At 51.3% G+C, this 57527-nt stretch carries 58 protein-coding genes and 1 other RNA gene (2 of these 59 only partly in view); 37 read left to right on the top strand and 22 right to left on the bottom strand.

What is annotated here, in order from left to right:
- Both FT643_RS06720 and FT643_RS06715 read left to right on the top strand, forming a co-directional pair.
- Positions 1-230: the 3' portion of a DUF523 and DUF1722 domain-containing protein gene (locus FT643_RS06720; protein WP_156870446.1), read on the top strand. Its footprint begins 769 nt before the window's first position; 230 of the gene's 999 nt are visible here — the last part of the coding sequence; its start codon lies off the left edge, out of view; it ends in the stop codon at positions 228-230.
- 55 nt (positions 231-285) lie between these two features.
- Complete coding sequence (locus FT643_RS06715; RefSeq protein ID WP_156870444.1) at positions 286-786, top strand: hypothetical protein; 501 nt, start codon at positions 286-288, stop codon at positions 784-786.
- 84 nt (positions 787-870) lie between these two features.
- Here the strand turns inward: FT643_RS06715 and rpiA are convergent, their stop codons facing one another.
- Positions 871-1533: a ribose-5-phosphate isomerase RpiA gene (rpiA, locus tag FT643_RS06710; RefSeq protein WP_156870442.1), complete on the bottom strand. Its 663-nt coding sequence runs from the start codon at positions 1531-1533 to the stop codon at positions 871-873.
- 170 nt (positions 1534-1703) lie between these two features.
- Between rpiA and ilvA the strand changes: the two genes are divergently transcribed.
- Positions 1704-3230 carry a threonine ammonia-lyase, biosynthetic gene (gene ilvA, locus FT643_RS06705; protein ID WP_156870440.1) on the top strand — a complete coding sequence of 509 codons (1527 nt, stop codon included), beginning with the start codon at positions 1704-1706 and terminating at the stop codon, positions 3228-3230.
- A 373-nt stretch (positions 3231-3603) separates the two neighbouring features.
- Complete coding sequence (locus FT643_RS23675; protein WP_255473884.1) at positions 3604-3729, top strand: hypothetical protein; 126 nt, start codon at positions 3604-3606, stop codon at positions 3727-3729.
- Between the two features lie 130 nt (positions 3730-3859).
- On the opposite strand, the gene FT643_RS06700 is transcribed toward FT643_RS23675, so the two are convergent.
- The 4 genes from FT643_RS06700 to FT643_RS06685 all read right to left on the bottom strand — a co-directional run bounded on the left by FT643_RS06700 (position 3860) and on the right by FT643_RS06685 (position 5370).
- Complete coding sequence (locus tag FT643_RS06700; protein WP_156870438.1) at positions 3860-4501, bottom strand: 5-formyltetrahydrofolate cyclo-ligase; 642 nt, start codon at positions 4499-4501, stop codon at positions 3860-3862.
- A 64-nt stretch (positions 4502-4565) separates the two neighbouring features.
- Positions 4566-4745: non-coding RNA, 6S RNA (gene ssrS, locus FT643_RS06695), on the bottom strand.
- Between the two features lie 98 nt (positions 4746-4843).
- Positions 4844-5158, bottom strand: coding sequence for a cell division protein ZapA (locus FT643_RS06690; RefSeq protein WP_156870436.1), 315 nt, complete (start codon positions 5156-5158; stop codon positions 4844-4846).
- Positions 5155-5370, bottom strand: a complete 216-nt coding sequence (locus FT643_RS06685) for a TIGR02449 family protein (protein ID WP_156870434.1) — start codon at positions 5368-5370, stop codon at positions 5155-5157. Before FT643_RS06685 ends, FT643_RS06690 begins: the two co-directional genes overlap by 4 nt.
- A 208-nt stretch (positions 5371-5578) precedes the next feature.
- On the opposite strand from FT643_RS06685, the gene FT643_RS06680 reads away from it, so the two are divergent.
- The 13 genes from FT643_RS06680 to lysM all read left to right on the top strand — a co-directional run bounded on the left by FT643_RS06680 (position 5579) and on the right by lysM (position 19993).
- Positions 5579-6160, top strand: coding sequence for a UPF0149 family protein (locus FT643_RS06680; RefSeq protein WP_156870433.1), 582 nt, complete (start codon positions 5579-5581; stop codon positions 6158-6160).
- Positions 6161-6208: 48 nt separating this feature from the next.
- Complete coding sequence (pepP, locus tag FT643_RS06675; protein ID WP_317621962.1) at positions 6209-7555, top strand: Xaa-Pro aminopeptidase; 1347 nt, start codon at positions 6209-6211, stop codon at positions 7553-7555.
- A gap of 12 nt (positions 7556-7567) precedes the next feature.
- Positions 7568-8809 carry a 2-octaprenyl-6-methoxyphenyl hydroxylase gene (ubiH, locus tag FT643_RS06670; protein WP_156870429.1) on the top strand — a complete coding sequence of 414 codons (1242 nt, stop codon included), beginning with the start codon at positions 7568-7570 and terminating at the stop codon, positions 8807-8809.
- On the top strand, positions 8806-10077 hold the full coding sequence (locus FT643_RS06665) for a UbiH/UbiF/VisC/COQ6 family ubiquinone biosynthesis hydroxylase (RefSeq protein ID WP_156870427.1): 1272 nt from the start codon (positions 8806-8808) through the stop codon (positions 10075-10077). Before ubiH ends, FT643_RS06665 begins: the two co-directional genes overlap by 4 nt.
- Positions 10078-10166: 89 nt before the next feature.
- Positions 10167-10562, top strand: coding sequence for a hypothetical protein (locus tag FT643_RS06660; RefSeq protein ID WP_156870425.1), 396 nt, complete (start codon positions 10167-10169; stop codon positions 10560-10562).
- Between the two features lie 26 nt (positions 10563-10588).
- On the top strand, positions 10589-11923 hold the full coding sequence (locus tag FT643_RS23870; RefSeq protein ID WP_156870423.1) for a sensor histidine kinase: 1335 nt from the start codon (positions 10589-10591) through the stop codon (positions 11921-11923).
- 139 nt (positions 11924-12062) lie between these two features.
- The gene (locus FT643_RS06650) at positions 12063-13118 is read left to right on the top strand and encodes an extracellular solute-binding protein (RefSeq protein WP_198043364.1); all 1056 of its coding nucleotides are present in this window, start codon (positions 12063-12065) and stop codon (positions 13116-13118) included.
- Positions 13119-14768, top strand: coding sequence for an ABC transporter permease (locus tag FT643_RS06645; protein ID WP_232339872.1), 1650 nt, complete (start codon positions 13119-13121; stop codon positions 14766-14768).
- Positions 14769-14892: 124 nt separating this feature from the next.
- Positions 14893-15978, top strand: coding sequence for a glycine cleavage system aminomethyltransferase GcvT (gene gcvT, locus FT643_RS06640; protein WP_156870421.1), 1086 nt, complete (start codon positions 14893-14895; stop codon positions 15976-15978).
- 28 nt (positions 15979-16006) lie between these two features.
- Positions 16007-16393 (top strand): glycine cleavage system protein GcvH, encoded by a 387-nt coding sequence (gene gcvH / locus FT643_RS06635; protein WP_156870419.1) that lies wholly within the window; start codon positions 16007-16009, stop codon positions 16391-16393.
- A gap of 130 nt (positions 16394-16523) precedes the next feature.
- On the top strand, positions 16524-17882 hold the full coding sequence (gene gcvPA / locus FT643_RS06630) for an aminomethyl-transferring glycine dehydrogenase subunit GcvPA (protein ID WP_156870417.1): 1359 nt from the start codon (positions 16524-16526) through the stop codon (positions 17880-17882).
- A gap of 42 nt (positions 17883-17924) precedes the next feature.
- The gene (gene gcvPB, locus FT643_RS06625; protein ID WP_156870415.1) at positions 17925-19400 is read left to right on the top strand and encodes an aminomethyl-transferring glycine dehydrogenase subunit GcvPB; all 1476 of its coding nucleotides are present in this window, start codon (positions 17925-17927) and stop codon (positions 19398-19400) included.
- Between the two features lie 74 nt (positions 19401-19474).
- Positions 19475-19993: a peptidoglycan-binding protein LysM gene (gene lysM / locus FT643_RS06620; protein WP_156870413.1), complete on the top strand. Its 519-nt coding sequence runs from the start codon at positions 19475-19477 to the stop codon at positions 19991-19993.
- A gap of 136 nt (positions 19994-20129) precedes the next feature.
- Here lysM and FT643_RS06615 read toward each other — a convergent pair whose 3' ends face one another.
- Positions 20130-20870 carry an SDR family oxidoreductase gene (locus FT643_RS06615; protein WP_156870411.1) on the bottom strand — a complete coding sequence of 247 codons (741 nt, stop codon included), beginning with the start codon at positions 20868-20870 and terminating at the stop codon, positions 20130-20132.
- A 194-nt stretch (positions 20871-21064) separates the two neighbouring features.
- Here FT643_RS06615 and FT643_RS06610 point away from each other — a divergent pair, with 194 nt between their 5' ends.
- From FT643_RS06610 to FT643_RS06585, 6 genes are all read left to right on the top strand, one after another.
- Positions 21065-21835 (top strand): hypothetical protein, encoded by a 771-nt coding sequence (locus tag FT643_RS06610; protein ID WP_156870409.1) that lies wholly within the window; start codon positions 21065-21067, stop codon positions 21833-21835.
- Between the two features lie 52 nt (positions 21836-21887).
- Positions 21888-22487 (top strand): TetR/AcrR family transcriptional regulator, encoded by a 600-nt coding sequence (locus FT643_RS06605; protein WP_156870407.1) that lies wholly within the window; start codon positions 21888-21890, stop codon positions 22485-22487.
- A 293-nt stretch (positions 22488-22780) separates the two neighbouring features.
- Complete coding sequence (locus tag FT643_RS06600; RefSeq protein ID WP_156870405.1) at positions 22781-24133, top strand: arylsulfotransferase family protein; 1353 nt, start codon at positions 22781-22783, stop codon at positions 24131-24133.
- A gap of 32 nt (positions 24134-24165) precedes the next feature.
- A complete protein-coding gene (locus FT643_RS06595) occupies positions 24166-24429 on the top strand; it encodes a hypothetical protein (RefSeq protein ID WP_156870403.1) in 264 nt (87 codons plus the stop codon).
- A complete protein-coding gene (locus tag FT643_RS06590) occupies positions 24429-24809 on the top strand; it encodes a hypothetical protein (protein WP_156870401.1) in 381 nt (126 codons plus the stop codon). Before FT643_RS06595 ends, FT643_RS06590 begins: the two co-directional genes overlap by 1 nt.
- Positions 24810-24815: 6 nt before the next feature.
- Complete coding sequence (locus FT643_RS06585) at positions 24816-25937, top strand: sulfotransferase (RefSeq protein ID WP_156870399.1); 1122 nt, start codon at positions 24816-24818, stop codon at positions 25935-25937.
- A gap of 18 nt (positions 25938-25955) precedes the next feature.
- On the opposite strand, the gene FT643_RS06580 is transcribed toward FT643_RS06585, so the two are convergent.
- Both FT643_RS06580 and FT643_RS06575 read right to left on the bottom strand, forming a co-directional pair.
- Positions 25956-26414 (bottom strand): FKBP-type peptidyl-prolyl cis-trans isomerase, encoded by a 459-nt coding sequence (locus FT643_RS06580; protein WP_156870397.1) that lies wholly within the window; start codon positions 26412-26414, stop codon positions 25956-25958.
- A gap of 69 nt (positions 26415-26483) precedes the next feature.
- Positions 26484-27077 (bottom strand): DUF1569 domain-containing protein, encoded by a 594-nt coding sequence (locus tag FT643_RS06575; protein ID WP_198043363.1) that lies wholly within the window; start codon positions 27075-27077, stop codon positions 26484-26486.
- Positions 27078-27199: 122 nt separating this feature from the next.
- Here FT643_RS06575 and FT643_RS06570 point away from each other — a divergent pair, with 122 nt between their 5' ends.
- The gene (locus FT643_RS06570; RefSeq protein WP_156870393.1) at positions 27200-28168 is read left to right on the top strand and encodes a magnesium transporter CorA family protein; all 969 of its coding nucleotides are present in this window, start codon (positions 27200-27202) and stop codon (positions 28166-28168) included.
- Positions 28169-28175: 7 nt separating this feature from the next.
- Here the strand turns inward: FT643_RS06570 and FT643_RS06565 are convergent, their stop codons facing one another.
- From FT643_RS06565 to FT643_RS06550, 4 genes are all read right to left on the bottom strand, one after another.
- Positions 28176-28496, bottom strand: a complete 321-nt coding sequence (locus tag FT643_RS06565; RefSeq protein WP_156870391.1) for a hypothetical protein — start codon at positions 28494-28496, stop codon at positions 28176-28178.
- 90 nt (positions 28497-28586) lie between these two features.
- Positions 28587-29279, bottom strand: coding sequence for a PspA/IM30 family protein (locus FT643_RS06560; RefSeq protein ID WP_156870389.1), 693 nt, complete (start codon positions 29277-29279; stop codon positions 28587-28589).
- 36 nt (positions 29280-29315) lie between these two features.
- Positions 29316-29723, bottom strand: a complete 408-nt coding sequence (locus FT643_RS06555; RefSeq protein ID WP_156870387.1) for a YjfI family protein — start codon at positions 29721-29723, stop codon at positions 29316-29318.
- A 399-nt stretch (positions 29724-30122) separates the two neighbouring features.
- On the bottom strand, positions 30123-30371 hold the full coding sequence (locus FT643_RS06550; RefSeq protein WP_198043362.1) for a GIY-YIG nuclease family protein: 249 nt from the start codon (positions 30369-30371) through the stop codon (positions 30123-30125).
- Positions 30372-30521: 150 nt separating this feature from the next.
- Here FT643_RS06550 and FT643_RS06545 point away from each other — a divergent pair, with 150 nt between their 5' ends.
- A complete protein-coding gene (locus tag FT643_RS06545; protein ID WP_411267797.1) occupies positions 30522-32369 on the top strand; it encodes a cation:proton antiporter in 1848 nt (615 codons plus the stop codon).
- Positions 32370-32427: 58 nt separating this feature from the next.
- Here FT643_RS06545 and FT643_RS06540 read toward each other — a convergent pair whose 3' ends face one another.
- Positions 32428-33600, bottom strand: coding sequence for a hypothetical protein (locus FT643_RS06540; protein WP_156870383.1), 1173 nt, complete (start codon positions 33598-33600; stop codon positions 32428-32430).
- Positions 33601-33890: 290 nt separating this feature from the next.
- Between FT643_RS06540 and FT643_RS06535 the strand changes: the two genes are divergently transcribed.
- Positions 33891-35096 (top strand): class I SAM-dependent rRNA methyltransferase, encoded by a 1206-nt coding sequence (locus FT643_RS06535; RefSeq protein WP_156870381.1) that lies wholly within the window; start codon positions 33891-33893, stop codon positions 35094-35096.
- On the opposite strand, the gene FT643_RS06530 is transcribed toward FT643_RS06535, so the two are convergent.
- Entirely contained in the window at positions 35080-36087 is a 1008-nt protein-coding gene (locus FT643_RS06530; RefSeq protein ID WP_156870379.1) for an imelysin family protein, read from the bottom strand. The two genes, FT643_RS06535 and FT643_RS06530, sit on opposite strands and share 17 nt — an antisense overlap.
- The gene (locus tag FT643_RS06525) at positions 36066-36722 is read right to left on the bottom strand and encodes a histidinol-phosphatase (protein ID WP_156870377.1); all 657 of its coding nucleotides are present in this window, start codon (positions 36720-36722) and stop codon (positions 36066-36068) included. The genes FT643_RS06530 and FT643_RS06525 overlap by 22 nt, the downstream gene beginning before the upstream one ends.
- Before the next feature lie 234 nt (positions 36723-36956).
- Here FT643_RS06525 and FT643_RS06520 point away from each other — a divergent pair, with 234 nt between their 5' ends.
- Both FT643_RS06520 and ptsP read left to right on the top strand, forming a co-directional pair.
- Entirely contained in the window at positions 36957-37478 is a 522-nt protein-coding gene (locus FT643_RS06520; RefSeq protein ID WP_317621955.1) for an RNA pyrophosphohydrolase, read from the top strand.
- 133 nt (positions 37479-37611) lie between these two features.
- Positions 37612-39897 (top strand): phosphoenolpyruvate--protein phosphotransferase, encoded by a 2286-nt coding sequence (gene ptsP / locus FT643_RS06515; protein WP_156870375.1) that lies wholly within the window; start codon positions 37612-37614, stop codon positions 39895-39897.
- Between the two features lie 6 nt (positions 39898-39903).
- Here the strand turns inward: ptsP and FT643_RS06510 are convergent, their stop codons facing one another.
- Positions 39904-40689 carry an NRDE family protein gene (locus FT643_RS06510; protein WP_156870373.1) on the bottom strand — a complete coding sequence of 262 codons (786 nt, stop codon included), beginning with the start codon at positions 40687-40689 and terminating at the stop codon, positions 39904-39906.
- Positions 40690-40855: 166 nt separating this feature from the next.
- Between FT643_RS06510 and lgt the strand changes: the two genes are divergently transcribed.
- From lgt to FT643_RS06490, 4 genes are read left to right on the top strand one after another with little or no spacing between them, the layout of a single operon-like run.
- A complete protein-coding gene (gene lgt / locus FT643_RS06505) occupies positions 40856-41650 on the top strand; it encodes a prolipoprotein diacylglyceryl transferase (RefSeq protein WP_156870371.1) in 795 nt (264 codons plus the stop codon).
- A gap of 4 nt (positions 41651-41654) precedes the next feature.
- A complete protein-coding gene (locus tag FT643_RS06500) occupies positions 41655-42488 on the top strand; it encodes a thymidylate synthase (protein WP_156870369.1) in 834 nt (277 codons plus the stop codon).
- Positions 42489-42534: 46 nt separating this feature from the next.
- Positions 42535-43026: a dihydrofolate reductase gene (locus FT643_RS06495; protein ID WP_156870367.1), complete on the top strand. Its 492-nt coding sequence runs from the start codon at positions 42535-42537 to the stop codon at positions 43024-43026.
- Positions 43027-43039: 13 nt separating this feature from the next.
- A complete protein-coding gene (locus FT643_RS06490) occupies positions 43040-45919 on the top strand; it encodes a DUF349 domain-containing protein (protein WP_156870365.1) in 2880 nt (959 codons plus the stop codon).
- 117 nt (positions 45920-46036) lie between these two features.
- Here FT643_RS06490 and FT643_RS06485 read toward each other — a convergent pair whose 3' ends face one another.
- The 4 genes from FT643_RS06485 to pdsR form a co-directional block, all read right to left on the bottom strand.
- A complete protein-coding gene (locus FT643_RS06485) occupies positions 46037-46402 on the bottom strand; it encodes a hypothetical protein (RefSeq protein ID WP_156870363.1) in 366 nt (121 codons plus the stop codon).
- A gap of 161 nt (positions 46403-46563) precedes the next feature.
- A complete protein-coding gene (locus FT643_RS06480; protein WP_156870361.1) occupies positions 46564-46911 on the bottom strand; it encodes a PilZ domain-containing protein in 348 nt (115 codons plus the stop codon).
- A gap of 83 nt (positions 46912-46994) precedes the next feature.
- Positions 46995-49151, bottom strand: coding sequence for an ATP-binding protein (locus FT643_RS23865; protein WP_156870359.1), 2157 nt, complete (start codon positions 49149-49151; stop codon positions 46995-46997).
- Between the two features lie 3 nt (positions 49152-49154).
- Positions 49155-49856, bottom strand: a complete 702-nt coding sequence (gene pdsR / locus FT643_RS06470; protein ID WP_156870357.1) for a proteobacterial dedicated sortase system response regulator — start codon at positions 49854-49856, stop codon at positions 49155-49157.
- Positions 49857-50198: 342 nt separating this feature from the next.
- Here pdsR and FT643_RS06460 point away from each other — a divergent pair, with 342 nt between their 5' ends.
- Entirely contained in the window at positions 50199-50609 is a 411-nt protein-coding gene (locus tag FT643_RS06460; protein WP_156870353.1) for an ADP-ribosylation/crystallin J1, read from the top strand.
- Here the strand turns inward: FT643_RS06460 and FT643_RS06455 are convergent.
- On the bottom strand, positions 50606-51202 hold the full coding sequence (locus FT643_RS06455; protein WP_156870351.1) for a penicillin-binding protein activator LpoB: 597 nt from the start codon (positions 51200-51202) through the stop codon (positions 50606-50608). The genes FT643_RS06460 and FT643_RS06455 overlap by 4 nt on opposite strands.
- Before the next feature lie 309 nt (positions 51203-51511).
- On the opposite strand from FT643_RS06455, the gene FT643_RS06450 reads away from it, so the two are divergent.
- The 4 genes from FT643_RS06450 (at position 51512) to FT643_RS06435 (ending at position 57500) form a co-directional block, all read left to right on the top strand.
- A complete protein-coding gene (locus FT643_RS06450; protein ID WP_156870349.1) occupies positions 51512-54523 on the top strand; it encodes a DUF748 domain-containing protein in 3012 nt (1003 codons plus the stop codon).
- On the top strand, positions 54520-55293 hold the full coding sequence (locus tag FT643_RS06445; RefSeq protein ID WP_156870347.1) for an alpha/beta fold hydrolase: 774 nt from the start codon (positions 54520-54522) through the stop codon (positions 55291-55293). Before FT643_RS06450 ends, FT643_RS06445 begins: the two co-directional genes overlap by 4 nt.
- Positions 55294-55408: 115 nt before the next feature.
- Positions 55409-56851, top strand: a complete 1443-nt coding sequence (gtfA, locus tag FT643_RS06440) for a sucrose phosphorylase (protein WP_156870345.1) — start codon at positions 55409-55411, stop codon at positions 56849-56851.
- Between the two features lie 37 nt (positions 56852-56888).
- Positions 56889-57500 (top strand): DNA-3-methyladenine glycosylase family protein, encoded by a 612-nt coding sequence (locus FT643_RS06435; RefSeq protein ID WP_232339871.1) that lies wholly within the window; start codon positions 56889-56891, stop codon positions 57498-57500.
- Here FT643_RS06435 and atzF read toward each other — a convergent pair whose 3' ends face one another.
- Positions 57501-57527 carry the end of an allophanate hydrolase gene (atzF, locus tag FT643_RS06430; protein ID WP_156870343.1) on the bottom strand. It continues 1803 nt past the right edge of the window, so only the last 27 of its 1830 coding nucleotides appear in the window; its start codon lies beyond the right edge, outside the window; it ends in the stop codon at positions 57501-57503.

Genomic DNA, 57527 nt, shown 5'->3' with positions numbered 1-57527 from the left:
GCAATGCGTTAATGCATGTGTTGGGCTACTTAAAAAATTCGGTACCGTCCCAAGCAAGGCAGAATATTGAATCAATTATTCATCAATATCGTCAGGGAATTGTGCCACTGGTAGCGCCGCTGACGCTTCTGAACCACTATGTCCGGCAATATGGAAATGATTATATTCGCTCTCAGTACTACTTGAGTCCTTACCCCGAAAGCCTGGGTCTGGCGAATCGCTTATTCTGATATTCGGGTATACACTACGCTGCCTGAAACCGCCCGGCTGAATTGAGGAGTTGCTATGTCCGAGGCTAATGGAACGATATTACTAAAGCTGTCCGGCCACCTGATTGATTTACTTTGTGAAGATGATGAAGGAGTAAGTAAGGAGGCGCTCGAGACGCTGTTTGCGGAAGCCGGAATTGATCTTAGCCAGAAAAGCTATAGCCAACAGATACCGGAAACGGACCATGATTTGTTTTTGCATGAAGGCGTTGAATCCAGGAATGGCGTCCTGGCTATTATTATTTCCGGAGAAGATTGGATGCCGGTAATGCAAACGTTAGTGAAGTACGGCAAAGAAATTGAAGCCTACGGCAGTATTAATCATGAACATGGAATCACTGAATTTTATGCGCTGAACGCAGAAGGCGAATCCTATTTCGAGTTGATCGACTTCGAGGCCTCTTTCAATACCGAACGCGAAGAGGAAATCATTGCGGATTGGCTGGGTTTGATCCCCGACGAGATTAAAATTATTTATCCTGAGGTATTTGAAGATAATCAGGAAGAAGACGATTGATTTTATTTGGGTGTGGCGCCAGATGCCTGCCCCATAACGGGATACATGGGGCTTGTTTCTGGCTTTATACCAACTGCGTCGCGTTCATCGGGTAATGGTCTGCACTCCGGTTTCACTGCCAAGTAACAAAATGTCTGCACTGCGCAGGGCAAATAGCCCATTTGTTACGACACCCACAATATTGTTGAGCTGCTGTTCCAGTTTAACGGGTTCCGCAATCTGCATGTGGTGAATGTCGAGAATAATATTCCCGTTGTCGGTAACAAAGCCTTCGCGATACACCGGGTCACCCCCCAGCTTCACGATTTCCCGTGCAACCTGGCTGCGTGCCATGGGAATGACTTCAATCGGTAGCGGATAGTCGCCCAGAACATTGACCTTTTTGCTGCTATCGGCAATACAGATAAACTTGTGTGCGACTGCCGCAATTATTTTTTCGCGAGTCAGCGCACCGCCGCCGCCTTTAATCAGGTTCAGGTTGGCGTCCACTTCATCTGCACCGTCAATATAAACCGGAATTTCATCCACAGCATTCAGGTCATAAACCGGGATGCCGTGATCTTTCAGACGGTCGCGGGTGGCCTCTGAGCTGGCGACAGCGCCCTCGATTAAACCTTTCATATCAGCAGCCAGGAAATCGATGAAGTGGTTAGCAGTGGAGCCGGTCCCCACGCCAACGACTATGCCTTCTTCTACGTATTGCAGTGCGGCTTTGGCAACCGCTTTTTTCATTTCATCCTGATGCATATTCGGGTTCCTGATTGAGTGGCTGTGAGAATGGGCGGGATTGGCAGAGCAAGAAGGGAATTATACGTACTATAAGCCGGGAAAACAGCCTCCAAATGGGCGTAATCCCGCAATTAGTGTATGCTTGCGCTACTCTAAAAGAATAAAATGCCCAGGAATATTCAAAGCATATGCCCATCCGTACCATTAAGAAAATACTTCAGGCCCGGGTCTATGATGTCGCCGTAGAAACACCGGTAGAGCGTGCCCGCTCCTTGTCCCGAAAGCTGCAGAACAGTGTGCTGCTGAAACGCGAAGATCTGCAACCGGTCTTCTCTTTCAAGGTGAGAGGAGCCTATAACAAAATCGTGCATTTGAATGAAGAAGAGAAAACACGCGGAGTAATCTGCGCGTCAGCGGGTAATCATGCGCAGGGTGTCGCGCTGGCTGCGACCCGGTTGGGAATTAAAGCAGTGATCGTTATGCCGCAAACGACGCCAGAGATTAAAGTGAAGGCGGTACGGGCATTGGGCGGAAAGGTGGTGTTACACGGCGACGCCTATGACCAGGCGGCGGCGGAAGCCAACAAGCTTCTGGACAAGCACGGTTACACTTATATTCATCCATTTGACGACATTGATGTGATTGCGGGACAGGGCACCGTGGGCATGGAAATACTGCGGCAGCACACCGGGCCTCTTGAAGCAGTGTTTGTGCCGGTTGGGGGAGGAGGGCTAATTGCAGGCGTGTCCACGTATATTAAATATCTGCGACCGGAAATTAAGGTGATTGGTGTTGAACCGGTGGACTCCAACTGTCTGCAAGCGGCATTGAAGGCGGGGCGCAGGGTGATGCTACCGCAGGTAGGCTTGTTTGCGGATGGTGTTGCAGTGCGCCAGGTAGGAAAAGAGACCTTCAAGTTGGCACGTAAATACGTCGACGAAGTGATTACTGTAACTACTGATGAGATGTGCGCAGCGATCAAAGACCTGTTCGATGATACCCGCTCCATCAATGAACCTGCCGGTGCGCTCGCGGTTGCCGGGCTGAAAAAGTACATTGAACGCAGCGGTATCCGAGATGCAAATTTGATGGCGATTTGCAGCGGCGCAAACGTCAATTTCGATCGTTTACGCCATATTGCCGAGCGGGCCGAAATCGGGGAGCAACGTGAAGCGGTGTTTGCCGTGACCATTCCCGAAAAGCCGGGCAGCTTTCGGCGCTTCTGTCAGCATCTTGGCAGGCGCTCTATCACTGAATTCAACTATCGGTTTTCCAGTGCCGATGCAGCCCATGTCTTTGTGGGTGTACAAACCAGTGATTCGGTGGAGCGCAACCAAATTGTCTCCAGCTTGGAAGCAAAGGGTTATCAGGTGCTGGATTTGTCCGGTAATGAAATGGCGAAATTGCATATTCGCCATATGGTCGGTGGGCGCGGTCCGGGCTCCGGCAATGCAGGAATCCCGGATGAAGTGCTCTATCGCTTCGAGTTTCCGGAGCGGCCGGGCGCATTGATGGATTTTCTGGGCAAGCTGGGACAATACTGGAATATCAGTGTTTTTCACTACCGCAATCACGGCGCCGCTTTTGGCCGGATTCTGGTCGGGCTGCAAGTGCCCCCTAGAGAGCGCAGTCAGTTGAAAAAGTATTTTGCAGAAATCGGGTTTCCCTACTGGGAGGAAAGTGCGAATCCCGCCTATCGCTTATTTTTAAAGTAAAACGGGGTTTTTTCAGGCGGGTGCTGTTAAAGCTAATCGGCTCGTGTTAGCTTCAACGCTAATGGGCGTGCCCATTGACGGTGCTCCCTTCTTTTTTGCCTAACCGATCAATGTTTGTTCGAAATGTGAGCTGTTACTCACCTGCCAGCTGGTTTGGTACAGAAGCTGGACTATAGTTAGGGAAAGAAGATAGGGTATATGAAGTGTTTTATCGCCTTTTGCTCGATTCTAGGTGATCGATGCCAATTGGGTGCAAAAAATCCAGCCACCAATGGGCCGAGCAAAAGCCGGAAATGATTATTAAAATTAGCTGGGAGTGTCTTATCCGCTCGTTATTGAAAGGATAGGGTATTTTTAACGAGGCAAGTGAGAAATGAAGAAAAAGCCAGATCTTTTGGTGGTGTTGATGTTGGTGTTAGGACTCGGCGTGCTTGCCAGCTCCTATACCCAGGGTCAGCCAGATCCGGAAGTGGTCGCCAAGCAGTTTTCTATTAGATGAATAGGTAAAACACCGGTTTGAGCGCGTCCGCGCGAACCAGTTATTGTTCCAGAGCGTTCCTGATTGTACCAAATATAGTGGTTCCGATCTCAAGTCCAGGCGTATACAAAAGTTGAACCGGTTCAATGCTTTATATGTGTGTTGGCGGCTGGCTGACATAGGTATTCTGGTCCGTGACAACCAGGTTCATCGCAATATCCCAGCTTTCGCTGGGCAGTGTTTTGACTCTCTGACACTCATGGGCCACCCCAATCAGGTAAGGTTTTGCGTGCCCGGTAGCCTGGTTTAGATAGGCGAATGTCCGGTCGTAAAACCCGCCGCCCATGCCCATACGCTTGCCCTGATCGTCAAACCCCACCAGCGGAGTCAGTACCAGGTCCAGCGTCCAGACCGCACAGCGGCTATCCTGGTTACATAAAGGTTCGGGAATACCAAAGCGATTTTTGGCGAGCGGCTGGCCCGGAGTGTGAGCCATAAAGAGCAAATGACCGGTTTTGAAGGGGTGCAGTACCGGCAGATAGATTTTCTTGCCCATCCGCCATGCCAATTCCAGTAAAGGTTGCAGATTGATTTCCCCGTCGTTGGGGATATAGGCTGCCACGCGGCGGCTATTGATGAAAGCCGGCAATCTGGCGAGTTGTTTGCAAAGGCCGCGTGAGGCTTCCTGTTGCTGGCGGCGGGAAAGGCTGCGTCGTTGTTGGCGCAGACTTTTGCGTAATGAGCCCTTGGCGCTGGCAGAGTTGTCCGGGATTGCAGATGCTGGCGGTTCCAAGGTGCGATGTACCTACCTTACTTTTTCTGTATAACTTCGGATAAATCGTTCGCGCTGAATTTAAGCGCCCCCCGTTCTGCCGTGACTGGCGGTAGCCCTTGAACCCAAGGTTCAAGGTGGTGGTTACTGTGATATTTCGGGCTTTCCGTCGTGCGGACATGCACGCCCATATCAGCCGTAACCCCCGGGTGAAAAAGCATCGGCTCAGGGACATAGGCCAGAAGCTCGAACAGCGCAGGGGACTGAGTCGCTGATTATAACGGAAGTCGGCGCAGTACACGAATCGGTTAGTCAGGCTTGTGATGCCGGGCGTGTTTCAGGCGTGAGGTGTGGGCTTCAGGTTTACAGATCCATTTGGCGTGCACTGGCCAGCGCACGCTCGATTTTTTCATTGAGTTTTGCAAGCTGCTTTTCTGTGACGCGGTCGTAATGCTCCAGTTCGGATTTCGCCCTGATAAGTTCATGGGCAATATTTAAGGCCGCCATAACCGCGATGCGGTCGACCCCTACAATCTTTCCACTACGACGGATTTCACGCATGCGCTCATCCAGCAGACGGGCCGAGCTTTTCAGGTCGTCCACTTCCGCTGGCGGGCAGCTGACACCATAATCCCGGTCCAGAATACTGACATGTAGTGTATGTAGTTCGTCGCTCATGAATCCTGCTCCAGCGATTTCAGACGAGAAATCATTGCTTCCACCTTGGCTCGTGCCAGGTCATTTTTCTTCATTAAATTGGCACGTTCCTCTGAGAGCTGGGTTTCCCTGTGCTGCAGGGACTTGTTGTGCCGTTTGTATTCTTCACATAGGTCAATGAATTCGTCAACGCGGGTTTCCAGATTCTTGAAAAGCTGCTCAATTTTGTTCATAGGCCGATTCGCATATTTTTGTGGATTTAATGGTACACGAAAGCTCCGCAACGGTCATGGTAAACAATCTTACCGAGCCTCCCCGGGGATTCGCTTTGTGAAGCGATTCTGATTTAAGCTTAGCAGGCCATTGCGGGGATTCCTGGCTTTGCACTTCAGGATGCCGTGGTACAATCATTAAACGTGTTTGAATACAGGATTACACACTATGTCTCTGCAAGTTGAAGACGTTCTGGATTACTACGAGCTGGAAGCAGAGTTGCGCAAAATCGATGCCCTGGCAACCCCGTCAGAAGCCCACGGCATCCTATGCGGCCAGCTTAGTGGGGGGTTGTTGGACGATACCCCTGCCTGGCTCCGCCAATTCATGACTAATCTTGGCGTGAAAGGCGAACCCTGGGAAAACGCCCGTGAGTGGTTCAGCGAGCTGCACCGGTTTACGCTGGAAGAGCTCAGTGATGACCAATTTAATTTCTCGCCCTTGCTACCGGACGATGAAGATCCGTTGGGGGACCGGTTAGGGTCCTTAGCGGAGTGGTGTTCGGGGTTTCTGGCCGGCTTCGGTGCAGCGGGTAGCCGCAAGGTGGAAGAGTTCACCGAAGACGCCATGAACGCGCTGCGGGATATTCAGCAGATTAGCCAGGTTGATACGGATATTGAGGGTGAAGAGGACGGTGAAGCGGCCTATTTCGAAGTGGTGGAGTATGTGCGTATGGCTGCGTTGATGATCTATACCGAGTTTGGCCTGGATCGCGATAATCTGATTCCGCCCGGTGCCACAATCCATTAATAGGATCTGTTTTTACAGATCGAGTCAGCCCCAGAACATTGCCAGGATATTATGACGATAACCAAAAAAGAATTTGCCCAGCGCCGTAAACAATTGATGGCTATGATGGAACCGGACAGCATTGCCATTATCCCATCCGCTCCGATGCGAACCCGCAGCCGGGATACCGAATACCCCTACCGACAGGACAGCGACTTTTTTTACCTCTCCGGTTTTCCGGAACCGGAAGCGGTTCTGGTTTTGATACCCGGCCGTGAGCACGGTGAGTATGTGGTGTTTTGTCGTGAACGTGATCGCGAAATGGAAATCTGGAATGGCTATCGGGCCGGGCCGGAAGGGGTCGTCAAGAATTACGGCGCCGATGACGCGTTCCCGATTGGCGATATTGATGAAATTCTACCGGGTCTGCTGGAAGGTTCGGAGCGCGTATATTACGCCATGGGGCGCGACCAGGATTTCGACCGGCAGGTGATGGAATGGGTTAACACCATACGGGCCAAGGTCCGCAACGGCGCGCATCCACCGGGGGAGTTTATTGCACTGGACCACTTGCTGCATGATATGCGTCTGTTTAAAAGCAAAGCGGAAATCAGCGTAATGCAAGTGGCGGCAGAGATGACAGCGAAAGCACACATGCGAGCGATGGAAGTCTGCCGTCCGGGAATGATGGAGTTCCAGCTGGAAGCGGAGTTTCTGCATGAGTTCGGTCGTCATGGCAGCCGCTTTCCCGCTTATTCGAGCATTGTTGGCGGTGGTGCTAATGGCTGTATTTTGCATTATGTTGAAAACGACGCGGAGCTGAGAGACGGGGATTTGGTGCTGATCGATGCCGGGGCGGAGTATCAGCATTATGCGGCGGATATAACCCGGACCTTCCCTGTGAACGGCAAATTCAGTCCTGAACAGCGCGCACTCTACGATGTGGTTCTGAAAGCCCAACTGGCCGCCATTAAACAGGTCAAGCCCGGCAACCACTGGAACCAACCGCATGAAGCGGCTGTACTGGTTTTAACCAAAGGGCTGCTGGCGCTGGGGTTGCTGCAGGGCAAGCTGAGTGAGTTGATCGAATGCGAAGCTTACAAACCGTTCTATATGCATCGCACCGGTCATTGGCTGGGCATGGACGTGCACGATGTTGGGGACTACAAAGTGGGTGGTGCCTGGCGCGAACTGGAGCCCGGCATGGTGCTGACAGTGGAGCCCGGCATCTATGTGGCCGTGGATGAAGCGAGCGTCGATCCCAAATGGCGCGGTATCGGGATCCGTATCGAGGATGATGTCTTGGTGACAGAGAAAGGCCGCAAGGTGCTTACCCGGGGTGCGACTAAAGATCCTGACGCAATTGAAGCCATGATGGCAAAATCTCGTGGTCGTTCGCCGCGCCGTGTTGCCTAAGGTGCGGACACAGTGAACAACGGAGCGGTCAATACGGATTACGATGTCATCATTATGGGCGGCGGCCTGGTTGGAGCGTCGCTGGCAGCGTGTATGGCCAGGGACGCTGCTTTGCGGATTGCGGTGGTGGAAAAGTTTGTACCGCCGCAGCAGCAGGGGGAATTTCACCCCAGCTACGATGCCCGCAATACCGCGCTGGCCAATGGGACTTGTCACATCTTCGACCAGCTGGGTCTATGGGATCAATTGCGCCGCAATGCGGTACCCATAGAAACAATTGAAATCACCGAACAGGGCAGCTTTGGCAAGGCAGTAATCCGTGCATCTGAAGAGCGGGTGCGGGCGTTGGGCTATGTAATTGAAAACCGCTACATCGGTCAGGCGTTGTCCGGACATCTTGGTAATCTGGCGAATGTCGACTTTTTAGCTCCGGCTCAGGTGATTGGTCTTTACTATGACGGACCGGAGATTGTTGCGACAGTGGAGCAGAACGGCACGCAATCCCGGCAGCGTACACCCTTGCTGGTGATTGCCGATGGCGCAGAATCGCAAGGACGCCAATTGCTGGGCATAGCCTCAGAGTCGAAAGCCTACGAGCAGGTTGCCATTGTCACAACGGTAACGCCGGAATCTCCCCATCAGAATATGGCGCTGGAACGTTTTACCTCGAACGGCCCGCTCGCTATCCTGCCCCAAACCGATAACCGTCTGGGTTTGACCTGGTGCGTCGCGCCGCAGCTTGCCGATGAATTAATGCGGGTTGAGGACGATGTTTTCTTGCGTCGGTTAGAGGCGGTAGCGGGGCGGGGCGTGGGTGCTTTGGTTCAGGTGGGTAAACGGTACCGCTACCCGTTAGCCCTGACGCTGTCGAAAGAGCAGGTGCGCCCGAATGTGGTCGTGCTGGGTAATGCCGCGCATGGTTTACACCCGGTGGCGGGACAGGGGTTTAACATGTCCATGCGCGATGTGGCGGTGCTGGTACAGGTGCTGGACAAGGCCCGCAGACTAGGTCGTCCGGCGGGGGATTTTCGTCTGCTGTCAGACTATTTGCAGCGGCGTGTGCAAGACCAGCGCAACACTATTTTGTTTTCCGACCAGCTGACCAAATTGTTCAGCAACAGGAGTACCCCATTGAATCTCTTGCGCAATTCCGGATTGATTTTGTTTGATTCGCTGCGGGGCACTAAGCGATTGGTGGCTCGCCATGCCATGGGGCGCTCTGTCTCCACTCGTTTGCCGGAAGTCACTTTATGAACTCGAATTCACGGCTCGAAAAGCCGGATGTTTTAATCGCCGGCGCCGGAATGGCGGGTCTGGCTTTAGCGGCTGCGTTGGCGGACTCTGAGGTTTCGGTATTGCTGATCGATCCGCAGATGCCGCCGTCACCGGATCAATGGCCGGATGCGTTTGATCCCCGGGTTAGTGCCCTCACTCATGCTTCAGAGAATATTCTGCGTAAACTCGGCGTATGGGATGACATGGCACAATACCGGATAAGTCCTTTTGCTCACATGGATGTGTGGGACCGGGATGGCACCGGCAACATCCAGTTTCACGCCCGGGATGTGGGGGAGGAACATGTAGGGCATATTGTAGAAAACCGGATCACCACACATTGTTTGCTGCAGCGGGTACAAGCCGCAGACAATATCGAGATCCGGCAGCAGGGACTGCAGAAGATTCTGGAGCGGGACCAGGCAGATGGGTGGCTAGTGGTGCTGGAGGATGGTGCTGAACTGCAACCGGCAATTCTGGTCGGTGCGGACGGTGGCCGTTCGCGGGTGCGGGATCAATTGGGCTTCCGCTGCCGTACCTGGGATTATGGACAACAGGCCATAGTGACTACCGTGAAAACCGAGCAGCCCCATCAGTGTACTGCCCGTCAGGTATTCCTGGAGTCCGGTCCGTTAGCGTTTCTGCCTTTGCAGGAGGGGGCAGGGAATCACCATCGGTCCTGTATCAGTTCTATCGTCTGGACACTGGGGCACGAACAGTCCAAAGCCCTTACAGAAATGGATGATGCCGCGTTTTGCAGCCAATTGGCGCAAGCATTTGAGCACCGGCTGGGCGCTGTGTTGTCGGTGGATCGACGCTTCCGATTTCCGCTGATTCAGAATCACGCGGTGTATTACGCTATGCCTGGCGTCGCGCTGATCGGTGATGCGGCCCACAGCCTGCATCCGTTGGCTGGTCAAGGCATCAACCTTGGATTTTTGGACGCAGCTGTTTTGGCGGAAGAAATTCACAGAGCAGCAGAGAATCAGCTACCGATGCAGGATTTCAGTATTCTGCGTCGCTACCAGCGGCGGCGAAAACCCCACAACTTGTTGATGATGTCGGCAATGGAAGGGTTCAAGCAGTTGTTCGGAGCCGATCTTGCTCCCTTGCGCGTGCTGCGTAACAGGGGAATGTCCCTGTTTAATCAGCATGGGCATCTTAAAAACCATATTATGGTGAGGGCGATGGGAATGGAAGGTGATTTGCCGGTTTTGGCGCAGCCGGGGCTGCTAGCCGACTTCTGATTTGGTAGCAAATTTCTAAACTGCTAAAGTTAGTTTTTCAGGGCTGTTAATTTGCCCTATTGATTTGGATGTAAAACCAGGAGTTAGTAATGTCAACCATGACAACTACAGCAACTACGTTTGTCGTGCGCAATCAACTGGGCCAGTATTTAACCCGCAAGGGTGAATGGGTGTCCGGCAAAGATACAGCGGAGCTGTATCATCAGCGTCACTACGATCAGGCGCTGAACCAACTGATAGAAATGAACGCCAAAGACATAGATCTGCGTGGCAGGGTGTGCGAAGTGGGATTAAGCGAAAAGCTGCGTCCGGTGCTGGAAGAACTCGGGCCGGATCCTCAGCAACCCGAATTACTGCCGGAAGCCGATTCCGGGGCGCCGGCGGCGCAACAGAACAACCAGACACAGGGCCAGCCCGGGACGGAAAACCAGGCCAGCTCAGATGACGGGAAAAAGGCGGATTCCGGCAAAGAAGTCGCCGCTTAAACGAAAACTATTCGGAGCGTTATTGAGTGCGCAACCAAATGGATTGGCTGCTGAATAGTGGTTGGGAGTCAACGAACACGACTCCGATTGAGTTGCGCCGGGTGCGCACATTAACTGCTTCGGCTTATCTATTGCTGCTGCTCGGTGTCCCCTATCTGTTGCGTGCTTTTCAGTGGCAAATTGAAGTTCGCATGGTGGCCATTCCCTGTGCGATGCTATTGATGATGGCCTCCATCCTGTTGCTTCGCTTTACCAAAAAACTCTATCCCGCGTCCCATCTCGCCCCGCTGGCCCTTTATGTGGCGGGAGCCGGCGCCATCTATACCGGTGGTGGAATCGGCTCAATAGCAACCGGATGGTGGTTGGTCGTTCCCTTATTGGCAGGATTGCTGGTGAGTTTACGCACCGGCTTGATGTGGGGCATTTTGATTTTGCTGTCCCTGGCGCTGGTGCACTTTCTGCAGCAGCAAGGCATGCCTTTTCTGGATTTAACGCCGCCGGACTCGCGACCCTCCCAGGTGTTGGTGCAGTGCTTTGGTGTAACTGCGGCCATTCTGATTCTGATGAGCAGCTATCTTTCCCAGCTAGAACAGTCCGAGAAAACTCTGGCCCGTCAAAACCATGATCTCAAACTACATATTCAACGGGCAGAGCAGGCGGAAGAAGACGCCCAACGGGCAGTGCTGGCCAAAACCCGCTTTCTGGCTAATATGAGTCACGAATTGCGTACACCGCTTAATTCGGTGCTCGGCTTTTCGCAGCGTTTGAACAAGCATGTATCCGGACGCCTGCAGAAGCGGGAGATTGATGCTCTGAATCACATTTTAATTAATGGCCAGCGCATGATGCGACTGTTGGATGATTTGTTGGATCTGTCGCGGATAGAAGCCGGCAGTATGACCTTGAGCAAAAGTCCGCTGGAGCTGCAGCAAGCGCTGGATCGAGCCTGGCGCGAGGTCGAGCCTGAGGCGCTGCGGGCTGGCAGTAATGTGAAACTGGTGTTTGGCAACAGTGTGCAGGTGATTGCTGACGGACAGCGTATTGTGCAAGTGCTGATTAGTATTCTGGCTCACAGCATCAAATATTCCGTCAAAAAAACGATTAATGTTGAGCTTGGAAATTTGCAGCAGGGCGGGTTGATTCAGGTTTGCTACTACGCCGAATTGCTTTCCCCGCCCGAGCAGTTGCGCTTGTTTGACCGCTACGATCATTTACACAGTAAATGTGCCAGAGAGGCAGGCAGCTCCGGTCTGGCGTTGCCTCTGGCGTGGGAGCTGGTACTGTTGCATGGTGGTAAATTGACTTTACACCAGGACCCGACAGGTCTGACCTGTTTCAACCTCTTTCTGCCGACCGTTTAATTGAATCGAGCGGAATATGCAGGGAAGCAGTTTCATTTGCAAATGCAAGGTATTATCATCTGATCCCCCAATCTGTTGAACTGTTGTACAAATAGTCCGTCAGAGAGTGTTCATATGTATTCCACGGGAGCAATAAGTAATGGGTAAATACCTGAGTGTCGGGGCCCTATCATTGGTCATGTTACTTTCTGTCGCCGGTTGTAGCGAGAATAGCGATAAGAGCGACGGCGATAACGAACCAGCAAAGGCGAGTGCCGATACACCAGAAGTCGTGGTTTATTCATCGCGTAAAGAGCAATTGGTGAAGCCGCTTTTCGATTTATACAGTGAAGAGACCGGTGTTAAAATCACCTATATTACGGATGCAGCAGGGCCCCTTATTGCCCGCCTGGAAGCCGAGGGTGAGCGGACTCCCGCAGATATGCTGATTACCGTTGACGTGGGTAATCTTTGGCAGGCAGCGCATTTGGGGCTGTTACGCCCCATTCAATCCAAAACCCTGGAAGAAGACGTGCCCGATAAGTTTCAGGATTCGGAGCATCGTTGGTTTGGTTTGTCGGTGCGGGCGCGAACGATAGTTTACTCCACTGAGCGGGTTAAACCGGAAGAACTAAGCACCTACGAAAACCTTTCCACTGAAGACTGGAATGGGCGTCTGTGTTTGCGTACCTCAAAGAAAGTGTATAACCAATCACTGGTAGCTACGTTGATCGAACGTCATGGAATCGAACGCACCGAAGAAGTGGTCAAGGGGTGGGTAGATAATCTGGCCACGGACGTTTTTGCTGATGATACGTTGCTGATGCAGGCGATTGTTGCCGGTCAGTGTGATGTGGGGATTGTAAACAGCTATTACTTTGGGCGTATGCAAGCGGAAGACCCTGAGATTCCACTCAAATTATTCTGGGCCAATCAGGAGATCTCGGGCGTGCACGTCAATATCTCCGGAGCCGGTGTCACCAAGTATGCCAAACACCCGGGCGAAGCACAGAAGCTGATCGAGTGGTTGTCGCGGGGCGAGGCCCAGCGTATTTTTGGCGGCGTTAATATGGAGTTTCCAGTTAACCCAGCGGTTCCAGTGAATGACCTGGTGAAGTCCTGGGGCGATTTCAAAGCCGATCAATTGCCGGTCGAAGTTGCCGGGCAGCGTCAGGGCGAAGCGATTAAATTGATGGATCGCACAGGCTACCGATAATTGTCTGAACTGACACACCGCTACAACGAAGCGCAAAAGCCCGGTCTGCTCAGGCGGATCGGGCTTTTGCGTGCCGCAGCGTTGGTGCTGGCCACGATGGTGGCGGCACCTCTGCTGGTGGTGGTTTTGAGCTGGAACGGTATCGAAGCCGACCTGTGGTTACACCTGATACAAACCCAGTTGGGGCGGTTGCTCGGGAATACGTTTATATTGGTGCTCGGGGTGTCCATTTCGGTGCTGATATTGGGGGTGTCTTTGGCATGGTTGACGGCATCCTGCCAGTTTCCCGGGCGCAAGCTTTTCGATGTGGGTTTAATGCTGCCACTGGCTGTACCCGCTTATGTGATGGCGTTTGTAATGGTCGGGCTGCTGGATTATTCCGGCCCGGTGCAACAGCAGCTGCGCGCCTGGTTCGGTAGCGGCATTTCCTTCAGCTTTCGTGGCACCGGAGCCGTAGTAATGGTGATGTCACTGGTGCTCTATCCTTACGTGTATATGCTTTCCCGCAATGCCTTTTTGGCGCAGGGGCGCGAGCCTCTGGAAGCAGCACGTGTGTTGGGTTATAACCCGGTGTTGGGCTTTTTCAAAGTGGCATTGCCGATGGCGAGGCCGGCTATTGTGGCGGGATTGGCGCTGGCACTGATGGAAACCCTGGCGGATTTCGGTGCGGTACAGATCTTCAATTACGATACCTTTACCACTGCGATCTATAAAGCCTGGTATGGCTTCTTTGATATTCGTACAGCGGCGCAGTTGGCGTCCATTCTGTTGCTTATTGTGCTCAGCGGCCTGTTTGCCGAACGCAAAATACGTGGAGGAGCCGAATATTTTCAAAGTGGCAAGCGAGCGGTGGCCCACTCCCGTATCCCGTTACGGGGCGGCAGAGCCGTGGCGGCAACGCTTTACTGTGGTTTGGTGCTGACGCTGGCCTTTCTGGTTCCGGTAGCACAACTGGTCTTCTGGGTGGCCAAATATTCCTGGCGCGATCTGGATAGTCGATATATGGGGCTGGTGGGGCACACCCTATCACTGGCTGCATTGGCGGCGATCATCACCGTCGCTGCCGCGTTCCTGCTGGCGTTATACAAACGAACCTACAAGGGAAAATTGTCTGCTGCGGTGGTACGGCTGGCAACCGTTGGCTACGCACTGCCCGGCTCGGTGTTGGCTGTGGGTATCATGCTCAGTTTTAATTGGTTGGATAGCATCGTTGCCGCTGTCCAGAGTGGTTTGGGATTCGCCGTGCAACCCTGGTTTGTGGGCGGGGTGTTGGCGCTGTTACTAGCTTACGCTACCCGGTTTCTGGCGGCGGCTTATGGGCCGGTCGAAACCAGCCTGGAGCGAATCAGGCCTTCGATTCCAGAAGCTGCGTCGATTCTGGGGGCACAGCCCATGGATATTGTACGCCGAATTTATCTGCCGATGCTGGCACCGGGCTTATTTACCGCTGCTTTGCTTGTTTTTGTGGATGTCATGAAAGAAATGCCGGCGACGTTGCTGATGCGCCCTTTTGGCTGGGATACACTGGCTGTGCGTATTTATGAAATGACTTCTGAAGGCATGTGGCCGCAAGCGGCATTACCCGGGCTCACACTGGTGCTGGTGGGGTTGATACCGGTGATAGTGCTGGTGCGCGGCTCCTCCCGCTAACGGGTTCGTTGGCGGCCCGCGTTTATTTGAGGTGGCTCTGGTCACCGTCCCTTCAGCTGAGTACAATGCGCCTCATTCGATAGCCCCACGCTTAAGCGCAACCCTCAAGACCGGAGCATTCAGCATGGCCCAGCGCACAGCCCTATATGAAAGCCATCTTCAAGCCGGAGCGAAAATCGTCGATTTTGGCGGCTGGGATATGCCCATCCACTATGGTTCGCAAATTGAAGAGCACAACAGCGTGCGGACCGATGCGGGCATGTTCGATGTCTCTCACATGACGGTGGTCGATGTGACCGGGGCGCAAAGTCAGGCCTACTTGCAGAATTTGCTGGCGAATAACGTAGCCAAACTGAAAGCGACCGGCAAAGCCCTTTATAGCGCAATGCTGGATCCGGATGGCGGCGTTATCGACGATCTTATTGTTTATAACATGAACGGTTGGTATCGGCTGGTCGTCAACTGCGCGACTCGTGAAAAAGACCTTTCCTGGATGCAGCAACAGGCCACAGATTTTGATGTGGCTCTACAAGAGCGTCCCGATTTCGCCATGATTGCAGTGCAGGGTCCCAATGCGATCCCTAAAGCCGCGGCCGTATTAGGCTCACCAAAAGCGGATGTGATCAACACGCTGAGCGTATTTGAGGGCCAGCCGAGCGAAGATTGGTTTATCGCCCGTACCGGCTATACCGGTGAAGACGGGCTCGAAATTATGTTGCCTGAAGGCCAAGCCGCTGATTTCTGGCAGCAGCTGATCGCTGGTGGAGTAGTTCCCTGCGGCCTGGGTGCCAGGGACACGTTGCGGCTGGAAGCGGGTATGAATCTGTACGGCTCCGATATGGATGAAGGTGTATCGCCGTTAGCGGCCGGTATGGGCTGGACTATAGCCTGGCAGCCTGAGGAGCGGAACTTCATCGGCAGGGCGTCCCTGCAACAGCTGAAAAATGAGGGAGTTGCCATGAAACAGGTAGGCTTGGTGATGGAAACCCGGGGCGTCCTGAGGGGGCACCAGAAAGTGCTTATAGAAAACGTTGGCGAAGGGGAAATTACCAGTGGTACATTTTCACCTACCTTGGGCTATTCTATTGCTTTGGCCCGGGTGCCGGCAGGCACGGCAGCGACTGCACAGGTAGAAATCCGCGGCAGGTTACATGATGTCAGAGTCGTGAAACCGCCGTTTGTCCGCAACGGCAAGAAAGTATTTGAATAAATCTGTTTAGATCCGAGGAATCGAAACCATGAGCGATATACCAATCGAATTACGCTACCTGTCTTCGCACGAGTGGGTACGGGTTGAAGATGGCGTTGCCACCATCGGCATCACTGATCATGCCCAGAAAGCCATGGGCGATCTGGTGTTTGTGGAAGTGCCGGATATAGGCACGACTCTGGCGGCAGGTGACGAAGCCGGCGTGGTGGAATCCGTTAAGGCCGCTTCCGATATTTATACTCCGGTGTCTGGTGAAGTCATCGAAGTCAATGAGCGTCTGGAAGCGGAACCTGAACTGGTCAACTCTGATTCCTACGGCGAGGGTTGGATGTTCAAAATCCAGATGGCGGACGAACAGGAAGTGGAAAACACCCTGACCGCTGACGAATATCAGGAGCAGCTGGACGACGAATAAGCCGCTCAAGCCGAACACCGAGATCCCGCTAAACCCGCATCAGCATGCAACCAGCGCTGGTGCGGGATTTGCACGTTTAACTTCCTAATTCCCGATAGCCGATCTAACTTCCAGACTGGGGAAACCTGACATGCCCTATATACCCCATACCAATGATGATATTAAGCACATGCTCGATACCATTGGTGCCAAAAGTATCGACGATTTGTTCGATGAAATTCCCAAGGACATCATTGCCCAGCGGCTACAACACGTACCCGATGGTAAAAGCGAAATGGACACCTTGCGCATCATGAGCGATCGAGCTGCGCAGGACAGCAACAAGTTATGTTTCATCGGTGCCGGAGCATACGAGCATCACATTCCGGCAGCAGTGTGGGAGCTGGCGGGGAGGGGTGAGTTTTTAACTGCGTATACACCCTATCAGGCGGAAGCCAGTCAGGGCACTCTGCAACTCATCTACGAATATCAATCCATGGTCGCGCATCTGAACGCCATGGACGTTTCTAACGCCTCGTTGTATGACGGTGGCTCCGGTCTGGCCGAAGCCGTGCTCATGGCGGTACGGGCAAACCGCAAATCGAAGTCGAAAAAAGTATTGGTGTTGACCTCGGTGAATCCGCTGTACCGTGAAGCCACACTCAATATTGTGGAAAACCAGGGACTGGTGCTGGAAGACGTCGCATTTGGAAGCGGTACCGGTCGTACTTCGGTTTCTGATCTGAAGTCTTACGAAGGTCAGGACTATGCCGCATTAATTATTCAACAACCGAATTTTTTTGGTTCACTGGAAGATGTAAATGCGCTCACGGACTGGGCGCATGCCAACGCCATGCTGGTGATCGGGGTGGTTAACCCGACCTCTCTGGCCATTCTTACCCCTCCGGGTGAATGGGGCCAATCGGGTGCAGATATCGCCTGTGGAGAGGGACAGCCTCTGGGTGTGCCACTATCCTCCGGCGGTCCCTACTTTGGTTTTATCACCTGTAAGCAATCGCTGGTGCGGCAAATGCCGGGCCGTATTATCGGCCGCACCGTGGATATGGAGGGCCGACCGGGTTTTGCCCTCACATTACAGGCACGGGAGCAGCATATCCGGCGCTCCAAAGCCACTTCCAATATATGTACTAACCAGGGCTTGGCGATGACGGCGGCCACCATTTATATGAGTTTGCTGGGAGCCGATGGACTTGAGCAAGTGGCGTTGGCCAGTCTTAACGGCACCTTGTCACTGCTCGATAAGCTAACCGCAATTGAAGGCGTGGAAAAAGTATTTTCGGCTCCGGTGTTTCACGAAGCAGTGATACGGGTCCCCAAACCTGCATCGGTGGTATTACAGACATTAGCAGATAAAGGAATACAGGGCGGAATAGATCTGGGTGTGTATTATCCGGGAATGGAATACTGCATTTTACTTTGCGTCACAGAAACAAAAACGGAAAGCGATCTGCAACTTTATGCCGATGCTTTACATGCTGCATTGAAGTAATCCCGTCGCTGGATATAAACGTTATTTTGTGGAACTGAAACCATGCTGATTTTTGAAAAAAGCCAAAGTGGACGCCGCGCAACGTCACAAGCACCATCAGCGCAAACCATTGGAGACAATATTCCCGATGAATTGCGTCGCAAACAAAAACCCCTTATGCCCGAAGTGGGAGAAATGCAGGTGGTGCGGCATTACACCAACCTTTCCCGGAAAAATTTCAGTATCGACACCCAGTTTTATCCTCTGGGTAGTTGCACCATGAAATACAATCCCCGAGGCGCCCACCGCGGCGCCATGTTACCGGGTTTCTTAGCGCGTCATCCGCTGGCACCGGAACAGCATAGTCAGGGCTATCTGGCCTGCCTTTATGATTTGCAGGAAGTGCTCAAAGACGTCACTGGAATGAAAGGCGTGTCATTAACCCCGATGGCCGGAGCCCAGGGTGAGTTCGCCGGGGTGGCAATGATCCGGGCGTATCATGAAGCACGCAATGATCATGAGCGAACGGAAATACTGATTCCGGAAGCGGCCCATGGCACCAACCCTGCTACAGCGGTAATGTGCGGATACAAAGTGCGGGAGATCCCTGTCGATAAACACGGTGATGTGGATCTGGCGGCTTTAAAAGCTGCTGTGGGTCCGCACACGGCGGGACTTATGATGACGAACCCATCGACGTGCGGTGTGTTTGAACGTGAAATTAAAGACATTGCCAAAGCGGTACATGAGGCAGGCGGATTATTATATTACGATGGCGCCAACCTCAATGCGATCCTGGGTAAAGTGCGCCCCGGCGACATGGGTTTCGATGTGTTGCATATGAACCTGCATAAAACCTTTGCCACACCCCATGGTGGCGGTGGCCCCGGAGCAGGACCTGTGGGGGTAGGTGAAAGATTGTTGCCGTATCTTCCGACCCCGATAGTGGGCAAAGAGGAAATCGATGGGAAGGCACAATATCGCTGGTTAACGGAAAAAGATATTCCCGGCACCATCGGCCGCCTGTCCACCTACATGGGGAATGCCGGTGTGTTATTACGGGCTTTCTTTTACGCCAGTGTTCTGGGCAGGGAAGGCATGCATCGTGTGGGCGAGTTTTCTACGCTGAATGCTAACTACATGATGAAAAAGGCCGCTGCCGCCGGTTTTCAGCTGGCTTATCCGGATCGTCGGGCAACCCATGAGTTCATCATAACCCTGAGTAAAGAGGCCAAAGATCTGGGGGTTACTGCAATGGATTTTGCCAAACGCATGCTGGATTATGGCTACCACGCGCCCACTACTTATTTCCCCTTGCTGGTGCCGGAATGTTGGCTGATTGAGCCAACGGAAACGGAAGCGCCCGCTGAGTTGGATGGTTTTATTGAGGCCATGATCAAGATACGCAAAGAGGCGGAAGAAACGCCGGACCTGGTGAAAGGGGCGCCCTACACCCAGCCGGTGCGACGTCTGGATGATGTGAAGGCCGCCCGTGAATTGGATTTGGTGTGGCAACCAGAACAGAAGCAATCGGTGTAACTGAGGCGTTGACAGGCTTCGGGCTCGCGTTTAGATTCAAAGTCTCTCATTTTTTTCAACCAGGACGATGTACTATGGGTTTATTCAGCTTTGTACGGGAAGCAGGTGGCGCACTAGGTAGTAAGGTCTATGATCTGACGCATGGCGATGAGGATCTCAATAAACCCGTTACCATAACGCCGGAACGAATGAATGAGTTGCGTAAGGCTAATATTGAGCGCAGCGTGGCAGAACTGAATTTGGGAGCCGATCCGTTCAGTGCGGATGTAGATGGTGAAAAGGTGGTATTGACCGGCTCTGTACCGAGCCAGGAGGTCAGTGAAAAAGTAACACTGGTGGCCGGAAATCAAAATGGAATTTCCCAGGTTGATTGTCAGTTGCAGGTGGCTGAGGCAGCGGCAACAGATTCACCCGTCAGCACTGAATCAGCGCAATTTTATACGGTAAAGGCCGGGGATACATTAAGTCAGATTGCAAAAGAAACGCTGGGTCAGGCGAATTACTATATGAAAATATTTGAAGCCAATAAACCCATGCTATCCGATCCCGATAAAATTTATGTCGGTCAGAGTTTGCGTATACCGCAGGAATAGACCGGGCCGCAGGCTGGTGCAACCTCAGCCTGAATTCGATTTGCTGGGAATAAAAACAAAACGCCGACCGGAATCTGTGTCGGCGTTTTGTTTTTCTGACGTTATCTTCGTGCTAACCAACAGGCTTGGTCAGACCTTAGAATTCCTGCACTGTGGGACGAACTACGATATCGTTGACGTCCACATGATCCGGCTGTCCGATAGCAAATTGGATGGCCTGCGCAATCACAACCGGGTCGATAGCCTCTTTTGCATATAATCCGGCAACGTATTGCTGTGCTGCCGGATTGCTGATGGTTTGGGGAAGCTCAGTGGCGACCGCGCCGGGTGAGATTAGGGTAGTTCGGACATTTTTTCCTACTTCCAGTCGCAAGCCTTCAGTAATGGCTCGCACCGCAAATTTGGTACCGCAATACACCGCACCTGCAGCCATCACTTTCTGGCTGGCAACGGATGCAATATTAATAATATGTCCGTTACCGCGTTCCATCATACCGGTTAATACCGCTGCAATTCCGTTTAAAACGCCTTTGATATTCACGTCGACCATGCGATCCCACTCGTCAACTTTCATTTCTGCCATACGTGAAACCGGCATGAGACCGGCATTGTTAATCAATACATCCACCGGGCCAAAGACCTCCGTAGCGGCATCGGCCAGAGCCTTGACCTGGTCTCTTTGAGTGACATCCGTTACGCGGTAAGCTGCGCTCCCTCCGGCAGAGCCAATATCATCGACCAGAGCCGCCAGACGTTCTTCCCTGCGCGCGCCGAGCATCAATTTAGCGCCCTGTTCCGCAAGTAACTTGGCGGTGGCCTCGCCTATACCACTGCTGGCACCGGTGATAACGATAACTTTTCCTTCAAGCCCAGACATATTTAATTCCTTTTTGGTGAATAAACGTTTGAAAGTAAGCCGGCTTTCACCGGCTACGGTTAATCCGTGAAATTGATAAAGTGTTTTGCATGCGGTGGAAACTTGGAGTAGCATTTTATCCATTAAATGAATGATCATTTAATGGACTGCTTTCTTAAGGGAAATTATCAATAATGAAACAGGAGCACAAAAATATGAGCAGTGAAACGGTCAATATCTATGACTTAATGGCCTGTAATGTTTATATGGATTTTGATACACCGCTACCAAAGGAGCAGCATAAATTCCTTCTCGCATTCCACCCGACAGGCGGACGTCCGGTGCATGAGCTGGTCGAAACCATCACGGCTATAGGTCCGAATGGCTATGAAGTGGATATCGCTAACCAAGAATTTACGCGATCTAACCTGAATGGATGGATTTATGACCGAACTACCAACTCGCATTGGTATATGGTGAATCTGACGACGGGCTTTATGGATCCAGGAGAATATCGGATCGTTGTGCAGTGCAAAGATGGGGCAACGACGGAAATATCCCGGACACAGGACAATACATCCACTGATAGGATGACGACCGCGTATTTGCAGAACCGGGAAAAACTGAAAAACAGTTATCACCCCGGTCAGAATGAGAAATTGCCCGACGGCGCGCCGTTGCACAATATTAAAGTGACATGCGATTCGCTCAGTGAGCTATCAGGAGTGGATGCGTATTATGTTTTTCGTTTATGCGAAGCTGCCAGTGCGCTAGAATTCGATACACAGAACCTGTATTGGTGGGATAATATTTTTTTACAGCGGCTGACGAACCCGGAAGCCGGTAAAAACCGAACCACTCTGGTATTGGGTGCCGCGTTAAAACCCGATACTGCCTATACGTATTTTTGCGAATTAACGGATAGTAATAGTATGGGTGGAACAAATATTTGTATTTTTCAGCCTCACCAAACCTTTCACTCTTAAAAATACAGTAACATAGTGGTCATACATTCGCGTTCGTCCATGGTTAGTCTAAATGCCGATAAATAAAGTGGTAGAAAAAAAATCCCGCAACATCAAGCGCGAAGTGATTCTTAGCGCTGCGCTGAAGGTCTTCGCTTCCGGTGGAGTGAATGGTGTGCCAATGCCAAAATTAGCACAGGAGGCGGGTATCAGTACCGGGCTTATCTATCGCTATTTTGATAGCAAGGAAGCACTTGTAAATGAGCTATATCAAGAGCAGAAATTGAATATGGCAACCGGTTTGTTTTACAACTTACCGGATACCGACGATCCTTATGTTTCGTTCTGCGAGGTATGGAAACGCATGGTGGATTATGCAACCAATAAGCCGGAAACGTTCCGCTTTTTGGAGCTGCAGGATCATCGTCCTTATTTAACAAGAAAAAGCTTTCTTGTAGAGAAGGGCATGCTGACTCCGTTGTTGGCTTATTACCAGAGTATGCAGGATAGTAAAATCTACCGCTCCGATATGCGGGCAGAAGTGTTGATGACGCTGTTCTGGGGTGCTTTTGTGAATTTGTTCAAAGCCCAGGGTGATAAGTTGCTGGTGTTATCCGATAAGGATATTTTGGACGCCCGTGAAAGCAGTTGGCACTTTTTGATTGGAAAATGATTTAGGTAACCCCCCCTCCGTAGCGAATATATAAAAGTAAGTTTAATAGCGAGTTAGCTATCATTCCCACTGAAGGTGTTTGGTGGGATATCTTCCCTATTTGCATTCCTGTACTATTATAACAGTGTCTACTTAAGACAAATAACAGCATTCTCACTAATACGATTTCAGTCGTGAAATCACTGCGTCTAAGGCAGGTGCGTTAGCACGAATGCGAACCTGCACTCCTAAAATTTAATTCGACGACCTTACACTGCTTAAACAATAATAAAAAAGGAAAATCCATCATACCCATGGTACCAAATCGAAAGAAAATTAACGGAAACGTAGTGCCCAAATTGATGTTCGCCTTTGCGCTGATATTTTTCAGTGTGCTTTACGGCATGGTGGCGGCCAATAATCGCCTTTTTCCTTATTACACACTCATTGAGGCCGGGGCCGCAATCACGCGATTGATGCCGGAAAACAAGTCCTTGCTTTGGTATTTTATTAAGACAGAGCAGGATCAAGCCGTCACGGTTCAAGATGAAGAGATGATGGCGCCGGGCCTGACCAAGGTGGTGGCTGTGGAAGGGGATCACAGTCTGTCAGTAAAAGTAATTAACGCGCAGGGAGATCCTGCCCAGCGATGGCGCATTGAGTGGAATAACGTATGGCCTGCAGCGCCGGATTATCTTGATTGGGCGGAAGTGCCGAAGGCGCGACCGGGAACGCACATTCACGGTGCTGAAATTGCTGATAATGGTGACTTGATTTTTAATTTTGAGCATCTGGGTTTGGTACGAATGGATGTCTGCGGGAATGTTGTATGGAAATTACGTTACCGCACACACCATTCGGTCTTTATTGATGAACAAAGCAATATCTGGGTGTCGGCACAAATCAATCACAAAAATGCCATTGAAAAGCTACCGCTCTATCGCCCACGATTCATAGAGCCCATGATTCTTAAGGTTTCTCCTCAAGGCGAAATCTTGATGGAAAAATCGGTATTTGACTTGTTGATAGAGAACAATCTGGAAGGCGCTCTTTACGTTCAGGCATCGGATAACCAGTTTCCTATTTCAGGCGGGGATACTTTGCACTTGAATGATGTCGAAGTATTTCCAGCCTCACTGCAGGAGGGCTTTTTCAAGGCCGGTGATATTATGATTTCATTGCGTAATGCCAACACGATCGCAGTATTCGATCGACATTGGAAACTCAAATACTCGGTGGCAAATGAGTTTGTACGCCAACACGATCCGGATTTCATTGACGGCAATACGATTTCCATTTTCGATAACCATAACATGTCAACACCCGGGCACGAACCGGTTCCGGCAAGCAGGATATTGTTAAAAACCGTGCCGGACGGAGCCCTCAATGTCGCCTATTCAGGTACTCAAAAGCAACCTTTCTTTACGAATATTATGGGTAAACACCAGTGGCTTGAAAACGGTAACCTATTGATTTCTGAGAGTAGATTCGGAAGGGCGTTGGAAGTTACTTCTGCGGGTACCAAAGTTTGGGAGCTGTATAACATTGTTGAGCCAGGTTGGCTTGGTATTATCGAGGAAGTTGAGCGCCTTCCCGCCAGTTATGACGCTGAATTTTTCGCGCAGGCACGGCAACGCTGTGAACCGCATCAGCAGGCTGTGAATTAATCTTGGATTACAAAATCGAGGAAGCAGATATCATGAAACAAAAACTGTATTTATTAGCAGCCATGTTGTTCGTATCGTTACCTGGCGTGGCGAGCGCTTATGTGGGGCCGGGGGCGGGTTTGTCCGCAATCGGTTCATTGTTGGCCTTGTTGCTGGCCATTGTTGTCGCCTTTGTCGGCTTTTTCTGGTACCCGATAAAACGATTAATCGGGGGTAAGAAAGGCGGTGCCACAATCGAAGAGGACACCATCGAAGTTGAGCAGGACGCAGTCGCCGTTAAGGAAAAATCTGAATAGTGGTGAACTGGGTCGGTGGCGCTTTTATTGTGTTTGCCTTTTTCGGACTGCTCAAGGCATTTCGTGTGATTGAGGTGAGCAAAGATGTGATTACATTGTCGTCCACCGTGATGAGCACGATGACTGACAACAGTATGAGTGATCTGGAAAAGGAAAAAGCCATGCAGTCTTTTTCCATTCGCTTTTTTAAATATTTTATCAGCATATTGATTGGCAGCGCGCTGGCGATTGCTATCCCCGTTTTAGTGTTGTGGGGGTTGCAACAGCTCGGGCTGCTTTCGCTGGATGATATCATCGCAACAACACTCACCTGGGAATTCATAACGATAAGCTGTTTGCTTGGGCTTGCGCTTTTGACCATCCCCAGGTTACGGGGTTGATACGTATTGGACTTTGCCAACAATTATTCCGCTCTTGATCGACTGGTCCACAACATCGCGTTTTCAAGCAGGGGGGCACAAATCGGGCTTTCGGCATTGGAAGACAAAGTGTATGCGCGGCAGCTGGACGCCATAAACCCCCATAAACCGGTTTTTGTCACAGCGCTGCCCAGAGCGGGAACAACACTGCTGCTTGAAATGTTAGAGCGCAGCGGGCAATTCGGGGTGCACCTCTATCGAGATATGCCGTTGCTGTTGACGCCGATATTCTGGTCAAAGGTGTCAGCCTCATTTCGCCGCGAAGATACCCCCCGTGAACGCGCTCATGGCGATGGAATGATGGTGAGCGTGGAAAGCCCGGAAGCCTTCGAAGAAACGATCTGGGTTGAGTTCTGGAAAGAACAGTATCAAGCCCGTTCGGTTAAACCCTGGCATCCGAAATTCAAGCACGCAGAATTCGAGCGGTTTTTTAATAACCACATAAAAAAAATATTATTGCTTCGGCAAACCAATGGCGTGACGCCGATGCGGTATTTGTCGAAAAATAATATGAACATCGGGCGCATTGAATATATCTGTAAAGCATTTCCCGAGGCTCAAATCGTTGTGCCGTTTCGTGGACCGTTGCAGCATGCCGCTTCATTACTAAAGCAGCACCTGGGGTTCTTGAAACTGCACCACGACGATGCCTTTGCGAAACGTTATATGCGTGAAATTGGGCATTATGATTTCGGGCAGAATTTAAAGCCGATTAATTTTAATGGCTGGGTAGACAACTATTCCACACTATCCCCGGATACTCTGGAATTTTGGTTGCGTTATTGGTTTGAGGCATACCGTTATATACTGGATCATAAGCAGGCTAATGTGGCGCTATTTTGTTTTGATAGCTTCAGTCGTAAGCCCGATTCAAGTTTGCGTGCCCTGGCAACGTATCTGCAGTTGCCGGACATTGAATCGTTTGTAGCACTATCAGGGCGCGTGACAGAGCCCAAAACCCACAATATCGATACTAGTGCACTGCCCGATGAGCTGATGAACGCAACCCAGGCGCTGTTCGAGCGTTTGAATGCTGGTGCAATCAATCTGGTATCACAAAGCGGGGCAAATAGTTTCAGCGAACAATGAAACCTAATGGGGCCTGGATTATAATCGCCGCAATTCTTCTATGGTTGCGTCACGCACATTGCGGATTTCCGCATGCAAATGCAGCCGCTTTCCCGCATAAGCGTGATTGCCATCAACGGTGACGGTGTCTTCATCAACGACGACCACGCGAACCGGAATCTCGCCTGACTCGGTTGTTGCGTTTATTTGCATGCCTACTTCCAGCTTATGTCCGCTGCTTTCGAAAAGGTCTAAGGGCAGGGTTTGTAACAGTGCCTCGTTGTGTAACCCGAATCCCTGCTGCGGTTCAATTGCCGAATCGATCACATCGCCTGTGCGTCTACCTTCCAGCGCCCTTTCGATCCCCTTCGGAAACTGCCGTTGGCCATGGACATAAAGGGCAGGCAGATAGTCTTTGGTGGTTTCTATTGTCTCACCGGTGTCGTCTTTCAAAGTGAAATGCAGGGCCACCAGTTTGCCGTTCTGAATGGTTTCCATTTGTTTCTCTCCCTTTGTTCCCCGTTTTTACCCCGCCAACAGAATCACATGCATTCTTGGGAGGAGCTTTTAATAGGTCAGGCTGGAGAAGTGATCAGCAGCGTGGAACGTATTTGCCCATTCCCATTCCTGATAGCTCAACTTGCCATAAGCGAAGTGCTCGTAGAGCTCTGATTCCGCTGTCAGGTTATTTTGGAAATAGGTGATGGCATTGCGCAACTTATCAAACGCTTCCACTAATGGTCCATCATCGGCAATTTCACCTTCCAGAGATGGAACCGGTGCAGTCAGGTTGTGAGACATATAACCTTGCGCCACAAACGCGGCGAAGGCAACATATTGAACCGCTTGCTGTGCATTGGAATCGTAGCTGGCGAACCCCTTCCAACTGCCCTCCACGGTATGTGCAAGGTGGGTTAAAACCTTATAGAGTGACCATTCCTGCTGCATTTCGAGGGTATCCAGGTTATTTTCGATGAGCGCCAGCTCCACCATCACCTGGTTGAAATCATTAAAACGAAGCTTGCGCGCACCACCACCGCAGCCAGCCAGTGAGCCCAAGCTAATGGCAGCTGCACTACCAATGCTTAAGCGTAAAAATGCTTTGCGGCTGATTTTGCCCGGGCTGTCAGTGTTTTCCGAATGATTATTTTTATTCTTCATTGGCCGCTCTCTCATGGGTCTTCTGGAATTAATCGGCTACCTAACTTATTGTGGTAGTACTGGTTTCAGTTTATAAGGTAGGCAACTATGCAAAATCGCCCGTACATTGGGATGGGGTCTTCATGATTAGAGCGAAATGCTTGAAAAATGGCGTAATAACAACAGGTGATTCGGGCCTGGTGCAGCAGTGGCAGGATCAGGGTGAGGGGTTTCTGTGGCTGGATATGGCCGGAGAGGATCTGAGGAAGGAAGCGCAACTGCTATTATCCTTGGGGTGTCATCAGCTCGCCATTCAGGATACGCAGCGGCCCAGGCATCCTCCCAAGTTCGAGGACTTTGAATCCAACACATTTATTATCTATCGCGGCTTCGAAAAGTTTGACCAGGAAATAGTGGTGGAGCATGTTCAGGTGGCGTATTTCGTCGGTAAGAATTTTGTTATCACGCGCCGCAGCGGTCAGTCGTTCGGGGTGGAAGCCATGTGGAACGCCGAAGCGGACCTGATGCGCTATATGGCAGAACCTGCTTTGTTATGCACCCGCATCATCAATACTTCCTTGAGCGGCTATATCGACCGGGTGCTGGATTTGGAAGATGTGATCACCCTGATGGAAGATCAGATGCTGGACCGGCCAACTGATACCTTAATGCAGCAACTGGTTTTGTATCGCTCCCGCTTGCGTAAGCTCAACCGTATATTTCGCTACCACGAAAAAGTGTTCGGGGAGTTGTTGCGGGAGTCAACCGAAGTGATGAATATGGAAGATTCCGGGCTATATCACTCTACACAGGATGTTTTCGATAAGTGTGAGCGACTAAGCAGCCTTGGACAGCTTTTTTATGAGCAATGTGGTGATCTTATCGATGGATACCTGTCCCTGACGTCTCACCAACTGAATAAAACCATGCAGGCGCTCACGGTTATTACAGCGATTTTTGTGCCGTTGGGTTTATTGTCCGGTATTTATGGCATGAATTTCGATCATATGCCGGAGCTGCATTCAACCTACGGGTATTACATTTTGTTGAGCGTCATGGTGACTGTAGCAATCACGTTGTTGTTGTTTTTCAGAAGGCGTGGCTGGCTTTAGCCGGGATCTATTCGGCATCTTCGGGCTGTTCTGCATAGGCAATGAGTTCCAGCGCCACTTGTTCCCTTATCGCCGCTTGATTATCGGGTTCAAGTTGGTATTTTTTTGCCAAAATTTCAAAATCCTCATCCCGGAGGGAGACCGTTAAACGTGGACGTACCGGTTTTTTGTTGTACGGCAGCCCGAGAATCTTCCTGATCAGATCCGGCGGGTTCAGATTTTGGTTTAATGCGGATTGCTTAATGGTTTTTTGTGCTTCTGCTGAGATATCAAAGGCTACCTGAACGGCTTTAATTGCCTGCTTTTCTTTCTGCCATCGTTCATTCATATATAACGTTCCGCCCGGAAGCAACGACAGCGGCCCCGATCGGAAGCCGCCTTTTGCATTTTAGAGTACAGCTCATAATATCTTGTCTGGCTATTTTCTGGAGGACTTAATGCGCTCCAGAATAGCGGATGCGTCGGCCTGGCCTCCAACAATACCAGCTTCCTGCAGTTTGGTCTCAAGTTGGTTGCCATCGGCTTCGCTTTTCAAAAGTTCACCCGCTTCCATCTGATCCTGTTTCATCTCCTGGCGTTGCTTAATGCGTTCAAGGGAATCCCGTGCCGAGTTTAGACTGGAATTATTGGCAGCGACATTCTCAACTACCTGCTCCGTTGCTTTCTGGACTGACTCTGTGGTGCGTATGATGGAGAGTTCGCGTTCATGATCGGCTATTAGCTTCTCTGCACTTTTAACATGCGATTTCAATTGCCTGATCTGGCTATCTAGACGGGAAACAGTTGTCATCTGTTCTGACTTTTCATTTTCCATCACCGCAATTTTCCCGGCCACTACCAGGGCCAGGGCTTCAACTTCCTGTTCCAGTGCTTTACCGGCATAGGATTCGTGCTGGTGGATGTCGTCTGTTAGCTGGCTGAGCTTACGTTCCGACTGCATCCTGCTTGCCATAACCTCGGCCAGATTCTTCTTTGCTTGTTCGATTTTCTCTTTAGCGAGTTTAATTTCCTGTTCCAATATGCGGATCCCGTTTGAGTCAACAATAGCGCCACCCATTTCACGTGCACCGCCACGAAGGGCTGTCCAGATTACATTTAATACACTGCTCATAACCTTGCTCCTGATTGTGTAGTTTGGATGGGTTGGTTAAACCAAGTATTCTTCGATGGCTTCAAGAGCATCGTAGGCGTTGGCAGATAGTGTCACCAATTCTTTGCAGATATCATCGAAGCTGCTGCTGGTGGCCATGGCACCAAATACAACGTAGTAGCTTTCGATAATGGCAAAAGAACTTAGAGGCATGGCCACATTCAGTTCCAGCATGGTTTGATTCAGATCGGCGAGTTTGCCGTTCTGGATTTCGTTCTGTTTGCACAGGTAGGTGATGCAAAGGATCTGGGTATCGGTGATGGTTATAAATATCGGCATGGCATCGAGTTCGGATACCATTACCTGCAGTACTTCCTGCTCGCCTTTGATAGGCAGACAGTTAAAGGTATGTCCTTCGTAATTGATCTGGCCCAGCTGAAACGTGAGTTCCTGGGTACGGGTCATGGCTGTCTCCTGTCTGACATATTATGTCGGGTTCTGGTTAGGCTAAATCTGATGATCTTCCAGGTCAAGGCTTTCTCTTTAAGGTGTCGCAATCATGTTATTTTCCAGTTTCTCTAAAAGGAGTGATGTGATCGGTGCACGTGAGGGGTGTCGATTTCCCTAACGTAGCGGGAGCAAATTTTAGAGCTAATTAGACACAAAGATTGCTATGTCTGTGGCCGCCCTGTTGTATGAATTGTCGGAGTCGTTGTGATTCGCCTGGGTGTTTGAATGCGAAAACGAGCGATATCGAACTATGAAAAGTTGGTGTTGATTGAAGAGAATATCGGGATCTGCCTTTGGAGCAGTCATATTACTGGATTCTCGATGCAAACCAATCAGTCTGCTTTCCGGTCGGGTTTATTTCATTAAAGCCAGTTTCTCTCGGCGGCTCATCTTTTTGACGGCCGCTTCGCGGATGGAAGCAGAAGAACGGTTCTCGGAGACTTCAGAATACACCAATTCGACCGGGCGGCGTGCTTTCGTGTACTTGGCTCCGGCCTTTCCCTGATTGTGCTCCCGGGTCCGCCGCTCCAGATCCGTTGTAATGCCGGTATATAAGCTGCCATCCGCACAGCGGAGAATATAAAGGTACCAGCAACTACTCATTTTCAGCGCACACATTTTTTCCTGGCTGGGGTAGGTTGATTTGTCCGGTCAATATAAATAAACATTGGTTAACTTGCGAGTCTATCAAGCGGTAGCGCAGTTCCCTATACTGTTTGTCTTTAATCTTATCAGTCCTTAAGCGAGATATCTGTGGATACCAATGTGGTTCTGACTTTTGCGTTAATCGGTGTGATAGGCATCAGTTGTCAATGGGTGGCCTGGCGTCTGCGTTTGCCTGCCATATTGTTTTTACTGCTTGCGGGCATTATTTCAGGGCCGGTTATTGGTTGGCTGAAACCGGATGAACTGTTAGGGGATATGTTGTTTCCGATGGTATCAATGGCGGTCGCAGTGATTTTGTTTGAAGGCAGCCTGACCCTTAAATTCAAAGAAATTCGGGGCATGGAAAATGTAGTTTGGCGCATCATCACAGTAGGGGTGTTGGTGAGCTGGCTCAGTATGTCTTACTTCTGTTGGTGGCTGCTGCAGATCGATTGGCATATCGCGTTGTTGTTCGGGGCGCTTGTGGTGGTTACAGGACCTACGGTTATTGTACCCATGTTGCGTACAGTGAGGCCAAACGCGCGTATCACCAATATCTTGCGCTGGGAGAGTATTTTAATTGATCCGCTGGGGGCATTGCTGGCGGTATTGGTGTTTACGTTTATCGTTGCAGAATCCAGCGGTGGTAACGAATGGCTGGCGGTGGTGTTGGTCTTCAGCAAGATCATTCTGATTGGTACCTTGCTGGGTTGTGGTGCGGGTTACCTATGTGGATGGTTGTTGCGTGCGAATGTAATTCCCGGTTATTTGCATAATGTATTTATATTGATTTCCGTGTTCGCGGTGTTTGCGTTTTCCGACACACTGGAACATGAGTCCGGTTTGCTAGCAGTGACCATTATGGGCATCTGGATTGCCAATATGCGGGGCGTCGATACAGAAAACATCCTCGATTTTAAAGAAAGCCTGAGTATTCTGTTAATCTCCGGCTTGTTTATCCTGCTCGCCGCCCGTGTGGATCTGGAGGGGTTAATTGATTTGAGCTGGCAGGCGGTGGCGATGTTGGCTTTTGTTCATTTTATTGCGCGCCCGTTAAAAATTGCGACAGCAACACTGGGAAGTTCATTGACCTGGCAGGAAAAAACCATGATTTCCTGGATCGGGCCGCGCGGTATTATTGCTGCTGCCGTGTCTGCTCTGTTTGCTTTGCGACTGACGCAGCTTGGTTTTGAAAACGCGGATTTGTTGGTCACGCTGACGTTCGTCATAATTATCGGTACCGTCGTGTTTCAGAGTCTGACGGCAAAGCCTTTGGCTAAAATGTTGAAGGTAGTAGAACAATCGCCTCAGGGGTTGCTCTTTATCGGTGCTAATGCTGTGTCCCGTACTATTGGCAAAGCGGTGCAGGACAATGGTTTTCAAGTGATGTTGGCAGACAGCTTCCGAAATAATGTGCGGCAAGCGCGGATGGCTGGGTTGAAAGTATTCCACGGTAACCCGGTATCGAGTCTGGCGGAAAAAGAGATTGATTTGGTGGGGTTCGGCCGCTTGATCGGTGTGTCCCAGAATGATGATTTGAATATATTGGCGGTACAGCGCTATCAGCGAGAGTTTGGCAAAAATCGGGTGTTTTCGTTACCGAGTCAGGCTAGTCAGAAGAAAAGCGACCGCAATGTGGTGTCGGAGGAAATGCGGGGCATGCCCCTGTTTTCCAAAGACGCGACTTATAGTCGGTTGGCGAGCCTGATTGCTCAGGGCGCGGAAATGCGTACAACCAGTTTGAGCGAAGAATTCACGCTACAGCATTATTTTGAGAAATACGGCGGTAACGCCATACCCATGTTCATTATTAATGTCAAAAAGCGTTTGATGGTGCTCAGTGAAGCGCCCACGCCGGAAGATGTAGAGCCGGGTTGTAAAATCATTTCGCTGGTGAAAGTGGAAGAGGCAATCCAGAAAAACATCGAAAACAAAAAGCAGGAAGCCCTGAAATAGTCCGACGATGGCCGCACCCTGTTGTCGCTATAGGGGGGCGCGGCCCGAGCCGAAAATATTAAGGCATAAACACAAATTGCTGGGGTGCCGTCTGTAAAATCAAATCACCATGTTGATCCAGTGCATTGACCTGCCAAGTGTAGGTAGTGCCGGGATTCAGGTGATTAATCAAGTCTGCGGACAGTTGTGTGCTGGTGGAGGTGGAGGGCAGCAACAAGCGCCCCACAAAATCCGAGGACGATAACATGTCCGTGCCGGTTAGTTGATGGATCTGGAGTTCGTACACGCGGGTGTCCGGAATGACTGGCCACCTGAGTTTGGAGGTGGCGGTCAGGTTGGCCGGACCGGCGCTCGCCGGTGCCTCACTTTGTTTGACAAAATTTTCAACCACGTCGTATTGCAGGGCACTGCTCAGCTGCGGATTGGGGCAGGCGGTTTCGGCTCCGGTCATCGCCATGCCGGCGGCTGAGGGCGAATCTATACAGAAACGTAACAAATGCCGTCCTAAGGTTTGTGTGGGTAGTTTCGGGCTTAGCAGAAATTCGGTCGATTCACTCACCGGTTTATTTACGGTGGCCAGCGTTTTGTAGGTAAGCGCCCCTTGCGGTTCTACCAGAGCCAGTTGCCAGCGTCCGGCCAGGGTGCCGCGACCGGAAAAGCGCACGAATAGCTGGGCCTGTAAGGGTAACCCCTGAGCCACTTGTTGGCGGAAGCGCTGAGGCTTGAAGGTCAGTTGCAGGCTGTGCGCCGTCAGGCTTTCCTGTTCCAACTTCTGGGTGGCGACGTCTTCTTTGCTCTTCAGGTTAATATCGACAGCCGCTTCGGTGGTGCTGGGCAATTCGGAGCCAGTAGTAAAAACCCGTTTGTATTCCAGCTTACGATGTCCCATGTCGTACCATTTTTTTGCTTCTTCTGCGGTCAGCGTAAGGGATTCTTCAAAATAGATGGGGCCAGCGCCCTTGTTCAGGTTGAACGGATTATTCAGTGTTTTCAGGACGGTGTCCGTGGTCGTGTCGCGCAGCGTTCCCTGGGGTGAAAAAGCGCCACTTTCATGTACCGGATTGGTGGAGATGACCCAGCGGATCTCTATGGTCTGGCCTTCTTCAACGGTGACTTCAGCCCGTTTCGGGGAGCTGCTGGCGCCAATCAGGTCGGCAAAGCTGTTGACACAACAAAGCAGTGCAGCCAATGCCGTGGTCAGGGTCACGGCTCTTTTCGAAAAACAAAACATGGCATACTCCGGCAATTTTGGGATCACTTAGACTGACCATCCGGTGAGGTCGGGCTGGTCGGAGAGTGAGTCTACCTAAGCTGGTTACAGGATGCCAGAGTCTAATTGTTATACACTTGACACGGTGTATCCTGAGTGAACCCACTGAATTTATAACTATTTTTGCTATGTTGCCGTCCATGGTATGGGTAGCGTCGGCATTTGGGTATAATCGCCGCGCGATATTTGTGCCCATCAATTGCACCGATGCCTGCACCTTTTTATTTGTAGCAGATAACCTGAGAGGCTCCATGTCAAAGGACAATGTTCCCCATATCCGTTTGAAAAACAAAGAAGATCGACGTATCAAGAGCGGTCATCTGTGGATTTATAGTAACGAAGTCGATGTGGAAAAGACACCGTTGCATGGCTTTATAGCGGGCTCTGAAGTGATTATTGATGACTCGTCAGGCAGACCGATCGGGCGTGGTTATGTGAATCCGCAGTCTTTGATCTGCTGCCGAATCCTGAGCCGGGACTGGCGTAAGGGTTTGGACCGTTCATTTTTACAAAGCCGGCTCCAGTGCGCATTGGCGTTACGGGAGGCGGCGTATTCGCAGCCCTTTTATCGCGCGGTATACGGTGATAGTGATGGCTTGTCCGGGTTGGTGATTGATCGCTTTGGTAATTATCTGGTCGCGCAATTGAATACCGCCGGTATGGAGCGTTTAAAGCCCCTTCTGCTGGAAGCCATGCAGACGGTTTTTGAACCGCGCGCTATTTTGTTCCGCAATGATAGTCCGTTGCGGGAGCAGGAAGGTTTGAGCCTGGAAGTGGAAGAGGCGGTGGGCGAATGGCCGCAGACATTACAGGTTCTGGAAAATGAGGTGTCTTTTACTATTAACAGCAAGGACGGCCAAAAGACGGGCTGGTTCTATGACCATCGGGAAAGCCGCCGCGAATTAGCACGTTGGGTCAGGGGCAAACGGGTGCTGGATGTTTTCTCCTATGTTGGCGGGTGGGGGTTACAGGCGCTGGCTGCCGGAGCCGAATCCTTGACTTCGGTGGATGCATCATCCGCCGCGCTGGATCAATTACAAGCTAACGCGGAGCAGCAGGACGTGCTGGATAAAGTGACCTGTTACGAAGGTAATGCGTTCGATGTGTTGCAGGCGTTATTGGACCAGAATCTGCGTTTTGATGTGGTCATAGTGGACCCGCCGGCGTTTATTAAACGCAAAAAAGATTTTAAAAAGGGGCTGGGTGCCTATAACAAGCTGAACACGCTGGCGCTACGTTTGCTAGAGCAGAACGGATTGCTGGTCTCAGCGTCTTGTTCGATGCATTTGCCGGAAGCCACATTGCAGGACACGGTAAGAGCAACCGCGCGTCATGTGGACCGACATGCACAGTTGGTGTACCGGGGCAATCAGGGGCCGGATCATCCGATACATCCGGCCATTCCGGAAACCCAGTATCTCAAAGCGTTGTTCTATCGCATTAGTCCGGCATTGTAGGCACGGTGTTAAGTTTGTTTTTGAGCTGTGCCCGCAATGGTGTGGCAGGGCTGGCAGGATCGGCTGTTGTGGTGGTCAGGTTGGCTGGTATCGCCGGAAGCGCGTCTTTTTCCAGCCAGCGTTGCAGATAACCGGGTAAGGCTTTGTTATCAGGCCATTGTTGCAGTGCGTCATTAAAGGCGTGTAATTGGCTCATCTCCCAACTTTTTGCTTGTTCTTGGGTTGCAGGCAATGCACCCTCTACCCAGGCGTTCAACAAGTTCTGCGAGTCCGCAGACAGCAGCTCAATGGTTAATTGCAACATGTCCCGGCGCCGGTTGTGGGGGTGGTCTTTGATAGGCAGATCTTCGCTACTGTCTTCCCAATGCTCAACTGTTGCGAAATCGGTGAAGGGTCGGGCAACCCGTTCTGAGTTGTCGATGTGCTCACCCCACAATAAAAAACCCACTACATTGAATCCGATGCTGACATCGGCCTCATCGGTCAGGCCGTGTTGCTGCCGAAGTTCCTCTTCACCCAATTGCAGGCTGGCATCGTTTACTATGCCGCTAAAAGGGTAGCCTTCTACACTGTCAATAAAACCGGGCATGGCTAGCGGGTTACCCAGTTGGGCATGGGCTTGTTTGAGGGCCGCCTGCTGTGCCGGGGTGTAGCCCTGCAACGTACTGGCGGCGAGATAAATATCGTGGCATTGAGCCCATTGTGCGCGCAGTGTCTGCAGGTGGTCGGCGTCAACCTGTTTCAGAAATTGCATTAGAGATGTCTGCAGCTCTGCGGTGCATGCCACTAATGATTGTGGGATGGCGGTAGCGGTTTCTTGGAATGTTGCCAGTTGCTCCCTGTCCACCGCGGACAGTGCAGTAGTCCGGGGTTCGGTTGCGACGGTTTGCTGCGGTGATGTCGCCGGAGGTGCCGGTTTGTCACAACCCTGCAGTAACAGGCAGGCACTCAGGCCGGCAGCACCAAGGGTTAGTCGCGCAGGGAAATGCATGGCCACCCCCGCATTTTAGCCTCCGCTAACAGGCGTTCATCTGCGTCCACAGCAACCGGGTGTGTCACCGCTTTTAACAGCGGCAGGTCATTAATAGAGTCGCTATAAAAATAACTGCCTGCCAGATTATGTTGATTTGACTCAAGCCAGCGTTGCAAGCGGGTCACTTTGCCGTCTTGAAAACAAGGTATGCCACTGGTTTTGCCACTGTAACGGTTGTTGATGATCTCTGCATCGGTAGCAATAATGTCATCAACGCCCAAAGCGTGGGCAATAGGGCCGGTAATAAAACGGTTGGTTGCAGTGATAATTAACAGGTAATCGCCCTGGTCCCGGTGTTTGTTCAGCAAAGCCTCGGCTTTTGGCAGACGCATGGGGCGAATGACCTGATCCATGAACTCATCGTGCATTTGTTTTAGCTGCACCATGTCAAATCGGGTGAGAGGCTGCAGGGCAAATTCCAGATATTCCATGATATCCAGCTTACCTTGCTTATAAAGTTCATAGAAATGATCGTTTTGCCGACGATACCAGGCTTCTTCAACAATGCCTTTCTGCACCAGGTATTCACCCCAGGCATGATCGCTGTCTCCGTTCAGCAGGGTATTGTCGAGATCGAAAATAGCCAGGCTCATATTTGCCTCTGAATCAAATCAATTAAATTGCAGGCAAGTTTATCAGCTTGGCTGCCACGGTAAAATCTGCATTTTCAATTTGAACAATTAAAAACTTAGAAAAATCAACTAAATATGTCTATAGTAGATGTTAATTGTAATTGCCGGGTCGGTGGCGCTTGCCGCTAAAACGCTGTTGTACGTTCGGGCAGACTAGGGTATTTATAATCCTAGTGATGATTTGGAAACCAAAACGTGATTGATGAGGACGGATTCAGGCCGAATGTCGGAATCATCCTGGCGAATGCGCAAGGTCAGGTATTGTGGGCCCGGCGCGTGGGCCAGGATGCCTGGCAGTTTCCTCAGGGCGGCATCGCTGAAAACGAAACGCCGGAAGAGGCGCTTTTTCGCGAGTTGCATGAGGAAATCGGGCTTAAACAGGAACACGTAAGGATAGTCAGTTGCACGCAGGGCTGGCTTCGTTACCGGTTACCCAAGCGCTTTCTGCGTTATCGCAGCAAGCCGTTGTGTATTGGGCAAAAGCAAAAGTGGTTTTTATTGATGCTTACCGGATGTGAGAGTCAGGTGAGCTTTGAGTTTGGTAATCCACCGGAATTCGATGGTTGGCAGTGGGTAAGTTACTGGTATCCGTTGAACCAGGTGGTGTCATTTAAGCGGGAAGTTTATCGTAAGGCACTAAAAGAACTGGCACCATCACTGCATGCAATTGCAAATGATTCGGTGGACATAAAAGCCGGAAAAAGCCTGTCTAAATAGTAATAAAAAATTGAATAGTACATTGCACTGTCAACTGATCGATTTGCGGGAATGCTAGAGCTCTGGTGCGGATACCGCGGAATGCCGTGAACCCAGAGCAAATAAAAAGGAAGGTGGCTGCGAGAGCTTTTCTATGCTGGAAATTTTAAGACGCATCGTGCAGGAAGTGAACGCTGCGCCGGATTTGTCTTCGGCGTTGAACGTGATGGTGACGCGCGTGCGGCTTTCCATGGGCACCGAAGTGTGTTCCATTTATCTGCTGGATCACACCGCGAATTGCTATTATCTGATGGCAACCGAAGGCCTCAACAAAAAAGCGGTCGGAACCGCCACCCTGCAATTCTCCGAAGGCTTGGTGGGGCAGGTAGGTATGCGCGAAGAACCCATCAATCTGGACGATGCACCCAGCCACCCCAAATTTCGTTTTCTGCAGGAAACCGGCGAAGAACCGTTTCATTCCTTTCTGGGCGTCCCCATTATCCACCACCGGAAGCTGTTGGGTGTGCTGGTGGTTCAGCAACGGGATAGCCGTCGATTTGATCAGGAAGAAGAAGCATTCCTGGTGACCATCTCAGCACAATTGGCAGCGGTGGTCGCCCACGCCGAGGCCACCGGGGCTATCGATGGCATTTTTGGTGGCACTGGTAGCCTGACTGCAAAATTCGACGGTGTAGTAGGCTGTATCGGGGTTGCTATTGGCAAGGCGTTCGTCGCCTATCCCCCCACTGATTTCAAGTCTGTACCGGATCGTGCAGTAAAGAATGTTAAGAAAGAGCTGCGCACTCTGAACGATGCAGTAAAGGCTGTGCGTAGTGATATTCGTGCGCTTAGCGAGAAAGCGTCGCTCACCCTGCCGCCGGAAGAGCATGCGCTGTTTCAGGTGTATGAGCGGATGCTGGATGACAACGCGCTGGCAGGCGAAATCCGCCGGCATGTGGAAGCCGGTAATTGGGTGCAGGGTGCGTTGCGTGAAGTAGTGCAGAAACACGTGGCGGCGTTTGAGGCGATGGAGGACGCCTATTTGAGGGCGCGGGCGTCCGATGTGCGGGATCTGGGCTTGCGTATATTGGCTTATCTGCAGCAGGCGAAAACCCTGACAGCACCGATTCCTGAGCAGGCCATTATCGTGGGCGAAGACATTACGCCTACTATTTTTGTCGATATCCCTCGTGAGCGGATCGCTGGCATTGTGTCATTACACGGCTCCAGTAACAGCCACATGTCCATCGTCGCCCGTTCTTTAGGCATTCCCACGGTAGTCGGCGTGGGTGAGTTTCCGTTATCGCGCCTGGAAGGCTTGCAGCTGATTGTCGACGGTCACCGGGGCGAGGTGATTATTGCTCCCAGTGTGGAAGTGGTGCGACAGTATCAGGCCATTATCGATGAGCAGGCGGTGCTGTCGAAAGAACTGGAAGTGGTTGCGGATCTGCCCTGTGAAACGACCGATGGCCACCGTATCAAATTATTTGTTAACACCGGTTTGATGGCCGATGTGAACATCTCCCTGCAGCGGGGTGCCGAGGGCGTCGGCCTGTATCGTACCGAAATACCTTTTATGGTGCGTGATCGATTTCCCAGTGAGCTGGAGCAGATGGAGATATACCGGCAGCAATTGGAGGCGTTCCATCCGGCACCCGTGACCATGCGCACATTGGATATTGGTGGCGACAAAGCGTTGCCTTATTTTCCGATTCAGGAAGCCAATCCTTTTTTGGGCTGGCGCGGTATCCGGGTAACCCTGGATCACCCGGAAATCTTTCTGGTGCAGATCCGGGCCATGCTTTGGGCCAGCGAAAGTTTAGATAACCTCCGCATTATGCTGCCCATGGTGAGTTCGATGATGGAGATCGATGAAGCCATGCATTTGATTCATCGGGCTTATCTGGAGGTGTTGGAAGAAGGCGCCCATGTGCAGATGCCGGAAGTGGGGCTGATGATCGAAGTACCAGCCGCGGTCTACCAAATTCGTGATTTTGCCCAGCAGTGCGACTTTGTTTCCGTGGGCAGCAATGATTTAACCCAGTATTTACTGGCCGTGGATCGCAATAACCGTCGCGTTGCCAGCCTGTATCAAGCCATGCACCCGGCGGTATTACGGGCGCTGAAGCAAATAGTGGACGTGGCGACAGAAGAGGGAACACCGGTATCCATTTGCGGAGAAATGGCAGGCGATCCCCGTTCCGCATTGCTGTTGATGGCGATGGGCTACGAAACTTTGAGCATGAGCGCATCCAGTTTGCTACGGGTGAAGTGGGTGCTCAGGAAAATCGGCATGGATGCGGCAAAGGAACTGCTGGAGCAGGTCTGGAAAATGGACAACGCCGCGGTCATTCGCAGCCATGTGGATTTGATGTTGGACCGAGCTGGCCTGGGCAGCTTTATTCGCCCGACCCTGTTCCAGGGTAGCAGCAGCTCCTGAGCGGATTTAGTGCTGCTGTGCCTGCGCATTGAACTGATATTCGACCTTGTCCTGCAATACGCCCTCCTGATCCCAGGTCCACTCGATAAACGCCACTTGCCCACTCCTGGATACTGTCAGGGCTGTACTGGTGCGGGTGCCATACCCCAATGTCTGCCCTTCAATAAAGCGCGACGACAACATACGCTCCATTTCCGTCCCGACCCCGGTATCGGGAAGCAGGTGATCCGGTGCCCGGTGGCGATCATTAAGGACATCGAGCAAGCGATCACTGCAGAAGTTTTCCTGCTCTATGCACTGCTCCAGTGCAAGCTTGCCCTGATCCACTTTCGGCCAGGGGCTGTTTAGACCGGCATTGCTAAGGCCGTGAATGCCGGGTTGCAGTCTCTGGGTGCCGGGATTACGGTTGGAATCGTAATACAGCCCATGTCGGTCGCCGCAGACCAGGTTGTAGCCGTCGAATTGTGCGGCACGGTGGGCCTGCAGCCGGAGGAAGTCCTGGGGTGTCAACTTTGATACCAGATAGGTACTGATCAGCTGGCCTCGGCTGAGCGCGTTGGCTGGTGGCAGTTTGTTTGGGTTGCGTACGTTGGTTACGGCAGCGAAACGACCTTCCAGCGTTATGCCCATCCAGGTGCCGCCGCCCACCAGATCCTGGCCTGCCAGTACGTCGCTTGCAGATGCCCAGAAACGCGCAGGCTGCGTCGGTCGGCTAAAATACTCATCCCGGTTAGCGGCGATGATGAGGGGGAAATCCGGATGAACCCGGTTGGCGATAAGGATCAGACACATGTTTAGAAAGCCGTTGAATGGTTGTACACTAGTGGCCCCCTGAAAGGCCGGAATGGGCAGGCCGGGGGTAAATAAGCGCCCATGGTAACGTATTTACTTCACCTTGGCAGTGATCGCTTGCAGCGTTTGATCCGTGAATTTGATCCGTGAAATAAGGAACCCCCAGATGTTGATGTTCCCGGAAATCGACCCCGTCGCCTTCCACCTTGGGCCGTTAAGTGTGCGTTGGTACGGGCTTATGTATTTGTTCGGCTTTGTGTCCGGATATTTATTATTGTCCTATCGGGCTAAAAAGCCGAACTCCGGTTGGACCACCGAGCAGGTCAGCGATCTGATTTTCTATGGTGCGCTGGGGGTGATTCTCGGCGCCCGAATTGGCTACGTTTTGTTTTATAACTTTGGTCCCTTTCTCGACAATCCCCTGTCTTTGTTTGAAGTCTGGAAAGGCGGTATGTCGTTCCATGGTGGATTTTTGGGTGTACTGCTGGCGATGTTTTTGTTTGCCCGTAAGACCAGCAAGAATATGTGGGATATTCTCGATTTTGCCGCCCCGATTGTACCCATCGGCCTGGGAGCGGGCCGTATCGGTAACTTTATCGGTGGAGAATTGGTGGGCCGTGCGACTGATGTGCCCTGGGGTATGGTATTTCCGCATATAGACAATTTGCCGCGCCACCCGTCTCAGCTATATCAGGCTACACTGGAAGGCCTGGTTTTATTTATAATCCTATGGACGTTTTCCATGAAACCGCGACCGCGCTTTGCCGTGTCGGGCATGTTCGGTATGTTCTATGGAATTTTCCGCTTTAGCGTTGAATTTGTCAGGCAGCCTGATGCGCAATTGGGCTTTGTGGCGATGGATTGGATGACAATGGGGCAGCTACTTTCGCTGCCGATGATCATTATTGGGGCGGGCATGATCGTCTACGCCTATCAGCGTAAACCCACACAATCAGACTGAGCTTATGAAACAATACCTGGATTTACTCCGTCACATTAAAGACAACGGTGTCACCAAAACGGATCGGACCGGCACCGGAACCCGCAGTATCTTTGGCCATCAGATGCGCTTTGATCTGAGTCAGGGATTTCCGCTGGTGACCACGAAAAAAACCCACCTCAGATCGATTCTGATTGAATTGCTGTGGTTTATCCGCGGTGACACCAATATCGCGTATCTGAAACAAAACGGTGTTTCGATCTGGGACGAATGGGCCGACGAAAATGGCGAGCTGGGGCCGGTGTACGGCAAACAGTGGCGAAGCTGGGACGGGCCGAAAGGCGAGGTGGTGGATCAACTCAGTTTGTTGTTGCAGGAAATCAAAGACAAGCCGGATTCCCGACGCTTGGTACTCAGTGCCTGGAATCCGGTGGTGATTCCCGATGTGTCGAAATCACCTAAGCAGAATGCCTCGGAAGGTAAGCAGGCATTGCCGCCCTGTCATTGCTTGTTCCAGTTTTATGTGGCAGACGGTAAGTTGTCTTGTCAGCTGTATCAGCGTAGCGGGGATGTATTTTTAGGGGTGCCGTTTAACATTGCCTCTTACTCTTTGCTAACGCTGATGGTAGCCCAGGTGAGCGGCTTGCAGCCCGGAGATTTTGTGCATACTTTCGGCGATGTGCATTTGTATTCCAATCACATCGAACAAGCGGAATTACAGTTAACCCGGGAACCACGCCCGTTACCTGTGATGACGCTGAACCCGGATGTGAAGTCGCTGTTTGATTTTACCATCGACGATTTTGAACTGACGGAATACGATCCCTATCCGCATATCAAGGCACCGGTTGCCATCTGATTGGTGCTGGCGGGTAGTGCGGGTAGTTGAGAAGAGGGGGGCTAATATGATTTCGCTTATAGTGGCTAAGGCGGATAATAACGTTATCGGGCTGGATAACAAAATGCCCTGGCATATTCCGGCCGAGCTGCAACACTTCAAAGCCCGTACCATGGGCAAACCGATTATTATGGGGCGCAAAACCTTTCAGTCCCTGGGTCGGGTATTGCCCGGTCGTCCCCATGTCGTAATCAGTCGTAGTGAGCAAAAACTCCCTGAGCGTTGCTATCCTTCCGCCTCGTTACCGCAAGCGATTGAGCTGGCCCAGTCGTTGACAGAGGGCGACGAAGTCGTGGTTATCGGCGGCGCAGAAATCTATCAACAAGCATTGGAACTAGTCGACCGGATGTATGTAACGGAAGTACATCTGGCCCCGCAGGGGGATACTTTTTTTCCGGAAATTGACCAAACCGTCTGGCAGGAAATTCAGCGCGAAGATTTTGCTGTTCATGACGATTCTGCAATTGCGTATAGCATTGTGACCTATCAACGTAACTAACGACGATACGATTATGTTCAAAAAACTGTTCAAACCAAAATGGCAAAGTGCGAAACCCCAGGTTCGTATCCAGGCCCTGCAAAATATGGATATCAGCGACTCCAATGATTTCCATGTCATCGAGTTGATGGCGAAAGGCGATTTGGAGAAAGATGTGCGGCTGGCGGCGATCAAGCGTATTCCCCAGAGCGAAAAGCTGATCAGCCTGATCGGTCTGGAGAAGGACAGCAGTGTGCGTTTTTCGGCGATCGAGCATCTGGTTGCGGTTTTACCTGACGGTAACAGCGGTATCGATCCCATGCTGCAGGAACTGGTGGGTGGGCTGGACGACAACTCACTGTCTGCCTTGATTGAGCATACAGATAATCTGCTATTGAGCAGTCTGGCGATCGATAATATTAAATCGGAATCGGTGCTGGAAAGCTTTGCGGTGAAATTGCCGGTCACCGTGTTGCGCCAGCGGGCGGCACAGCTTGTCGAGAGTGAAGACGGGCTGGAACGGGTTATAAAAGCGAGCAAAGGCAAGGATAAAAGTGTCTGGCGCATTTGCAAAGAAAAATTAAATGAGTTGCGTGCAGAGCAGCAACAGGAAGCGAGCCTGGAGCAACAGATTAGTGAACTTTGCCATAATCTGGAAACCTTGGCACGACTGCCCTACGATAACTTGTACGGCCCGAAATTGGAGCATTACCAGAAACTGTGGCGACGACTGCAGCACCATGCAGATAACGAAGCCACACAGCGTTTTAATCGCGCGTATACATTGTGCAAAATCACCTTAGACGACGTTCACAACGAACAGGATCGACTGGAAGAAGAAACCCGCCATCAGCGGGAAGCCTTGCAGGAACGAATGGCGGCCTGTGAACAGTTGGAAGAAGCGGTTAAACAATTGGGCTCGATCGCGGTGCTGGATCCTTCAGATATCCCGGCACTGCAGGCTTTGCTGAATACCCAGAAAACCCGGTGGGATGAAGCCGCGAACGTGATTGAACCGGCCGCCGATGAGCGTAACCGTTTTCTGCGTATTCACGGCCTGTTGCAGCGGGCGCTGGATGCCGTACGCAAGCTCAGCGAGCGTGAGGCTAAAATCCGCAGCACCGCTGAAAGCGTTTTGCAGCTCAAAGATGCAACCATGGCGGCCTTACAGAAAAAACAAAAAGCATTGCAGTCGTCATTGGGGGATCTGGTGTGGCCGGAGGAGTTGGCCTGGCCTGAATGCCTTAAACTTCACCAACAGGCACTGGACCATCATGAACGTCTGCATGGTAAAGCCAAGCAGCTTGAACAAGAAGCGATTGAAAATATTAAATCTCGCTTTGTGGAATTGAGCTCTGAAATAGAGCAGGGTCATTTGAAATCGGCCAACCGGCTGCTGAAAGAAGCCAATCAGCTAATAAAGCATTTGCCAATTAAAGTGGCGGCTGATCATCAGAAGCAATTGCGTGAACTGACGCTCAAAGTGAATGAGCTACGTGACTGGCAGGGCTTTGTAGCAACCCCGAAGAAAGAAGAGCTGATTCGCGATATGGAAGCATTGCCACGATCAGAATCAGATCCCCAGGCCCTGTCCACACGCATTCGCCGATTGCAGGATGAGTGGCGTGAATTGGGGGAGGCAGATAGAGGGCGAAGTAAGGAGTTATGGGAGCGGTTCAGTAAAGCCGCGGATGTCGCTTATGAACCCTGTAAGGCGTATTTCGAACAATTGTCGGAAACCCGTCAGGACAACCTCAATAAACGGGTGAATGTTTGTAATCAGTTGCAGGCCTATTTAGAACAGAACGATTGGGAGCATGCCGATTGGAAAGCGGTGAATGAATTGTATGAGACCGCGAAGAACGAATGGCGGCTTTATACGCCGGTGGAACGCAAAGAAGGTAAGAAAGTTCAGGATCGTTTTAACGCTTTGCTGGATCAATTGCGCAGTAAATTGCAGGGTGAGTTTGAGCGTAACAAGAAAAAGCGCGAAAGCCTGATTGAAGCGGTTGAAGCGTTGATTGAAATGGATAACCTGAATGATGCCATCGAACAGGCGAAGACGCTGCAAAAACAATGGAAAGACATTGGCATGGTGGCGCGGCGGGATGACGCCAGGCTTTGGAAACGTTTTCGTGCGGCCTGTGATCAGGTATTTGCACGGCGCGATCAGCAACGCCAGGTGGTTCAGCAGGAGCGCGAGCAAAATCAGGTTCACGCCGAGCATTTGTGTGAACAAATAGAGCAGTTGGCCGAGAGCCATTTTCGTGACATAGCCTCTGCTCAACAGGAATACAGGCAACTGCGGCAGCGCTTTGAAGGCTTGGGTCCGGTGCCCCGGGAACAGCAGGACGCGATAAAAAACCGGTTGAAAAGCGTAAGTGAGTTATTCCAGCGTGCCCTGGCAGAAGCAGAGAGTGCGCAGCGCGAGCAGGGGTTCAAAGAATTGTGGCGCAAAGCCGCAATCTGCGATGAGCTGGAAGAGGCGCTGTTATCTGCGGCGCAGGGCGACAGCCTTGGCGCTGCTCCGGAATCAGAATGGCAAAGCGAGTGGGCGGTTCCGGAAGAAGCCGGAGCCAATCTGCAGGCCCGCTATGACGCTGTGGTCGCAGCGTTGCAATCCCATAGTATTCCGGCTCCGGAGGTGGTGGAAGAAAACACCCAATTGCTAAGGGATTTATGCATCCGGCTGGAAATCGCTGCGGGTCTGGAATCGCCAGAGCCGGATCGGGCACGTCGAATGCAGTTGCAGGTGGATCGCTTATCCGACGGTCTGGTGCAACGTGGGGTAGCGGCCGGGGGTAGTGAGCTGATTGAGCGCTTGCAGGTGGAATGGTGTGCCGTGGGAGCAAGCCGCGAACGAACCGGTCTGAGTCAGCGTTTTGTTCGGGGCCTGTCGTCCCTGCAAAGCTGATAGACCTACGTGCTCACCACGGTTCAAGCGCACCAGAAGGTAGCCGCAACGTGCGCTGCCCACCGAGGAAAACACGGAAAAGCCGGTTAGACTGTTAGTGTAACCGGCTTTTACTTTTCAGTATTCGCTTGCCAGTGAGCTGCGGATGCGTTTGCATGACGACGATGCGAGTGAAAGCAGGGATTGTCCATTGCTGTTGACGATGACATTTTCAATGACGTCGTTGCGTATGGAGAGTGTGACACTGCAGTCTTTGGCTGCCATGCCCTTTTGTTTATCCAGGTATTCCCAGATCTCGGCCCCGGACTTGGTTTCGTTGCGTCGGTTGGGTAAACCCAGCTTTTGTTCGGCGAAGCTGGAAGGTTGTCCCATCAGTGTGGTGACTATGGGGTCGTCCTGCTGTTTGGTTACAGGGTTACTGCACCCGGTTAGCATGCCGATGCCGGCAATCGCAATCCAGGCAAGTGCAATCGGAGTCTTCATGGGGTTCTCTCTTAGTCTCAAAAGCGTATAACGGATATTGTTTTTATAAGCGCCTGTAAGGCAGTCGTTATTGTGACTAGATCATGAGGACCGATGCAAGTATTGCTTGGTCAAAGTTGGTAACAGACCGTCCGGCTCCGATTTATCGCCCTGTGTCCGGGTCAGTAAATGTTGTCGAGCCACTGCTTGATAGCCGGTGCAGATTCCTGGTCCAGCTCGATTCCCACCAGATATGTGTCCCGCTCTGTGGGTCTGACCCAGCGCACTAAGCCGCTGATTAATGTACGGTTCTGATTGTCCGAGCCGTTAATCCAAAGGGCGATTTCGGCGCGCTCAAGGACCGCAAAATCGAGCTCGACCTGCAGTCCGCTGTAAGAGGCGTTGACGGTACTGGCGGTAACAGGCTCAATAATACTAATCTGGCTCGATGAGACGGATTCGATGAACAAGGTATCTTCGATGGGGGCGCGGGGGGTACTGCGGCGGTCGTCGTCTTCTTCTTTTGTCATCGGTTCGGGCTCTTATTACCAGGGGGCCATAGGTTTGGAAGTATTTCCTAAGCCTAGACCGGACCCGTCATTCGAGCCAGCTCTCAGCTGGAATGGGGCAGTGTGATGGAAAACACCACCCCGTCGCCCGCGGGCAAATTATCGGCCTGTACAAAGCCCTGGTGCGCTTGCGCGATCAAGCGCACGATGTAGAGGCCCAGGCCCAGGTGTGGAGCCCCGCCTGTGGGTTTTACCGACCGCTCCGAAACCAGCGAATCGAACAGTTGCCCCTGCAGCTTGGCGGGCAGTAGCGGCCCGCGGTTAATGATTCTGATCTGATGTTGCAACGGCTCCGTTAACAGTTGAATTTCGATATCACTGCCGGGATCAGCAAAGCTGCGGGCGTTCTCTATTAGTTTATCCACCATTTGAGCAATCAGCTCAGGACGGCCACTGGCAGGCGTGGTACCGGCCGCTGCCAGGTAACGATATTGATGCCCGGGAAAGGTGTGCCGGTAGGCTTCCGTCAGCTCACTGAGCAGTGCGGAAAGGTCGAACTGCTGTTGCTCGCTTTGCTGAATGGTTTGTTCCACCCGGCTGGCTTCGCTCATTGCCGAAAGAATAAGTCGCAGGCGTTCTGCCCCTTCCTCAGCCCGCTTCAGATATTGTTCATCGCCGTTGTTGTGATGCAGCATTTCCAGCGAAGATTTGACGATGGCCAAAGGAGTGCGCAGCTCGTGGGCCAGCTTACCGTTCAGCGTTTCCAGATATTCCGTATAGCCGTGTACCCGGTGTAGTAATGCCTGGTAGCTGCGTGATAGATCCCCTATTTCATCCCGCCTGGAAGAGGCGCGGAAGGTATGAATTTTGCCTTCCTGGCTGATGGCGCTTTCTGCATTTCGCTTCAGGCGGCGGATTCGCCAGGACAATGAGCTGGCAAACAACACCAGTATGCCGATTACGAGTACGAGCACAGCGAGTGTCAGATGGGTCACCTTGCGCAGGGCGTGATTGGTCAGGCTGATGAGCGCGTCACTGGTCTGTGACAGTAATAGATACCCCTGCAACTTTCCGTTCTGCCATACCGGCTGACTGGTCAGCAAGGCGGACTGCCGGTTACTCTGCAATTGATACCAGCCGGCATTGGCGCGATCAATGGATTGCGCGGAAGCGAATAGGGTATTCGGATCAATGCGAGACTGTGCGCTGCTCAGCTGAGTGGTGCTCAGGGGCCAGGGGTTTTGGCTACCTTGGGGGGTGAGTACATCAATCAGCATACGATAGAAGCGCGCGATGGCGGCTTGCAGCAGGCTGTTGGTATCGCTCGGTTCGCTGACTTCCAGTGTTTCATCCAGCAAATCCCGCTGTTCCGATAGCGGCCAACCACGGGGGCTGATAAAAACGGCGTCCCGCTGATCGGTGCGCAGCTCAGAAAGATCGGAGGTCAACATGGGCAAGGGTTGCAGCCAGCGTGATGGCGGCTGGCCCGGTTGTCGGGTGCCTGCTACCGGTCGCGCTCGCTGCGGGCGGGGTTCCCCATAAAACTCGTCCTCCATCGGATCGTAAAGAGTGCTAGAGGAAGCGGGCGTTGGTGATGGGGCATCGGGCACCTGATACAGGGAGATGTCGACACTGTCGAGCAAACTGTTCTGGGGTGCTACCAGCTCCAGTGTAAAACCATCCCCGGTTTCCTGCCACCAGGCGTTGAATCCGGGTGCAGGGCGCAGCTGTTTGCTTTCCTCTAGCCATTGATAACCCTGTAACTGGCCGGGGCCGCTGGTAAAAAACACCCATTCCAGGCGGTCGCCGCCGCCTTGGCTCCGAAGTCGCACATGATCGCTGTAAGTGAAGGCGAACCCCGGATTGTGATAATGGATGGGGCTGTGTTTTACCTGCAACAACACATACAAAGCGTTTTGATGCAACGCCTTGTGCAACAGGACTGAAGCCGCCGACCCGGCTGCTACGAACGGAAGACGTTCTTTGGCATGACCTCGCCAATCGTCGTCGTAGCCGTCCAGTTGTACCGGCTGATATCGGCGGGGTGTATAAAATACCGGTTGTTGTGCATCACTCGACGCGAGCTGCGGCGGAAATTCATGTTGCGCCACAATCCGGGATAACAATCGCGACTCTGCCAGTAACGCTGCGGCCTGATTCTGGCGCAAGGCGTCTTCCATTTCCCGCACATAGTGGCAGCCCGCCCAGGGTAATAGTGCGGTGGAAAGGGCAACCAGCAATAACTGTGTCCGGAGTCCCACCGATCAATTGCCGTTCGGGGTGTGCCAGCGATAACCTGCGCCGTACATGGTTTGAATGGCGTCGAATGTCGGGTCCAATTTGGTGAATTTCTTGCGTATGCGTTTGATGTGGGAGGTGACGGTATTCTGGTCCAGATAGACTTTGGCTGCATCCATTAATTGATCGCGGGATTTAACGTGGCCGGGGCGTTGTGCAAGAGCGTGTACGATCCAGAATTCGGTCAGGGTGAGATCCAGCGGTTGTCGTTGCCAGCTGGCATGAAAGCGGTCCATGTCCAGCTCCAGTTCATTGCGTCGCAGGCAGTCCGGAGCCTGGCCGGGATTGCGCATGGCATCCAGCCGGCGGAACAAAGCGGTAATTCGGGCAGAAAGATGGGGCAAGCCGATGTCCTTGGTAATATAGTCGTCGGCACCCAGTCGCAAGCCGGAAACGGCATCGGTTTCACTGTCCCGCGCGGTCAAGAACAGGATAGGCAATTGCGGAGACTTCTGGCGTAATTCGCGACACAGATCGAAGCCGCCTTCGATTTCATCCTGTAACCCAATATCAATCACCGCCATATCCGGCATCTGCTGTTCCAGGCCGGCGAGCGCTTCCGGTCGCGAGGCATAGCAACTGATTAGATAGCCCTGGCTTTCCAGAAAAGCTTTGTAGTTTTCGCGGATGGCGGCTTCATCTTCGATCAGCGCGATGTGCTTAGGCATGCAAATATCCTTTAACTTAACTACCTGAAGTGTACAACAGTCCGCGGGATCGGAAAGCCATCGCCACAATTCATCACAATTGGCCTCTCTGCGGACAGAGGGTATCGGCAATTTGCACAGGTTGTTGACGTTTAATTCCCTATAGAAACCCGTCAACCGGAGAGAAAAAGATGCGTCCTGTTAACTGGAATAACCGCCTATATACCACTGTGTTATTACTGTCGATGCTGGTATTCGTATTTCGTGCGATGCAAGCGCCGGGTCAGAACTATTCTGAGAGCTATGTCACGGTAGCGCGTGCTCAATCCTCTACAATCGCGTTTTAGATTTGAGGTCGACAGTATGGACACAGCTTGCCTTAATCAGACTATTTCGCTTTATAGACCTATTGGGCCGGGGCAATTACAGGCTATTCTGGATTCCGGAAGTCGTCGGTTCCCAGATAGAAAAACGAACCAAAAGTTTTTTTATCCGTTATTACACGAAGCCTTCGCTCACTTTATCGCGCGGCATTGGCAGCTGCGCAATTCCGGAGTGGGGTACGTTACAATGTTTGAGGTGCGGCAATCGTTTGTGCAGGATTTACCGATCTTCCGCATGGGAGGCCCTGAGCATCAGGAATACCGTATTGAGGCTCAGAGCTTGCCTTGTTTGAACGACAATATCGTGGGTAAAATCAGTGTAATCGCGGTGTATAAGCAGGACAAAGCCGCAGTAAATCGCGAACAATTTGGCGCCTTGGTCGCGAATTAAACACCATATACGACGTCTTTTTCACTTTTCAACAATTCGCGCTGGTCCTGCCAGATGAAGGCGCCTTTCTCTTTGTCCAGCAGTTTTAGTGTCAGCCGATATAGCACCCTCTTATTATTGGGGCCGGTACGGATGACATTGCTTATCTCGCCAATCAATAAATAATCGGCATTGACTGCATCGGCTAATTGCTTCGCTGATGCCGGTTCCTCAAAGAGAGTGTATAGCCGGTTTTGCCAAGCCATACCAGCTTCCGCCATGGTGTCGATATCGGTATAGCGGAAACGATTTGATTTGTTCAGCTCACTCATCAGCTGGCCGTTAATGGTTGCCAGGTCGATCTTGTCGTTGGTGAAATTGATCATGCCGAATACGGCCAATTGCGGGCGCCCGCTCTGGGTGATTTTCTTCACCTTGCTGTCGTCCAGCAGGGTTTCCATCATCGATAACGAGCTGGATTGAAGGGTGTCTGTGCCCAAATCCTGATGCACGGTTTTTGCTGCGGGCTTGTCGTCGTATTTTACGGTGTTGGTGCAGCCTTGCAAAACTAGGATAGGGATTATTGCGCAACAGGTTAAAAACGTTTTATTCATTCATTCCCTCTACTTATTCTTTTCGGGATTGGAAAGGCCAAGTTTCTCCTGATTGATCGCCTCAATCAAGAGCAGTGAGAAAGAAAACATGAGTTCCGCGGTGCTCACGAATTTCCGCAGGTGGCAGTTGCAATTCGATTGAGGGTATTCGGGCGTATGTCCAGCTTGGTTAAACCGGTTGCCGTGCAGGATTGCGCGTGAGCGTCCCCCGCACATTAGAAAATCCTACAAGCTTTAGCTAAATCAGTATAATGGGCACAGTTTGTAATTCGATGCTGCATAATCTATCTAGCAAAGGATGCTGTGCCTGTGAACACTTTTCAAAGCAAGCTCAAACAATTGCGTTGGTACCAATGGCTATCAATTGCCATACTCCTGGTTTATCTCATCTATATCGCTTTATCGTATCTGTACCTGCCTGATAAATTAAAACAGGTTGTTGAGACGGACGTGGCGGACATGATCGGCCGCGATATCCGTGTGGAAAACATTGAGTTCAATCCCTTCTTGCTATCCTTGCGGGTTACCGATTTTGCGATAGCCGACCAGCCTGAACGTCCACTGGTAGGCTGGAAACAATTGGTTGTGGATTTTGGCTTCTGGAAATCCTTGCTCTCGTTCGAAGTCGGATTTCAGGATATTGAACTGAACCAACCCCAGATCAACATCGTCAAGCAGGGTGAACGACTCAATTTCACCGATATTCTGGAAAAACTCGAGGCGCAGGCAGCGGCAGAACCGGAGACGGAACAAGTCGAGGAGGACGGTGCCGGGTTGGCACTGGAAGTGGTTCGTACCGCCATTAACCAGGGGGTATTCCGGTTTTCTGACTTAAGCGGAGCAACACCGGCGCATTCCACGCTGGACGACATCACCATCGAGGTACAGAATTTATATCTCGCAACCGGGGATGAACACTTAAACCCATACAATATAAAAGCCGTATTTCCCGGTGGTGGCGATATTCAGCTGAGTGGTCAATACCGGTTGGATCCATTGCATGTAGAGAGCAAGGTCGCTGCAAAGCAGATCCAGTTGGCTACCTTCAGTGATTTTCTTTATAACATCATTCCATTGAGGCTCAGCAATGGATTGCTAAGCCTTGATTCTGAAATACTGATTGAGCAAAAGCAGGAATTGGAAATATCAGTAAACCAGGGGCATATTGGATTGACAGCGCTGGCACTGGACGATCAGGTAGTTGATCCCCCTTTATTTCGTGTGTCGTCGCTGGATGTGAATGGCATCAGTCTGGATCTGTTAAAGCAATCCTTTACTGTTAACGATCTGAAAATAGAAGGCGTTAGCAGCAACTTGTGGCTGGATAAAGACGGTAAGCCCCGTTATGAACCGATACTCGCTAAAAAAATCGCAGACGAAAATGTGGAGTATCACGACAAAGATAAAAAAGGCGAAAATCACGACAACAAGGAAGAGATTCCCTGGGACATCCTGATTCAAAACGCCTCCTTGCAGAAAAGCGTCATTCACTTTTCGGATCAGAACGAAAAAATTACCCAGTCGCACACGTTGAGCGATATTACCCTGAATATGGAGAACTTCACCTTCGATCCGGATCAGAAGGTGAAGTCCAGCCTGTCTGCGGTACTGGATGATAGCGGCAAGATAGGTTCCGATGTTGTTATGACGTTATTACCTTTCGACATGGATCTGAATTATCAGTTGGACAAGCTGGATCTACCCTCTTTTTCTGAATACGTTGAAACAGCCACTTACCTGCGGATTGAAAAGGGCGCGCTATCAGTCAAGGGCAATGCACAGTTTAGCAATAAGGACGATTTACCTTTTTCTGTTAATGCGGATGCCGGGATCGAAGGGTTTCAGGCGGAAGACGTTCGCACCGGAAAACCGGTGGTGTCATTCCAGAATTTCGGCATTCAGAAAGCGATTGTTAACAGCTCGGATCAATCGATTAAAATAGCAAAGGTTGAACTGGATAAGCCGGATATACGGGTTGAGTTGTCCGATAAATCAGAACTCAATCTTGCCGGCTTGACGAAACCATCCACTGACACGCCGCAGAAAGCAGACTCGGATAGTCAAACAGTAACAACCAGCGAAGAAGATAAGGGCAGCGCGGAAGCCACCTGGAATTACTCGGTCGAAGCGGTGGCTATCAAGTCAGGTATTACGCATTTTACGGATCATAGCCAGAAACCGGCTTTTAAAATTGGCCTTTATGATATGGACCTGAATGTTGATAGCATTGGTAGTCAGCAGACCACGCCTACACCCTTTACTTTCACAAGCAAAATAGATAAATACGCACCATTCTCGGTAAAAGGGGATCTTGCCCCGCTTGATAAGCAGCCGGGGTTTAGTTTTAGCAGTGAGTTACGGGGTTTGGAAATGACCGGACTATCGCCCTATAGCGGAAAGTATATAGGGAGCAATCTACGCAGCGGGAATTTATCTCTGGATTTGGATTACAGTCTGCAGGACCGGAAATTGAAAGGCAAAAACAATGTGGTTGCTAAAGATCTTTATCTGGGGGACAAGGTGAAGAGCGAGCAGGCGATCAAAGCGCCGGTCGCATTGGGGCTGGCTTTGTTACGGGATTTGGATGGCGTCATCGATCTGGACGTGGGTGTCGCAGGGGACCTTGATGATCCGGGCTTTAGTGCTGCGGGTGTCGTGTTAAAAGCCTTTGTGAATATCATTGTAAAAGCGGCAGCATCCCCTTTTAGCTTGTTGGGCTCCATTGCGGGTGGCAGTGAAGATATGGGGCAAATAGAATTCGAACCCGGCCTGGACACGCTGGATGCAACCAGCCAGGAGCGATTGCGTCAGTTAACCGAAGCGTTAACAAAGAAACCTTCGCTGACGCTGACTATTGTAGGGAATGCATCAGCGGCTCAGGATAAAGAACCCCTGCAAAAAATCATGGTGCAGAACCGGGTGGCCGATCAACGCAAAATATCACTGGAGGAATTGCAGGAAGACGCGGGCGATGAGGATTGGTGGAAGGTGAAAAGCAATCGTAAAATTTTGAATCGGATCGCGGAAGAACTGAACCTGCCGTCTGAGTCTGAGCGGGAGAAACAAATTAAAGCTCAGCAGCCGGAGCTGAGTGGCGACGAATTGGAAGCGCTCTTGTATCAGCAGATTTACTCCGAGGTCGCGGCTAATCAGCCGGTGGATACCAGCGACCTGTTGAGTCTGGCGGATCGGCGCGCTATCGCCATCAAACAGTATCTGGTGGATGATTTGAAATTTGATCATACGCGCTTATCTGTGGATAAGACCAGTGTCAAGCAGCTCACCGGCAATGTAGTCAATTTGCAGTTGGGGGCGAAGTGAAGGCCCGTCACTGGGTGTTATTACGTGGACTGGTGCGTCAGCACCGTCATTGGGAACAGTTTCCGCAGTTATTTCAACAGGCTTTTCCTGAGGCCGAATTACATCTTTTGGATCTGCCGGGTAACGGCGATCTTTGTCATTGCGCGAGTCCGGTGCATATCCGGGGTATGGTTGACGTCACTCGGACCCGGTTGCAGGCGGACGGCGTGCGGGAGCCGGTTAATCTGCTGGCTATTTCATTGGGTGGGATGGTGAGTATAGAGTGGATGAAACGCTATCCCGATGAAATTAATGCTGCCGTCATAATAAATTCATCTTTGCGCGGGATGGGCACCCTGTTCGATCGTCTGCGTCCGGAAAACTACCCCGCTATACTAAAGACCTTTTTTCTTCAGCGTAGTATTGAGGCCAAAGAGCGATTGATTTTAGGGATTTCCAGTAACCTGTACCCTGATAAAGCACAGCTTGCCCAAACCTGGGCGCAATACGCAAGCGAGCAACCGACGTCAACGAAAAATGCGGTGCGACAATTGTTGGCTGCGACCCGATACCGTGCACCGGAGCAGATACCTCATAACAGGGTGTTGCTATTAAAGAGCATTCAAGATCGTTTGGTGAATCCGGTGTGCACAGAGCGAATGGCAGAACAATGGGGCTGGCCTGTGCGGGTTCATCCCCAAGCAGGGCATGACCTGCCATTAGATGATGCCGAATGGGTAATCAAGCAGATACAGAATTGGATATTACAACCCGGGAAAAACGTAACCTGATTGCGTATTCGGCTGAACCAACGACCTGACAGCGGTCTTACATGAGAGGCGCGAATTTGCAGCCTTTGTTGAATGTCTATAAGGTAATAGGCATGTCTGTTTTAGGAGTTTTACGATGATTCTGCGCAACGCTGTCCAACTGATTTGCTACCCCAATCGTATTGGTAACAACCTGAAAGACCTACATACCATGATCGAGCGTCATCTATCAGATGCCATTGGCGGTGTGCACATTCTTCCGTTTTTTCCGTCCAATGCAGACGGTGGTTTTTCACCGCTGACTCATAAAGAAGTGGATCCCGCTTACGGCGATTGGGACGACGTGCAACTGATCGCAGAAAAATACGATTTGTGTGTGGACCTAACGGTCAATCATATTTCAGATGAATCTGAAGAATTCAAAGATTTTATGGCGAAAGGATTTAAATCTGAATTTGCTGAGTTGTTTGTGCACGTGAATCGTTTCGGTGAGATCACACCGGATGATCTTGCCAAAATTCACATCCGAAAAGAGAAAGAACCGTTTCGTGATGTCACCTTTGGTGACGGTACCAAGGACAGGGTATGGTGCACGTTTACCGAGAACCAGATTGACCTTAATTACGAATCTGAACTGACCTATCAATTGATGGAAGACTATATTCGTTTTCTAACTTCAAAAGGAGTCAAACTTTTGCGGTTGGATGCATTTGGCTATACCACAAAGCGTATTGGTACCAGTTGCTTTTTGGTGGAACCGGATGTGTACCGGATTCTGGACTGGATTAACGAAGTAGCGCAGATGTACGGAGCGGAATGTTTACCGGAAGTTCATGACCATACCAGCTATCAATACGCCATCAGCCGTCGCAATATGCATCCCTATGGTTTTGCGTTGCCGCCGTTACTCTTGTATTCGTTGCTGGATGCCAATAGCACCTATCTGAAACAATGGTTGCGGATGTGTCCACGCAATATGGTGACGGTTCTGGATACCCATGACGGCATCTGTATTCCGGATGTGGAAGGGGTGTTGCCCGATGAGAAGATCCGTATCCTGATTGATAATATAGACGCGCGTAGTGCCGATCCTATTTTGCGGCGGTCGGCGGCGAACATACACAGTGTGGGAGCAATTTATCAATTAACCTGTACGTTTTATGATGCGTTGATGCAAAACGACGACGCTTATATTGCTGCCAGAGCCATTCAGTTTTTTGCACCCGGTATTCCGCAGGTGTATTACGTTGGCTTGTTAGCAGGCTGTAACGATGAGGATCTGATGAATGCCACGGGAGAGCTGCGTGACATTAACCGCCACTATTATTCCATGGACGAGGTGGACGAGGCGATAGAGCAACCGGTGGTGCAGCGCCTGTTAAAATTGATGAAATTCCGTAGCAACTACCCGGCATTCCAGGGGCGTTTTGAATTGAATTATTCCAACGATTCCAGTGTTGCTATGGCGTGGCGACACGGTGATTATTATTGTCACGTGTTCGTGGATTTAAATTACAACACCGCCAAAATTCAATACCTGGACGAAAAGGATTTAACGGAGCGGTTCTATCAGTGTTAAGTGAAACGGCTGGCTGAGTGTTCAGCAATGACCGATTTTGAATAAACGCATAATCAAAAAAGCCATGGCTGAGTTGGCAAAGGCCGACCCGGATGTAGGGAAAGGCGTCGGGTTGGTTGGTATACCTGAGCCCCGTGTTCGGCCTGCGGGGTTTTCTACTTTGTTCCACACAATCTTGTCGCAACAGATTTCCACCAGTGCCAGTGCCGCTATTCTTGGTCGGGTGATGTTGTTGATGCCGGAACTTACCCCAGAGCGTGTGCTGCAAACCGACGTGGAGCAACTGAGAACGGCCGGTATGTCGTATCGCAAGATCGAATATGCAAAAGGTTTGGCTCTGGCTATTACCGACGGTAGCCTGGACGTCGACAGGCTGGCAGAGCTTGATGATCACGAAGCCATTCAACAGATTGTGCAGTTAAAAGGCTTCGGCCGCTGGAGTGCTGAAATTTATCTGATGTTTTCTCTAGGGCGTCGGGATATTTTTCCCGCGGATGATCTGGCTTTGCAGGTGGCGTTGATGAAGCTTAAGTCCCTGCCACAACGACCCACCCCTAAGCAGACAAGAGTGCTCACGGAAATCTGGTCGCCCTGGCGTAGCGTGGGTGCTATTTTTCTATGGCATTATTATCGCGGTGCGCCGAATTGATCAGCGCGCAATATAAGCTCGCCACCC

It is taken from the genome of Ketobacter sp. MCCC 1A13808, assembly GCF_009746715.1.
In the GTDB taxonomy this organism is placed as follows: domain Bacteria; phylum Pseudomonadota; class Gammaproteobacteria; order Pseudomonadales; family Ketobacteraceae; genus Ketobacter.
Note: the sequence above shows the minus strand (reverse complement) of the source record. Positions and strands in the feature narration are given on the sequence as shown.

Bases quoted from the DNA above. Each gene is read 5' to 3' on its own strand.
- FT643_RS06715 (WP_156870444.1), top strand. From the start codon at position 286: ATGTCCGAGGCTAATGGAACGATATTACTAAAGCTGTCCGGCCACCTG.
- rpiA (WP_156870442.1), bottom strand. From the start codon at position 1,533: ATGCATCAGGATGAAATGAAAAAAGCGGTTGCCAAAGCCGCACTGCAA.
- ilvA (WP_156870440.1), top strand. From the start codon at position 1,704: ATGCCCATCCGTACCATTAAGAAAATACTTCAGGCCCGGGTCTATGAT.
- FT643_RS23675 (WP_255473884.1), top strand. From the start codon at position 3,604: ATGAAGAAAAAGCCAGATCTTTTGGTGGTGTTGATGTTGGTGTTAGGA.
- FT643_RS06690 (WP_156870436.1), bottom strand. From the start codon at position 5,158: ATGAGCGACGAACTACATACACTACATGTCAGTATTCTGGACCGGGAT.
- FT643_RS06685 (WP_156870434.1), bottom strand. From the start codon at position 5,370: ATGAACAAAATTGAGCAGCTTTTCAAGAATCTGGAAACCCGCGTTGAC.
- FT643_RS06680 (WP_156870433.1), top strand. From the start codon at position 5,579: ATGTCTCTGCAAGTTGAAGACGTTCTGGATTACTACGAGCTGGAAGCA.
- FT643_RS06665 (WP_156870427.1), top strand. From the start codon at position 8,806: ATGAACTCGAATTCACGGCTCGAAAAGCCGGATGTTTTAATCGCCGGC.
- FT643_RS06660 (WP_156870425.1), top strand. From the start codon at position 10,167: ATGTCAACCATGACAACTACAGCAACTACGTTTGTCGTGCGCAATCAA.
- FT643_RS06650 (WP_198043364.1), top strand. From the start codon at position 12,063: ATGGGTAAATACCTGAGTGTCGGGGCCCTATCATTGGTCATGTTACTT.
- gcvT (WP_156870421.1), top strand. From the start codon at position 14,893: ATGGCCCAGCGCACAGCCCTATATGAAAGCCATCTTCAAGCCGGAGCG.
- gcvH (WP_156870419.1), top strand. From the start codon at position 16,007: ATGAGCGATATACCAATCGAATTACGCTACCTGTCTTCGCACGAGTGG.
- gcvPA (WP_156870417.1), top strand. From the start codon at position 16,524: ATGCCCTATATACCCCATACCAATGATGATATTAAGCACATGCTCGAT.
- gcvPB (WP_156870415.1), top strand. From the start codon at position 17,925: ATGCTGATTTTTGAAAAAAGCCAAAGTGGACGCCGCGCAACGTCACAA.
- lysM (WP_156870413.1), top strand. From the start codon at position 19,475: ATGGGTTTATTCAGCTTTGTACGGGAAGCAGGTGGCGCACTAGGTAGT.
- FT643_RS06615 (WP_156870411.1), bottom strand. From the start codon at position 20,870: ATGTCTGGGCTTGAAGGAAAAGTTATCGTTATCACCGGTGCCAGCAGT.
- FT643_RS06610 (WP_156870409.1), top strand. From the start codon at position 21,065: ATGAGCAGTGAAACGGTCAATATCTATGACTTAATGGCCTGTAATGTT.
- FT643_RS06605 (WP_156870407.1), top strand. From the start codon at position 21,888: ATGCCGATAAATAAAGTGGTAGAAAAAAAATCCCGCAACATCAAGCGC.
- FT643_RS06600 (WP_156870405.1), top strand. From the start codon at position 22,781: ATGGTACCAAATCGAAAGAAAATTAACGGAAACGTAGTGCCCAAATTG.
- FT643_RS06595 (WP_156870403.1), top strand. From the start codon at position 24,166: ATGAAACAAAAACTGTATTTATTAGCAGCCATGTTGTTCGTATCGTTA.
- FT643_RS06580 (WP_156870397.1), bottom strand. From the start codon at position 26,414: ATGGAAACCATTCAGAACGGCAAACTGGTGGCCCTGCATTTCACTTTG.
- FT643_RS06575 (WP_198043363.1), bottom strand. From the start codon at position 27,077: ATGAAGAATAAAAATAATCATTCGGAAAACACTGACAGCCCGGGCAAA.
- FT643_RS06570 (WP_156870393.1), top strand. From the start codon at position 27,200: ATGATTAGAGCGAAATGCTTGAAAAATGGCGTAATAACAACAGGTGAT.
- FT643_RS06565 (WP_156870391.1), bottom strand. From the start codon at position 28,496: ATGAATGAACGATGGCAGAAAGAAAAGCAGGCAATTAAAGCCGTTCAG.
- FT643_RS06560 (WP_156870389.1), bottom strand. From the start codon at position 29,279: ATGAGCAGTGTATTAAATGTAATCTGGACAGCCCTTCGTGGCGGTGCA.
- FT643_RS06555 (WP_156870387.1), bottom strand. From the start codon at position 29,723: ATGACCCGTACCCAGGAACTCACGTTTCAGCTGGGCCAGATCAATTAC.
- FT643_RS06550 (WP_198043362.1), bottom strand. From the start codon at position 30,371: ATGAGTAGTTGCTGGTACCTTTATATTCTCCGCTGTGCGGATGGCAGC.
- FT643_RS06540 (WP_156870383.1), bottom strand. From the start codon at position 33,600: ATGTTTTGTTTTTCGAAAAGAGCCGTGACCCTGACCACGGCATTGGCT.
- FT643_RS06535 (WP_156870381.1), top strand. From the start codon at position 33,891: ATGTCAAAGGACAATGTTCCCCATATCCGTTTGAAAAACAAAGAAGAT.
- FT643_RS06530 (WP_156870379.1), bottom strand. From the start codon at position 36,087: ATGCATTTCCCTGCGCGACTAACCCTTGGTGCTGCCGGCCTGAGTGCC.
- FT643_RS06525 (WP_156870377.1), bottom strand. From the start codon at position 36,722: ATGAGCCTGGCTATTTTCGATCTCGACAATACCCTGCTGAACGGAGAC.
- ptsP (WP_156870375.1), top strand. From the start codon at position 37,612: ATGCTGGAAATTTTAAGACGCATCGTGCAGGAAGTGAACGCTGCGCCG.
- FT643_RS06510 (WP_156870373.1), bottom strand. From the start codon at position 40,689: ATGTGTCTGATCCTTATCGCCAACCGGGTTCATCCGGATTTCCCCCTC.
- lgt (WP_156870371.1), top strand. From the start codon at position 40,856: ATGTTGATGTTCCCGGAAATCGACCCCGTCGCCTTCCACCTTGGGCCG.
- FT643_RS06500 (WP_156870369.1), top strand. From the start codon at position 41,655: ATGAAACAATACCTGGATTTACTCCGTCACATTAAAGACAACGGTGTC.
- FT643_RS06495 (WP_156870367.1), top strand. From the start codon at position 42,535: ATGATTTCGCTTATAGTGGCTAAGGCGGATAATAACGTTATCGGGCTG.
- FT643_RS06490 (WP_156870365.1), top strand. From the start codon at position 43,040: ATGTTCAAAAAACTGTTCAAACCAAAATGGCAAAGTGCGAAACCCCAG.
- FT643_RS06485 (WP_156870363.1), bottom strand. From the start codon at position 46,402: ATGAAGACTCCGATTGCACTTGCCTGGATTGCGATTGCCGGCATCGGC.
- FT643_RS06480 (WP_156870361.1), bottom strand. From the start codon at position 46,911: ATGACAAAAGAAGAAGACGACGACCGCCGCAGTACCCCCCGCGCCCCC.
- pdsR (WP_156870357.1), bottom strand. From the start codon at position 49,856: ATGCCTAAGCACATCGCGCTGATCGAAGATGAAGCCGCCATCCGCGAA.
- FT643_RS06460 (WP_156870353.1), top strand. From the start codon at position 50,199: ATGGACACAGCTTGCCTTAATCAGACTATTTCGCTTTATAGACCTATT.
- FT643_RS06455 (WP_156870351.1), bottom strand. From the start codon at position 51,202: ATGAATAAAACGTTTTTAACCTGTTGCGCAATAATCCCTATCCTAGTT.
- gtfA (WP_156870345.1), top strand. From the start codon at position 55,409: ATGATTCTGCGCAACGCTGTCCAACTGATTTGCTACCCCAATCGTATT.